Source organism: Paenibacillus aceris (genome assembly GCF_017874035.1).
Classification (GTDB): domain Bacteria; phylum Bacillota; class Bacilli; order Paenibacillales; family NBRC-103111; genus Paenibacillus_E; species Paenibacillus_E aceris.
Genome location: NZ_JAGGKV010000008.1, coordinates 57,672 through 115,342, shown reverse-complemented (window position 1 = coordinate 115,342; position 57,671 = coordinate 57,672). Strand labels below are relative to the sequence as shown.

General features: G+C 43.0%; 53 protein-coding genes (2 of these 53 cut by a window edge). 37 read left to right on the top strand and 16 right to left on the bottom strand.

The window, feature by feature from the left end:
- The 6 genes from J2Z65_RS16615 to J2Z65_RS16590 all read left to right on the top strand — a co-directional run.
- On the top strand, nt 1–360 hold the end of the coding sequence (locus J2Z65_RS16615; protein ID WP_167059841.1) for a hypothetical protein. It extends 621 nt beyond the left edge of the window; only the last 360 of its 981 coding nucleotides appear in the window; the start codon falls outside the window, past its left edge; the stop codon is at nt 358–360.
- A gap of 187 nt (nt 361–547) precedes the next feature.
- Entirely contained in the window at nt 548–1,630 is a 1,083-nt protein-coding gene (locus tag J2Z65_RS16610) for a GerAB/ArcD/ProY family transporter (protein WP_209855942.1), read from the top strand.
- A complete protein-coding gene (locus J2Z65_RS16605) occupies nt 1,627–3,030 on the top strand; it encodes a spore germination protein (RefSeq protein WP_209855939.1) in 1,404 nt (467 codons plus the stop codon). Before J2Z65_RS16610 ends, J2Z65_RS16605 begins: the two co-directional genes overlap by 4 nt.
- Complete coding sequence (locus J2Z65_RS16600) at nt 3,027–4,130, top strand: Ger(x)C family spore germination protein (RefSeq protein ID WP_167059829.1); 1,104 nt, start codon at nt 3,027–3,029, stop codon at nt 4,128–4,130. The genes J2Z65_RS16605 and J2Z65_RS16600 overlap by 4 nt, the downstream gene beginning before the upstream one ends.
- A gap of 268 nt (nt 4,131–4,398) precedes the next feature.
- A complete protein-coding gene (locus J2Z65_RS16595) occupies nt 4,399–6,270 on the top strand; it encodes a hypothetical protein (protein ID WP_167059826.1) in 1,872 nt (623 codons plus the stop codon).
- Nucleotides 6,271–6,360: 90 nt separating this feature from the next.
- A complete protein-coding gene (locus J2Z65_RS16590) occupies nt 6,361–6,888 on the top strand; it encodes a DUF2569 domain-containing protein (protein WP_167059823.1) in 528 nt (175 codons plus the stop codon).
- Between the two features lie 101 nt (nt 6,889–6,989).
- Here the strand turns inward: J2Z65_RS16590 and J2Z65_RS16585 are convergent, their stop codons facing one another.
- Nucleotides 6,990–8,372 (bottom strand): MFS transporter, encoded by a 1,383-nt coding sequence (locus J2Z65_RS16585; RefSeq protein ID WP_167059820.1) that lies wholly within the window; start codon nt 8,370–8,372, stop codon nt 6,990–6,992.
- A 509-nt stretch (nt 8,373–8,881) separates the two neighbouring features.
- Here J2Z65_RS16585 and J2Z65_RS16580 point away from each other — a divergent pair.
- A complete protein-coding gene (locus J2Z65_RS16580) occupies nt 8,882–10,072 on the top strand; it encodes a cohesin domain-containing protein (RefSeq protein ID WP_167059817.1) in 1,191 nt (396 codons plus the stop codon).
- 372 nt (nt 10,073–10,444) lie between these two features.
- Nucleotides 10,445–11,923, top strand: coding sequence for an Lsa family ABC-F type ribosomal protection protein (locus J2Z65_RS16575; protein ID WP_167059814.1), 1,479 nt, complete (start codon nt 10,445–10,447; stop codon nt 11,921–11,923).
- 81 nt (nt 11,924–12,004) lie between these two features.
- Here J2Z65_RS16575 and J2Z65_RS16570 read toward each other — a convergent pair whose 3' ends face one another.
- The gene (locus J2Z65_RS16570) at nt 12,005–12,640 is read right to left on the bottom strand and encodes a peptide-methionine (S)-S-oxide reductase MsrA (RefSeq protein WP_167059811.1); all 636 of its coding nucleotides are present in this window, start codon (nt 12,638–12,640) and stop codon (nt 12,005–12,007) included.
- A 214-nt stretch (nt 12,641–12,854) separates the two neighbouring features.
- On the opposite strand from J2Z65_RS16570, the gene J2Z65_RS16565 reads away from it, so the two are divergent.
- The 9 genes from J2Z65_RS16565 (at nt 12,855) to J2Z65_RS16525 (ending at nt 23,506) form a co-directional block, all read left to right on the top strand.
- Nucleotides 12,855–13,562: a DNA alkylation repair protein gene (locus tag J2Z65_RS16565; RefSeq protein ID WP_167059808.1), complete on the top strand. Its 708-nt coding sequence runs from the start codon at nt 12,855–12,857 to the stop codon at nt 13,560–13,562.
- A 255-nt stretch (nt 13,563–13,817) separates the two neighbouring features.
- Nucleotides 13,818–14,894 (top strand): ABC transporter permease subunit, encoded by a 1,077-nt coding sequence (locus tag J2Z65_RS16560; RefSeq protein ID WP_167059805.1) that lies wholly within the window; start codon nt 13,818–13,820, stop codon nt 14,892–14,894.
- A gap of 21 nt (nt 14,895–14,915) precedes the next feature.
- Nucleotides 14,916–15,809 (top strand): carbohydrate ABC transporter permease, encoded by an 894-nt coding sequence (locus J2Z65_RS16555; RefSeq protein ID WP_167059802.1) that lies wholly within the window; start codon nt 14,916–14,918, stop codon nt 15,807–15,809.
- Nucleotides 15,810–15,875: 66 nt separating this feature from the next.
- Nucleotides 15,876–16,727: an HAD family hydrolase gene (locus tag J2Z65_RS16550; RefSeq protein WP_167059799.1), complete on the top strand. Its 852-nt coding sequence runs from the start codon at nt 15,876–15,878 to the stop codon at nt 16,725–16,727.
- 14 nt (nt 16,728–16,741) lie between these two features.
- Nucleotides 16,742–18,169, top strand: a complete 1,428-nt coding sequence (locus J2Z65_RS16545; protein ID WP_167059796.1) for an MBL fold metallo-hydrolase — start codon at nt 16,742–16,744, stop codon at nt 18,167–18,169.
- 71 nt (nt 18,170–18,240) lie between these two features.
- Entirely contained in the window at nt 18,241–19,608 is a 1,368-nt protein-coding gene (locus J2Z65_RS16540; RefSeq protein WP_167059793.1) for an ABC transporter substrate-binding protein, read from the top strand.
- Nucleotides 19,609–19,703: 95 nt separating this feature from the next.
- Nucleotides 19,704–20,474, top strand: coding sequence for a DeoR/GlpR family DNA-binding transcription regulator (locus J2Z65_RS16535; RefSeq protein ID WP_167059790.1), 771 nt, complete (start codon nt 19,704–19,706; stop codon nt 20,472–20,474).
- A 130-nt stretch (nt 20,475–20,604) separates the two neighbouring features.
- Nucleotides 20,605–21,120 (top strand): GNAT family N-acetyltransferase, encoded by a 516-nt coding sequence (locus J2Z65_RS16530; protein ID WP_167059787.1) that lies wholly within the window; start codon nt 20,605–20,607, stop codon nt 21,118–21,120.
- A gap of 610 nt (nt 21,121–21,730) precedes the next feature.
- Nucleotides 21,731–23,506, top strand: a complete 1,776-nt coding sequence (locus J2Z65_RS16525) for a Rieske (2Fe-2S) protein (protein ID WP_167059784.1) — start codon at nt 21,731–21,733, stop codon at nt 23,504–23,506.
- Nucleotides 23,507–23,601: 95 nt separating this feature from the next.
- Here the strand turns inward: J2Z65_RS16525 and J2Z65_RS16520 are convergent, their stop codons facing one another.
- A complete protein-coding gene (locus J2Z65_RS16520) occupies nt 23,602–23,781 on the bottom strand; it encodes an H-type small acid-soluble spore protein (RefSeq protein WP_167059781.1) in 180 nt (59 codons plus the stop codon).
- 209 nt (nt 23,782–23,990) lie between these two features.
- Entirely contained in the window at nt 23,991–25,583 is a 1,593-nt protein-coding gene (locus tag J2Z65_RS16515) for a phytoene desaturase family protein (protein ID WP_209855936.1), read from the bottom strand.
- A gap of 181 nt (nt 25,584–25,764) precedes the next feature.
- Between J2Z65_RS16515 and J2Z65_RS16510 the strand changes: the two genes are divergently transcribed.
- From J2Z65_RS16510 to J2Z65_RS16495, 4 genes are all read left to right on the top strand, one after another.
- A complete protein-coding gene (locus tag J2Z65_RS16510; RefSeq protein WP_167059779.1) occupies nt 25,765–26,094 on the top strand; it encodes a hypothetical protein in 330 nt (109 codons plus the stop codon).
- A gap of 195 nt (nt 26,095–26,289) precedes the next feature.
- Nucleotides 26,290–27,027 carry a hypothetical protein gene (locus J2Z65_RS16505; RefSeq protein ID WP_167059777.1) on the top strand — a complete coding sequence of 246 codons (738 nt, stop codon included), beginning with the start codon at nt 26,290–26,292 and terminating at the stop codon, nt 27,025–27,027.
- A gap of 12 nt (nt 27,028–27,039) precedes the next feature.
- The gene (locus J2Z65_RS16500; protein ID WP_209855934.1) at nt 27,040–28,728 is read left to right on the top strand and encodes a vWA domain-containing protein; all 1,689 of its coding nucleotides are present in this window, start codon (nt 27,040–27,042) and stop codon (nt 28,726–28,728) included.
- A 22-nt stretch (nt 28,729–28,750) separates the two neighbouring features.
- Nucleotides 28,751–29,890: a toxic anion resistance protein gene (locus J2Z65_RS16495; protein ID WP_167059775.1), complete on the top strand. Its 1,140-nt coding sequence runs from the start codon at nt 28,751–28,753 to the stop codon at nt 29,888–29,890.
- 7 nt (nt 29,891–29,897) lie between these two features.
- Here the strand turns inward: J2Z65_RS16495 and J2Z65_RS16490 are convergent, their stop codons facing one another.
- From J2Z65_RS16490 to J2Z65_RS16480, 3 genes are read right to left on the bottom strand one after another with little or no spacing between them, the layout of a single operon-like run.
- Entirely contained in the window at nt 29,898–30,974 is a 1,077-nt protein-coding gene (locus J2Z65_RS16490; RefSeq protein ID WP_209855932.1) for a Ger(x)C family spore germination protein, read from the bottom strand.
- Entirely contained in the window at nt 30,961–32,040 is a 1,080-nt protein-coding gene (locus tag J2Z65_RS16485) for a GerAB/ArcD/ProY family transporter (protein ID WP_209855930.1), read from the bottom strand. Before J2Z65_RS16485 ends, J2Z65_RS16490 begins: the two co-directional genes overlap by 14 nt.
- Complete coding sequence (locus J2Z65_RS16480; RefSeq protein WP_167059771.1) at nt 32,033–33,367, bottom strand: spore germination protein; 1,335 nt, start codon at nt 33,365–33,367, stop codon at nt 32,033–32,035. Before J2Z65_RS16480 ends, J2Z65_RS16485 begins: the two co-directional genes overlap by 8 nt.
- Nucleotides 33,368–33,630: 263 nt before the next feature.
- On the opposite strand from J2Z65_RS16480, the gene J2Z65_RS16475 reads away from it, so the two are divergent.
- Nucleotides 33,631–35,184 (top strand): flavin monoamine oxidase family protein, encoded by a 1,554-nt coding sequence (locus J2Z65_RS16475; RefSeq protein ID WP_209855928.1) that lies wholly within the window; start codon nt 33,631–33,633, stop codon nt 35,182–35,184.
- 311 nt (nt 35,185–35,495) lie between these two features.
- Entirely contained in the window at nt 35,496–36,026 is a 531-nt protein-coding gene (locus J2Z65_RS16470; RefSeq protein ID WP_209855926.1) for a hypothetical protein, read from the top strand.
- A gap of 15 nt (nt 36,027–36,041) precedes the next feature.
- On the opposite strand, the gene J2Z65_RS16465 is transcribed toward J2Z65_RS16470, so the two are convergent.
- The 3 genes from J2Z65_RS16465 to J2Z65_RS16455 all read right to left on the bottom strand — a co-directional run bounded on the left by J2Z65_RS16465 (nt 36,042) and on the right by J2Z65_RS16455 (nt 39,536).
- Nucleotides 36,042–37,109: a Ger(x)C family spore germination protein gene (locus tag J2Z65_RS16465; protein ID WP_209855923.1), complete on the bottom strand. Its 1,068-nt coding sequence runs from the start codon at nt 37,107–37,109 to the stop codon at nt 36,042–36,044.
- A complete protein-coding gene (locus J2Z65_RS16460) occupies nt 37,106–38,062 on the bottom strand; it encodes a GerAB/ArcD/ProY family transporter (protein ID WP_275691044.1) in 957 nt (318 codons plus the stop codon). Before J2Z65_RS16460 ends, J2Z65_RS16465 begins: the two co-directional genes overlap by 4 nt.
- Nucleotides 38,063–38,222: 160 nt before the next feature.
- Nucleotides 38,223–39,536: a spore germination protein gene (locus J2Z65_RS16455; RefSeq protein WP_167059762.1), complete on the bottom strand. Its 1,314-nt coding sequence runs from the start codon at nt 39,534–39,536 to the stop codon at nt 38,223–38,225.
- Between the two features lie 452 nt (nt 39,537–39,988).
- On the opposite strand from J2Z65_RS16455, the gene J2Z65_RS16450 reads away from it, so the two are divergent.
- The 3 genes from J2Z65_RS16450 (at nt 39,989) to J2Z65_RS16440 (ending at nt 43,194) form a co-directional block, all read left to right on the top strand.
- Nucleotides 39,989–40,843 (top strand): aldo/keto reductase, encoded by an 855-nt coding sequence (locus tag J2Z65_RS16450; protein ID WP_167059760.1) that lies wholly within the window; start codon nt 39,989–39,991, stop codon nt 40,841–40,843.
- 134 nt (nt 40,844–40,977) lie between these two features.
- A complete protein-coding gene (locus J2Z65_RS16445) occupies nt 40,978–42,141 on the top strand; it encodes a serine hydrolase domain-containing protein (RefSeq protein ID WP_167059757.1) in 1,164 nt (387 codons plus the stop codon).
- Between the two features lie 432 nt (nt 42,142–42,573).
- Nucleotides 42,574–43,194: an HAD family hydrolase gene (locus tag J2Z65_RS16440; RefSeq protein ID WP_167059755.1), complete on the top strand. Its 621-nt coding sequence runs from the start codon at nt 42,574–42,576 to the stop codon at nt 43,192–43,194.
- 77 nt (nt 43,195–43,271) lie between these two features.
- On the opposite strand, the gene J2Z65_RS16435 is transcribed toward J2Z65_RS16440, so the two are convergent.
- Nucleotides 43,272–44,315: an S-layer homology domain-containing protein gene (locus J2Z65_RS16435; RefSeq protein WP_167059753.1), complete on the bottom strand. Its 1,044-nt coding sequence runs from the start codon at nt 44,313–44,315 to the stop codon at nt 43,272–43,274.
- Between the two features lie 285 nt (nt 44,316–44,600).
- Here J2Z65_RS16435 and J2Z65_RS16430 point away from each other — a divergent pair, with 285 nt between their 5' ends.
- From J2Z65_RS16430 to J2Z65_RS16390, 9 genes are read left to right on the top strand one after another with little or no spacing between them, the layout of a single operon-like run.
- Nucleotides 44,601–45,608: a LacI family DNA-binding transcriptional regulator gene (locus J2Z65_RS16430; RefSeq protein ID WP_167059750.1), complete on the top strand. Its 1,008-nt coding sequence runs from the start codon at nt 44,601–44,603 to the stop codon at nt 45,606–45,608.
- A 29-nt stretch (nt 45,609–45,637) separates the two neighbouring features.
- Nucleotides 45,638–46,462 (top strand): ABC transporter permease, encoded by an 825-nt coding sequence (locus J2Z65_RS16425; RefSeq protein ID WP_167059748.1) that lies wholly within the window; start codon nt 45,638–45,640, stop codon nt 46,460–46,462.
- 34 nt (nt 46,463–46,496) lie between these two features.
- A complete protein-coding gene (locus J2Z65_RS16420; protein ID WP_167059745.1) occupies nt 46,497–47,528 on the top strand; it encodes an ABC transporter ATP-binding protein in 1,032 nt (343 codons plus the stop codon).
- Nucleotides 47,529–47,552: 24 nt separating this feature from the next.
- Nucleotides 47,553–48,731 (top strand): extracellular solute-binding protein, encoded by a 1,179-nt coding sequence (locus tag J2Z65_RS16415; protein ID WP_167059742.1) that lies wholly within the window; start codon nt 47,553–47,555, stop codon nt 48,729–48,731.
- Nucleotides 48,728–49,573, top strand: a complete 846-nt coding sequence (locus J2Z65_RS16410) for an ABC transporter permease (RefSeq protein WP_167059740.1) — start codon at nt 48,728–48,730, stop codon at nt 49,571–49,573. The genes J2Z65_RS16415 and J2Z65_RS16410 overlap by 4 nt, the downstream gene beginning before the upstream one ends.
- Entirely contained in the window at nt 49,570–50,034 is a 465-nt protein-coding gene (locus tag J2Z65_RS16405) for a hypothetical protein (RefSeq protein ID WP_209855920.1), read from the top strand. The genes J2Z65_RS16410 and J2Z65_RS16405 overlap by 4 nt, the downstream gene beginning before the upstream one ends.
- Nucleotides 50,035–50,038: 4 nt before the next feature.
- Nucleotides 50,039–51,031 (top strand): CehA/McbA family metallohydrolase, encoded by a 993-nt coding sequence (locus J2Z65_RS16400; RefSeq protein WP_167059738.1) that lies wholly within the window; start codon nt 50,039–50,041, stop codon nt 51,029–51,031.
- Between the two features lie 17 nt (nt 51,032–51,048).
- Entirely contained in the window at nt 51,049–51,801 is a 753-nt protein-coding gene (locus J2Z65_RS16395; RefSeq protein ID WP_167059736.1) for a glycerophosphodiester phosphodiesterase, read from the top strand.
- Nucleotides 51,802–51,832: 31 nt separating this feature from the next.
- The gene (locus J2Z65_RS16390) at nt 51,833–52,690 is read left to right on the top strand and encodes a DUF6454 family protein (protein WP_193580958.1); all 858 of its coding nucleotides are present in this window, start codon (nt 51,833–51,835) and stop codon (nt 52,688–52,690) included.
- Nucleotides 52,691–52,730: 40 nt separating this feature from the next.
- On the opposite strand, the gene J2Z65_RS16385 is transcribed toward J2Z65_RS16390, so the two are convergent.
- From J2Z65_RS16385 to J2Z65_RS16365, 5 genes are all read right to left on the bottom strand, one after another.
- Nucleotides 52,731–52,958, bottom strand: coding sequence for a cold-shock protein (locus J2Z65_RS16385; RefSeq protein ID WP_167059733.1), 228 nt, complete (start codon nt 52,956–52,958; stop codon nt 52,731–52,733).
- A gap of 159 nt (nt 52,959–53,117) precedes the next feature.
- Nucleotides 53,118–53,318, bottom strand: coding sequence for a cold-shock protein (locus J2Z65_RS16380; RefSeq protein WP_145663082.1), 201 nt, complete (start codon nt 53,316–53,318; stop codon nt 53,118–53,120).
- A gap of 263 nt (nt 53,319–53,581) precedes the next feature.
- Nucleotides 53,582–54,343, bottom strand: coding sequence for an SDR family oxidoreductase (locus tag J2Z65_RS16375; RefSeq protein WP_167059730.1), 762 nt, complete (start codon nt 54,341–54,343; stop codon nt 53,582–53,584).
- Nucleotides 54,344–54,361: 18 nt separating this feature from the next.
- Nucleotides 54,362–54,742, bottom strand: coding sequence for a MerR family transcriptional regulator (locus tag J2Z65_RS16370; protein ID WP_209855918.1), 381 nt, complete (start codon nt 54,740–54,742; stop codon nt 54,362–54,364).
- A gap of 158 nt (nt 54,743–54,900) precedes the next feature.
- Nucleotides 54,901–56,655, bottom strand: coding sequence for a sulfatase family protein (locus tag J2Z65_RS16365; protein WP_167059727.1), 1,755 nt, complete (start codon nt 56,653–56,655; stop codon nt 54,901–54,903).
- A 182-nt stretch (nt 56,656–56,837) separates the two neighbouring features.
- On the opposite strand from J2Z65_RS16365, the gene J2Z65_RS16360 reads away from it, so the two are divergent.
- Nucleotides 56,838–57,134, top strand: a complete 297-nt coding sequence (locus tag J2Z65_RS16360; protein WP_167059724.1) for a phasin family protein — start codon at nt 56,838–56,840, stop codon at nt 57,132–57,134.
- 27 nt (nt 57,135–57,161) lie between these two features.
- On the top strand, nt 57,162–57,671 hold the beginning of the coding sequence (locus J2Z65_RS16355) for an ABC1 kinase family protein (RefSeq protein WP_338111707.1). The gene runs 1,146 nt beyond the window's last position; only the first 510 of its 1,656 coding nucleotides appear in the window; it begins with the start codon at nt 57,162–57,164; the stop codon falls past the right edge of the window.

The window sequence follows — 57,671 nt, the reverse complement described above, 5'->3', positions numbered from 1 at the left end:
GTTACAAATTTTATGCAAAACCTAAATACGATCAACATCAATAGGCCGTTAATGACTGAGCAATTTATAAAGGATATGTATGAAGCAACCATTGATGCTAATCCTAACCACGAATTAACTCCACATGAAATGTTCAAGGAGATCAGCCGCCTAAACAGAAAGAAGTTAGAACTAGTTTATTACAAAATTGACGATTATCACTATGTTGATGATAATACTTTCGAGGTTTTTATCTACCGAGAGTTTACTGAAGGGGTCGAAGACGAAATTCGGTATACGTTGAAAAAGATTGATGAATATTGGAAGTTCGACCGAATGGAAGAAGCGCCAGCGACGGCTTCGGAACGTATTAGAGTTTGATGAGTAAATGATAAAGACGGAGGCGTACGAAGTGCATATAACTTGTTAAGTCCAATAGATAATGTTAAGGAGCCTGCTTCGCTGCAGTGCTCCTCTTTTGTTTTTTTAGGTAACGCGCTCGGATAGAATCCTATTTATGGAATAAATAAAAATTTACAGGAAACTATATGGTCAGGTGGTGAGTTTGATGTCTTCATTTTCCAATTCCAAAATCAACCCATTTCATGGTTATTTTTTATGTATGAGTGCTATGTTTACTTTGACCCAAATATCAGCCGTAGTCATCTTGATTGAAGATGCAAAACGTGATGCTTTTATAAGCACCATCTTTGGGTGTATGGCGTATTTTTTATATGCCTATTGGATTTATCGAATAGTAAACAATCTGACCCCAAATCAATCCTTTCTCAATGTACTTGAACATAAAATGGGTTTTTGGGTTGCATGGACGGTTAGATGTTGGATCGCTCTATTCTTGTTTTGTGAATTGTTTGTCGTTCATAAAAACATCGTAACGTGGGTGAAGTCCATGATCATCCCTTTCACACCCATTTGGGCAATCTCATTGCCCTTACTAATCGTATGCTCGTATCTAGCCGTCAAAGGAATCAAACCAATCGCCATTACTTTTTCCGTTCTTTTGCCCGTTTTATTAATTTTGATTCTATTTATGTCCTTATTTACTTTGAAATTTAGGCAAATTGACATTCTTCTTCCTTTAATTAGCGAGGGAGCTGAGCCCATCTTAAAAGGTACGGTAACGACCTTCAGGGCAGGAATGGAATTGTTTTTTTTAGTATTGCTGTCGCCTCATATTCAAGGTAAATTCAAATGGAAACATTTAACAATCGTGTTATCGATTGTCTCAGTTGTTTTTGTTAATGGGATTGTAAGTTTGTTGACTACATTTGGTCCCTATGAAGCTTCTAAACAACGCTTCCCATTATTTACACAATGGCGGCTTGTTAGTATCAGCAGTTTCGTGGAGCATCTCGATTTTTTATCCATGTACCAGTGGCTTAGTAATACTACGATTCTAATTAGTATGGGGTTATTTTTGTTCGGCGACTTGCTAACCTCGAAACAACTGCACAAAAAAATTGCAATCGTAACACTTACAGCAATCTTATTTATTTGTGTGGAGCTTCACATCAATGACAGCGTTTTTTTAACTTTCACTAAAATCTACTATTATCCACTTTCCTCTTTGTCTATTCTCTGTTGGACTGTTTTAGCCTACCTTGTAACAAGAAAAAGAGGCTTATCATGAACATTAAGCATGCAAAAGAAGAAGATTACAGAGCGTTATTCGCTGACTGCTACGATGTGAAAATCGAAAAGCGCGGCGGTATAAAGGTCATTCATTGCGAGGGAATGGCGGATACGAAACAGTTAAATGAAAATATACTCCCGCGTATTCCAGAAATGATTCAAAACAATGAGTTGAAGCAGTTAGACGAAAACGTAAATCTCAGTCAAATTGAACAGTTTGTATTTTCAGGCAACGTGATCATACTTATTTTTCATGAGAATGGGATACGCGTATATGAAGCGGATATTTCCAACCCGCCAAAACGCAATCCAGAAGAATCTACCACCGAAATATCCATTAGAGGACCCCGTGATGGATTTACGGAGGAAGTGATCACCAACGTCGCACTTATCCGCAAACGACTAAAAACCAATTCTCTTCAATACGAACACTTCATTGTAGGCAAAAGAGGAAATGTTCGGTTAGCTCTTCTGTATATCAAAGATATTATCAACCCTGAATTTGTCGTGGAAGCTAGACGCCGGATTTCACAAATCGATGTGGACACCGTAATTGGATGTGCCCAACTGGAAGAATATTTAAGTGATTCGAGCGATTCCATCTTTCCATTAGTGGATTCCATAGGAAGGCCGGACTTTGCAGCCGAGTCACTGTTGCGCGGAAGATTTGTCGTCATATCCGATGGATCCCCAATGGTGATCATCGGTCCATCGGATATTATGGAGCAATTGAAATCTCCCGAAGATGTTCATTCTTCGTACTATTACACAATTTTTCAACGTATTTTGCGGCTTCTAGGCTTAGTGACAGCTATGTTTTTGCCTGGATTCTATATTTCTTTGACTTGCTTTAATATTGACCAAATTCCTTTTCCATTACTTGCGACCATTGCTGCTGCTCGAACAGGTATACCTTATTCAGCCCCTATTGAAAACCTGTTGATTTTGGGATTATTCGAGTTGTTTCGGGAAGCGGGTATTCGTCTTCCGAAACCGGTTGGACAAACGGTAACGGTAGTAGGAGGTCTCATTATTGGGGATGCTGCCATCCGTTCCGGTCTTGCATCGCCATCGTTACTTATGGTTACTGCGGTGACAGCTGTCGCTTCCTTTACGTTGGTTAATCAATCCTTAACGGGCAGCGTTAGTATTATTCGAATTTACATGCTAGTGATGGCCTCTTTTTTGGGTATTTACGGATTTTTCATCGGTTTAATCTCATTAGCCGGGTACACCTCTACATTGACATCCTTCGGTGTATCCTACTGGTCTCCGATTGCAGAACTCAATTTTAGGTCATCTGTATTGGCGGTATTTAATCGGCCTTTCAAATCCAAGAACAAACGACCGGATGCTTTACATCCCACAGATTCTACGTCACAAGGGGAAAGTCAATGAGACCAACGGTGATCCTACTATCGATTTGTTGCATGATGTGTATTTCAGGATGCTGGGACAATAAAAATATTCAAGATTTGCTATACGTTACTGCGATAGGGGTGGATTATAAAAACGACCTGTATGAAGCCTACGTTCAAACGGTATCCTTTGGCCAGATAGCCAAAACGGAGAATGGGGGAGCAGCTGGGCCGAAGCTGTATGTCGGCAAAGGGCGAGGGAAAACGCTCACTATGGCATTAAACCAAATTTACGATACGGTACAAAGAAGGATTTATTGGAGTCATGTTCGCACGTATTTGTTTACCGAAAGTGCTATTCAAGCTGGAGGCGACGATTACTTCGATAATTTAAAAAGATATCGAGAATTTAGGTATACACCATGGATATTTGGCACAAAAGGATCGATTGAGGAAGTCCTTAAGGCACCTTCCTTTTTTCGAATGTCTCCTATAACCACCATTCTTGGCCAACCAGAAGAAAATTATTTGCAGAAATCGTTCATCAAGCCACTACAGGCGCAAGAATATCAAATTAATCTCAATGAGCCTGGCGAGACGGCTTTAATCCCTACCCTTACCATAGATAAAACCTCATGGCAGACCGAAGAGAAATCCGATCCAAAATTGAAAATAAACGGTGTGTTTGCAGTTCGCAAAAACAACTTTCAAGGGTGGTTGGCCAACAGTCAACTGGGCGGACTGCGATGGATGACGAAAGAAACATCAAGAACACCGCTCGAGACCAAGTCCGCAGTAATTTCGCTTGAGAAGCCGAAACATCAAATATCGGTCATCGAAAAAGATGGAAATCATATTTTCAATATCGTTGTTAAAGTCAGAGGCAACGTTGTTCAACTAATAGATAAACATCGATCAGAGCAAGAAATGGAGAAAGAAGCGGAGGAGCAAATAATAAAAGAAATCCGTTCAACCTACGAGGACGGGTTACGTATAGGGGCTGATGTGTATAATTTTAGAAACGTTATGTTTAAGAAAAGGTTTAAAAACTGGCAGGACATAGATCTTACTTCGTCGTCACTAAACCAAATCGATGTCCAAGTACATTTTCAACACCTCGGAGAGCTTAAGAAATCATAACTTGATTAGTTATGATAAGGCGAGATACCTTGACACACCAGAACTAGTGTGATAATTTTACGTAAATATTTCCAATATATGAAGCTGAAACATCCTTGGTGCGAGCAGCTTACCATAAGATGAACGTTAGTTGAATATATTACAAAAGGCTGCCGAGTGCAGCCTTTTGTGCTATTGGGCATGTAAACGGAACAATTACTCGCCAATTGCGTCAAATATTGGGAGATGTATCTAGCGGGGACATGGAAGCTGATTATGCAAGGAGGTAATGATGGCCTATACTCGATTGATTGTTTTGGTGATAATGTTTGAAGTACTTATTACGGCTGTAGCCGGACTTGGCGTTTATTTTGGATTTTCCATTTTTCCTTATTTTCAGTCACAGGCAACTGGTTCAGCCGTACAGACTGTCGGTTTTAATGCAACCATTCCATTGTATATGCCTTCACTTTCGGACCTGAAAATCCCATACACGTATCTTCAGTCAGGAGCACAGGCATGGGGAATCACGGCATTTTTGGTATCGGCAACTATAATCGGCTTGCAGAGCTTTGTCCGTGGCATGTACCTCGGCGGTCTGAAAAGTTGGGTTCTGAACCGTAAGATAGTACCTCTGGTCACGTGTGGACGCAGGTATTTCGGCGATATGGCAGCGTGGTCTATCTTTCAAAGCGTAATAGGCACGTTCATTGTCTTCCTCGCTGCGGCTTTTTCTCCGGTTGGGCTCGTATTAATGATTGCTTTACTGTTTTACTCGCTTACGCCATATCTGACTGTCCTGCAAAATATCACCTTTAGTGATGCATTGGCGAAGGCGCCACGCATGTTTCGGCGCTATTTCGGTACAATGCTGCCGCTTGCACTGCTTGCTATGCTTTGCACGCTTGTTATCAGCCTATTCCGATCACTGACACCTCCTTGGGGATACGCAGTACCGTTATTCGCATACGCGTGTATTGGAACCTTGCTGATTGGCGAACTTATGAGGAAGTTAGCAGCGAAATTATTACTGGACGGAGAACAGGTTCAGGATCATCCTCAGGATCAGACATTAGGGGAGATTCGCCCTCGTAGAATGGTAAACGCAACGATTGTGCTCCTCGTGCCGTTGCTAATCGCGGCTGGTATTTTTGCAGTTTCAGGAAAGCACTTAAGTGCATTTGAAATGAGGAGTAAAAAGCAGTTTGACGGTATCTCTTACACTACGAATTTCTCCGACGTTTTCTATGCGTCAAGCCAGAAGTATACAGCTTACGAATGGCAGACAAGCGATTACAGCATTGCCATCAGTCTTCCGGACTTGTCCGGCGATCAAAAGCCCGACGAACTACGAGGGATAGCCGACATTACTTGGCAGGTGAATGAGGAAATACGTACTGTAAATGGGAATTCAACTCAAATCGACGTGAAGCCGATCATGCGCAAGAGCCGATTGATGTATCGACTTGTCCGGGAGACAGCCAGTAACGGCAGTTTCTACTACTCCAGTATGAGGGGCTCTGCCTCGATCCTGCAGGGAGGGGAGCGGATGCGTGAGCCACTATCCATTCAAATCATGGTGAGTGGAGACGGTAGTCATATATTTGCAATGCAATACCCAGCGCGCTTTGGGATCGCACAAGTATTCCGCGTTTCGGATGACGGGCGGTTTCTAATCCCTGGAACAAGCCAGATGAATCCTATGGATTTTCACGCTTATTGGTTCACCGCAGAGCAGAGTACGGAGAATTTGTTAGATTTGCTGGCCGCCAAAAATAAACCGAATGACATTGCGACAATTAACCGCGCTTATCTAGCGCTTGCTTGCGCCCTGCAAGAAGGAGACGGGCGAATGGTCATTAGTCTGCTGGAGACGATGCGGCACGCCGGCGTAAGCGTGAAAGCTCCCGATTGGGATGAACGGACGTGGACAAACAACCTGCATGATAGGTACAAAGGTGCAAGCTTGCAGATGACCCTGGATTTGTTGACAAAGGCTGGCGTTCAAGGTAGTTATGAAAGCAAAGAGTTATTGGACAAAAGCGATGAAAAAGTCGGTGTTTACCGATTCGAAGTACCATTCCCTGACGGAATGCTGCCTATTACGTACACGGAATCTAAGAACGACGGCAAGCTGTTGTCCTTAAATGTATTGGACTAGATGATATGAGTCGGAATTGAATTTCATCGCTTCCCAAAATTTTCGTATCAGAAAATCCTCCAGCCGATGGAGAAAATAAATGGGTGACTCATGACAATTACAGAAAATGATTTAGCAATAAAAGGGGATAACACTGCTGAAATAATGCCTCCCATAGAGGAAAAAGCTAAACCTTATGGGTTTGGTGGCTGGCTTTACTTTGTAGCTTTAGGCTTTTTGTTAACCTTCGGGACTTCTTTATATTATTTAATAGATTCTATACTGCCAATTTACCAAGATGGACTTATATCTCAAATGTACGATGAAAATTGGAAATATTCGTTTGCTATCATTTTTGAAACTGTTATAAATATAATTTATGTAGTTTTTCCAATGTTCCTTGGATATCTTGTCTTCAAAAAGAAGAAGCTATTGAAATATATGGTAATAAATTTTTATATTATTAACTTTGCGGTTAATATCGGCTATTATTTTATTACAAACTCCATTGAGGAAATGGCAACTCATGATTTTATGGGTGAACAAGGTAGAAATATTGTTAAGTCTTTGGTTACTTGTTTAATATGGATACCGTATTTTATAAATTCAAAACGAGTGAAGAATACATATATTAATTAATCGATATTCAATGGCATCACTTGTGAATTTATTTCATTTGTACGAACGATAAAAAAGGAGCTTGCCACGCGTACGCGTGCAGCTCCTTTTTTCGCTTTTCGCTATTGTGACTGGACTTGCCCCGCACCGCTTCTCGCTTTAACAAACATGCGAAGGGATAGTAAAAGCATCAGCACACTGATTGCAACACAGCCGATAATCAAGCTGTGAAAGTGTTCGGTCGTGATTTGATTGCTGAACACGGTCCCGAGCAAGCTTGAGGATAGAATCGTTCCCATAAAGCGCGAAGTCATGAACATCCCTGAGGCAATGCCAGTTTCCGTCGGTGTGACGTAAGTATAAAGGGCTGTTTGCAGCCCGAGATTCTGAAACCCGTTACTGATACCAAGCACAGATAAACAGGCAAAGATCCAAACCGCTGTAGAGTTATCGTGAACGGTTAACAATAAAGAGGTTCCAGCCACAACGAACAGCGTACCGACCAACAGAGGAGCTCGCGAGCCGGAACGGTCAATCCATCTGCCTACAATTGGAGTAACCAGGATACCGAAGCCTGATATGGACAGCATTATCAAGCCCACTTCTTGCCCGCTATAATGCCGTACCTGCTGCAAATATGAAGGAATACCAAACATGATGGAGTAAAACACAATATTGACTAATATGAATTGAACATACACGAAACAAACATTGACATTTCGCTTAAGAAACAGCACATCGATAAATGGCTGTTTCCGCTTTGCTTCATACAAATAAAAGCTTACGCTGAGCACCAGACTAAGTAGGAGCAATAACCAATTGACACCAGACTTGAACGATAGGAAAAAGAACAGCCAACTAAAGATGAGTGCAGTAAAAAAGATGATGCCCGTAAAGTCCAAAGCCCCCGCACCTCTGTGCTTCCGTGGTGCATCCTTAGGCATCAGTCGAAGAGAGAGCACGAAAGAGCCGGCTATAAACGGAAAATTGATGAGGAAAATAGACGGCCAGTCACTGTATTGGATTAGAAATCCTCCGAGCGATGGTCCTAGAGCTGCTGAAGTCGAGGAGAACACGGACATAATACTAAGTGCTCTCGCTTGATTCGTCGTGATAATCGAACGGATGATGCCCATGCCGGTCGGGAACAAGGCGGAGCTGCCGATCGCTTGAATGACACGAAAAGCGATTAGCCAGCCGAAGCTTGGCGATAAGGGCGCGAGCATGGATGAGACGGTGATGAGGGCGAGACCAAGCATGAAAATTTTTTTGCGACCGAATAAATCGCCTATCTTTCCCATTACAGGTTGTGCAACAGCACTAGCCACATAGTAGGTTGCAATGAGCCAAGAAATCGAGGCGTACGTGACTTGAAACTCTTCCTGCAGCCTGGAAAAGGCGACGGAAATCATGGTCGTGTTTAGAGGGTTGAGCAGTGTACCTAAAGCTATAGCAGCTATAAGCCCAAAATGGCCGCCTTTGTTGGATTGAATGCTGTCTGCCATGAAGCGTTGCTCCTTTCAAAGATGGGGTTGTCAAGTTTACATAAAGTCAAAAGACCTCCGGTCAATATTCCCACGAGGTGGGGCGGAAGTCGCTTCGTTATCCTATAAGTACATACAATCTAACATGTGTACTTTTCAATTGTCAATTTATGTTTATTGTTAGGAAATGTAAACGCTGTAGTGACATTACTCCAATAACATGATACAATACGTAACATATGAACAAAATATTTGTTACACCTTGTCGCTTGATCACAAATGCACAACGGTAAAAGGAGGTACATACTTCATAAGCTAAGGAATGGTACTCATCTTCAAACTAGAGATAGGTATTAAGGATCATAATCTCAGTAGTGTACATGACTAGAACGAAATGAATTTCACGGATATTCTGGGTCATTGGGCAGAGGTAGTGTTCCTGACCGATGTGTGGCAAGGTTTTAAGAAGCCCGAATCTTTCGGAAGCTGTGAAATATCAAACACAAAGGTTTGTTAGGAGTTGAATACATATGAAAAAAATTGGATTGGCCATTATTGCTCTTTTTATGTTCCTCAACATACTTTCAATTCCCAAATCCGCGAATGCCGCTAGTGCTTCAGGCATCGATGTCAGTGTTGTCCTCCATGTAGGGGATACGGTCAACTTGGCAGCCGGGTATCCGAAGGTGAACTGGTCGGTAGCGGAGTTGAACGGTAGCGCTACGGATAAAGCCGTAGTTACTAGTACAGGTGTGGTAACTGCACTTAAGCCGGGCACAGTGAAAGTCATTGCAACTGCTTCAGATGGCACCACCTATACAGGTGAAATTCTTATTACTATTCTTGGCGATGTTGTTGAGAAACCTACAGCCGTCTTGAACGGAACTGCAAACGTTTACCCAGGAGGATCTTTCGATTTGACGTATGGATTGAGATACGTTGCAGGAGGAATCTACGCACAGGATATCACATTAACATTTGATCCGGAAAAGCTTGAGTTTGATTCAGCTGTTTCACTCAAAGATAAAATGATTTCTGTAGTCGACATCTCCAAACAAACGGGTAAAGTGCGCATTCTGGCAGCTTCGCTTGGCGAAGAAAATGCCAATGCAGCAAATGGCGATTTGATCAAGCTGCACTGGAAGGTGAAATCTGCCGCAAAACCAGGAACAGCCGGTGTTCAATTAACGAATGTAGTAGTCTCTAACGGTGAAGGCGTAGAAACTTCTTTGAGCACTGAAAATCATAGCGAAATCGTGATTCAAAGCACGCCAGTAAACAAACAAGCTCTTCTTGATCTGATTGTCCAAGCTCAAGATAAGTATGACACTGCAGTGGAAGGCACACTTCCAGGCCAATACAAGTCAGGTTCAAAAGCTACACTGCTTACAGCTATCGACGCTGCCAAAACAGTTGCCAACAGCTCGTCGAGCACACAACCTGATGTCGATACTGCGGTAACTGCACTCACGGCTGCGCTGCAAACCTTTGCGGATGCTCTCAATCCAAAACCACCGGTCGTACCAGGGGATCAAAATGGCGATCAGAAAGTCAGTATCGGCGATATTGCTCTAATCGCAGCGGCCTATGGGAAATCGGATAAAGATGCGGATTGGGATCTTTACAAAGATCGTGATATTAGCGGGGATGGAATTATCGATATTGTTGACTTGGCTGCTGTGGCTCGCATCATCCTGGATGATTATTTAGCTTCCAACTAGGATCGATTCGGCGTTTGCGTCCATAAAATCCTGATTACTATGAAAGCGCGATTTTGCTCTTTTGTAGGGAATCAGGATTTTTTAATCTACTTTCGAAATTGTTCAATTGAAATTTAATGATAAGGATGATATAATTTTTCTAAATTAATGACTGGAGTTGAAAGAATAATGTAGGATTTCTTGCTAAGGATAAAACAGTAAAGCGATATTTTTCGCATGTTTTATTTTGTATGCAAGAAAGTTACATGATCTTTCACTCAAACAATATATCCTTATTTAACTCCGTACAGGGGTTAATTAACTGTATTTATTTGAGCTACAAGAATGTAACTTTCTTGTAGCTTTTATTTTTTCATACAGGAGGATAAATTTATGTCTCTAATCAATGTTACAAACCTGACGTTTGCCTATGAAGGAAGTTACGATAATATTTTTGAAAATGTAAATTTCCAAATCGATTCGGATTGGAAATTAGGATTTACAGGTAGAAATGGTCGAGGTAAGACAACATTTCTCAATTTGTTGCTTGGTAAATATGAATACAGCGGAAATATTTCTGCTAATGTTAGTTTTGAATATTTCCCTTTCCCTGTAGAAAATAAAGAAAATAATACGCTTGACGTAATCAACGACATTTATCCAGACTATGTTCACTGGCAATTAATGCGTGAGCTTTCATTATTAAAGGTTTCTGAGGACGTATTATATCGGCCATTTGATTCCTTGTCTAACGGAGAGCAAACGAAAGTTTTGCTGGCTACTTTATTTATTAAGGAAAACAGTTTTCTGTTAATTGATGAACCAACTAATCATCTTGACATGAACGCAAGAAAGCTGGTCAGTGATTATCTCAAGACGAAAAGCGGATTTATACTGGTGTCTCACGACAGATCTTTCCTTGATAACTGTATAGATCACATACTGTCAATTAATAAAACCAACATTGAAATTCAAAAAGGTAATTTCTCAAGTTGGTGGGAAAATAAAATGAGGCAAGATAACTATGAACTTGCAGAGAACGAAAAACTTAGAAAAGACATTAAACGTTTATCAGATTCATCGAAGAGAACGGGCAACTGGTCACACGAAGTGGAAAAAACAAAAAACGGAACAAGAAATTCCGGTTCTAAGGTAGATAAAGGATATATTGGCCACAAAGCTGCAAAGATGATGAAACGCTCTAAAGCTATTGAACAAAGACAGCAATCTGCCATTAATGAAAAGTCTAAACTTTTAAAAAATATCGAAAGCTCAGACAGCTTGGAGATTTCACAACTTGCTTATCATAAGGACCGACTTGCTGAACTTGATCATGTTTCAATTATGTATGGTGAGAAGATCATTTGTGCAGATGTAAGTTTTACAATTGAGCAAGGTGAGCGAATTGCGCTTTCCGGTAAAAATGGATCTGGAAAATCAAGTATCATCAAACTGATTTGTGGTGAGGATATTAATTATACAGGCACCTTCAGGAAGGACAGTCAGTTGAGAATATCCTACGTATCACAGGACACTTCCCATCTTCAAGGCAATTTATCTGACTTTGCTGCAAACAGCGGAATTGATGAGAGCCTTTTTAAATCGATTTTGAGAAAGCTTGACTTTTCCAGAACTCAATTTGAGAAGGATATTTCATCATTCAGTGGAGGACAAAAGAAAAAAGTGTTAATTGCAAAAAGTCTTAGTGAGAATGTTCATCTGCATATTTGGGATGAGCCGCTGAATTTTATTGATATCATTTCTCGCATGCAAATTGAAGAGCTTCTGCTAGAACACACGCCAACCATTCTTTTTGTCGAGCATGATAGGGAATTTTGCGAAAATGTTGCAACAAAGATCATAGAACTTTGAGGTTGTTTCAAACAATAAAGTCGCCATACTTGGCGACTTTTCATTTTCAATATGAGCCTTTTGCGGTAAGGCAGCATCCTCTTACCATTTTATCTGCTTGATTAGATGGATGATCTCTTCTTGTTCGTCTTCACTAATTAGCCAAGTCCGGATTTCATTTATTATTCTCGCCATATTGGTATAACCTTTGGCCAGTCCGTTTAATCGTGCTGCCAAAGTTGCGTTCGTCAGTTCATCATCAGTAGGAAAAAGAGTTCTCAGTTTGTCTATCGCATCCGGATGCCGTTTCAAATAATATTTCTGATGTCTATCCTCGGCAGGGTAAAAAAGGGTATAGGGAGCAACTTCGGTGTCCGGGAATCCATTTCCTTGTTCCTCCTTGGTTTTCATGACCTCTCGGATGACACTATGCTGCATGGAGTCACGAAACAATACCAAGGATTTGTACTGCCGGCCTTTGTAATCGTTTATATTAACTGGATTATGCGACTTCCAGAACACATTCAGGATGCTTTCCAAACTGATAATGCTTGCATCGAATTCCACTTCGACCATCTCCGTGTGGTCTCCAAGTTGCCGGTAAGTCGGATTATCTATAGTTCCTCCTGCGAAGCCTACACGCGTTCTCGTAATACCTGTTAATTGTCCGAATAAAGCATCAGGACTCCAGAAGCAACCCATACCCATTGTTATAGTTTGATTGTTGCTATTATCCATCAGGTGCACCTCCTTTTTTTATCATATCATTTTAGAGTTTAGTGAAGAAATTTAGCTCATTACCAAATGACCGGCGGCCTTCTTAACCATTAAGCATTGAAACCAGTCCATGTTCAATTATGTAATGTCAACTGCATTGATGTAAAATTGATGTATATGTCATCAGAAACAGAAACCATTTAAGCAAAACATCCAAAAGAAGGAAGTGTTAAACATGAATTTAGAAATAGTTATGCAGGAGCTTGAAGCTCTTGGCAAGGAGCGAACCAAGAAAATTTATATATCCAATGGCGCGCACGAACCTCTTTTTGGTGTGGCTACGGGCGAAATGAAGCCCATTGCAAAGAAAATTAAAAACAATCAACCTTTGGCTGAGCAGCTTTACAATACTGGGAACTACGACGCAATGTACTTCGCCGGCATAATTGCTGATCCAAAAGCAATGACAGAAGTGGATTTTGACCGTTGGATGGACGCGGCTTATTTTTATATGCTGTCCGATTATGTAGTTGCCGTAACCCTGGCTGAAACAGATATTGCACAAGAAGTATCTGATAAATGGATTCTTAGCGGCGAAGAGCTTAGAATGTCAGCGGGTTGGAGTTGTTACTGCTGGCTTTTGGGCAATCGGCCGGACGTTGAATTTTCTGAAAGCAAATTGGCCAACATGCTTGAAATGGTGAGTAATTCGATTCATGATTCTCCCGAACGAACAAAATACGCGATGAATAACTTTATTTACACAGTGGGGGTATCCTATTTGCCCCTCCATGATAAAGCGGTTGAGACCGCAAAGGTTGTAGGTCCGGTTGAAGTCAAACGAGATAAGAAAAAAAGCAGTTTCCTGATCGCTTCTGAACGTATTCAAAAGGAAGTAGATAAAGGGCGTCTTGGTTTCAAGCGCAAATATGTAAGATGTTAAACAACTGATTTAATAGAAGACTCTATGCCCTGATTCAAAAAGGGAATAGAGTCTTTCTTTTTGTTCAACTAATGCCTAATATGCCCGGTTTTCTCTGGTTGATGACCGTTTTAACAACAATGGATATCAATTTGTGTAAACATCGGTAATATCCGCAACAATTTCTTAAAGCATCTATAATTACTAGCAAACAATTGGTAACTACAATTAATGAAGTAGGGAAAACAATAAGCAGATAAAGAGAGGAGATTCCAAGTGATATCGAAAGAAGCTGCTGCTCAGGACATCAAACCTAAGGCAAAATTGCTGGAGCGTACGGTAGTCAAGCCGCGCTCCCGAAGAAAAGCACGAGAAGCGTGGACGGGTTTGTGCTATGCCCTACCGGCACTGGCTCTGCTATTGCTGTTTCGATATTGGCCGCTTCTGTTCGGCATGTGGATGAGCTTATGGAAGTGGGGCTATGTACCGGAGCGATTCATAGGATTGGACAATTACACCCGTATTTTTACGGAGGACCTTGTTGTACAAGATCCTACTGTCGGCTTCCAGCTCGGTCCTGTTGGACAAGGCTTCATCGTCACGATCTTTTACGCTATAGGCACGATTCCGCTGACATTGTTACTTTCATTCTTTGTTGCATATGTGTTGTTTCATATAACGAAAGGGAGAACTTTGCTGCGCGTCCTCTTTTTCCTCCCTTACATTACTTCACAGGTAGCTGCTGCAATTGTATTCAAATGGATCTTTCATCCGAGTGTGGGCCTCGCAAATTGGGCTGTACGCTACATGGGAGGGACGCCGCAGCAATGGTTGACGGATCCAGATCCAATTATGATCAAGCTGCTTCAGTCGCTTGGCGGACACTGGCCTTCTTCGATCCCAACGGTATTCGCAGGTCCGACCTGGGCGCTTGGCGTTATCATTTTATTCTCGATTTGGAGCAGTCTGGGTTTTCAGATTGTAGTGTTCTTATCAGGTTTGACGCAAATTCCGCATGATCTGACAGAGTCAGCCCGGATTGATGGAGCTAGAACTTGGCATACGATCCGCTATATCACACTGCCACTGCTTTCGCCGACATGGTTTTTGCTCCTTATTGTATCCGTTATTGGCGCATTTGAATCGTTTAACGCTTTCTATGTTTTCTCTGGCGGAGAAGGTGGGCCGTTAGGTTCCACGATGTCACTGCCGCTATATATTTTCAGAAGCTTCTATGTGTACGGTCAAGTTGGATATGCATCGGCAGTTTCGATGGTTCTGTTCGTACTCTTGCTTGGTTTAACCTGGCTACAACTGCGTTACGGTGAGAAAAAGGTTCACTATATGCATTAATGCAGGAGGGAGGATAAAAGGATGTATAGTTGGGTTGGATCAAGTCGATCTTCCAAAATGATATGGATGATCGTGTGGATTAGCACGGTATTGTTAGCCTGCTGTGTGATGTTCCCCTTCGTATGGATGATTCTTACCTCGTTAAAAAGCGCTGAAGAAATTAATCGCATGCCGCCAACGTGGCTGCCCGAAGCATGGCATGTAAAGAATTATGTGGAAGCATGGTTAAAACCAGAATCGACGTTTCAACGCTATTTTGACAATACAGTGATAATTGCGGGTGTTGGTACTGCGCTCCAACTACTTGTATGTGTGCCGATCGCTTTTGCGATTACCCATTTTTCGTTTCGCGGTCGCAATCTCATCTTTATGCTCGTGGTAATCACCATGCTCATTCCGTATGATGTTACACTGGTCCCTAACTTCGTGACTATGCGGCATATTCCTTTTGCTGGCGGCAACAATTGGGCGGGTACCGGGGGGCAAGGCTTTTATGACAGCTACATGGGCATGATGCTTCCGTTTTTGGCAGAAGCTTTCACCATATTTTTATTAAGGCAGGCGTTTCTATCCGTTCAAAAGGAGTATTGGGAGGCGGCTCAAGTGGACGGTATGTCCAATAGCCGATATCTATGGTCCGTACTGCTGCCATTAGTGCTTCCTTCATTAATTACGACAGCATTGCTTGCATTTATTGGAAAATGGAACGGTGTACTTTGGCCATTATTGATTACTTCGAGTGAATCGCTCAGGCCTTTGCAAGTAGGTTTGTTGTATTTCGTTAGTGAAGAAGGGCCCAATTATCATCATTTGATGGCGGCGGCCACTTTTACCATTGCTCCGATTGTCGTGCTGTATTTGATTGCGCAGCAATGGTTTCATCAAGGCATTACCTCAGCTGGACTTAAAGGATAAGGCGCAAGCTGGACGACTAAGGTTCAAGGAGAAAAACAATATTGAAACATGCTGGAGGAACAACAGATGGACTGGCTGCATAAGATTGAAGTCGTTTTGTTTGACTTAGACGGTACGCTTTATCAGGATGGTACATTTTACAAACGATATTTGGAATTGTTATTTAGTCAGGGCACTTACGCTGCAACTCTGGATGAGATTCTTGAGGAAATGGAGTGTTTGCTGGAAGGCAGGCACACAAGCAGTATTGGGAATTGGTATCATCCTTGCACGGATACGTGGACCAGGGAAACGATTGAAAATCAACCGCATGTGACTCATTACACTTGGAGAGGGATGGAGGTGGATGTTGAGACGAATCCATCGATAAATATCCCTGCTATTTATGCAGGCGATGCATGGAGCTTAGTCAGCATCTTTACCGTCAAGCATGGCATAGCGGAAACGCAGCGGCAGCACGCTTTTCAGCAGGTGCGCAGGGAAATGCTTCAAGGCGCTTCCAGTTTTGAACGCCATGCAGGACTCTATGAGGCTATCGGTCAATTGACCGGAGTACGGATGAAGCTGCTGCTCACGAATTCGCCGGAGAATACAGGTCGTGAATTTATTGCAGCGCTCGGCAGCAGCGATTTGTTTACCGATATCGTCTACGGTGCGGGGAAACCGGCGGGGTTGGAATATTACATGGATGAGCTGATGAAACGGGAGGGACTGCGGCCCGAACAGATTCTCTCGATCGGCGATCATGCCTGGAATGATCTGTATCCGGTGCTTAAATTAGGTGGTCGTACGGCATGGATATCTGCCTATCCATCTTCCGACCCATCCCCGTGGGATGTGCGCCTGACGACGCTCGATGAATTAGCGGCCCTTTTGATAGATATACAGCAGGCCAAACATAACAAAATTAAAATTTAGAGGAGGAAATACGGATGAATCAGAGTCATCAGAATGAGGAGCGCATAACGTTCTATGGAGGGTTGACCACGATTGGCGGTGTACACATCTTATACAGTTGCGGAGATACTGGCATTGTTTTTGATCTTGGCATGGCACGTGGATTTTTTAAAGGCGAAGTCAGCGTTCAATCTGACTTTGGAATCCGGAGTTTTTTGCTGACACGGATGGCACCTCCCGTAATGGGCTTATACGATCCTGCCTTACTGGGAGATGTTGGAGAAGCGGAGCTTGCACAAGTATGGGGCAAGGATCATTTTCCTCAGGTGAACAATCTGCATGGCTTTGTGAGCCACATTCATCAAGACCACATGGCTCTGCTTCCTTCACTGCGTGCAGGTCTTCCCGTCTGGATGCATCGTGACGCTTATGCGGTGTATGAAGCTGTCGTGGCTGCAGGCGAGTATGAAGGCACACAAGCAGATATTCGTCTCATTGAAGATGGACAGATCGTCAATTTTGGTACTTTCCGCATTGAATTCATCGAGGTGGATCATGACAGTCCTGGGGTTACGGGCTTCATTATTCATGGTCCGCAGCACAGGATCGCGTTCACAGCCGATTGGCGTCGACATGGACGTAATTCGTATCGTATGGATCGATTCATTGAACGCTGTCAAAGCGCCGGAGTGGATCTGTTAATCACTGAAGGTACACGGATGCGTCCGGACACGTTGTTCCGCAAGCCAAAGGATCGCCTTGAGGTTGAGGTGGCCGTAGAATGTCGTCGCGCAATGGAAGATACAGAGGGTTTGGTGTATGTTAACATTCTTGCTCGCAACGTGGAGCGCATTGCTGATTTAATTATCCGCACGCAGGAAGCAGGCCGTCAGCTTGTGATGGACGAAAGTACAGCCATTCTATGGGGGGAAGCCTCCAAGAAACTAAGGGTGCTTGCCGGTCATCAAGCACTTGATGCCGATCAGGATGTTATTCGACTTTTGAAAACGCCGCAATGGTCAAAAGGGCCGCAACGCACCATGGAAGTTGAATTTCCTTATGAGCCAATAACGCTGAATGAAATTACCGCCAATAAATCGCAGTTTGCCGTATTTCTTACTTATCCTCATACACCTCTTATAGCGGAATTGGAAACCTTCGGTTCATGCGCTTCGGCATCGATCTATGTCCATGCTGACGGTAATCCGCTGACATCATCGGACGAAACGCTTCTGAAGTGGCTCACTGAATTTGGTGTCCAGTATCGCTATTGTGCAACAGGTGGTCATGCGGCACCGCAGGAGATCGCTGAATTAACTACGCGGATTTCACCGAAATTAGTCATTCCTTTACATAGCATGCACCCAACGTTGTTCAACAGTGGTGGCATAAGCAAGTATTGTCCAGCTCCTGGAGAAAGTTATGAGCTTTCGGAGCTCGTTGGTAAACAATTTACACGCTAAACCTAACGTTTATCATTGGCTTTAAGTATTAAAGATGCTTTCGTCATATACAAATTGAGGGAGTGATAACCATGTATTTAACGAAATTATTTCCCGCTTGGAAAGCTTCACTGGCAACCCTTTTGCTTCTTTCAACTATCGGTTGTGGAACACCTCAGCAGGCAGCACCAGCCAGTACGCAAACGGATAAAAGAGATGAACCTAAAGCTGCGCAAGGCATTGAGCTTGGAAAAAATGGACCGATTACGATCGATTTCTGGCATATTCAAGCTACGATTTATGGGGATGCGATCAAAGAAATGGTGGCAGCCTTTAATAAAGAATATGAAGGTAAAATTATTGTTAAAGAAGTGTTTCAAGGCTCATATGACGATCTGAACAAAAAAGTGCGTGCTGCTCTGCAAGGCGGAGGTCTTCCCGCAGTAGCGATGTCTTATGAGAGCGATACGCTGGAATACATGAAAGCAGATAAAATTGTGCCGCTCGACGACTACATAGGCGATCCGGTTAACGGATTGAATAAAGCGGCGCTCGATGACATCATGCCAGGTGTATTGGCTCGTCAGCGTATTCCTGAATATAACGGCAAGACGATGAGCTGGCCGCATGGTAACTCCTCCATGGGTGTTTATTACAACTTGGACCTGCTTAAGAAAGCAGGCTATGAGAAGCCCGCAGCAACTTGGCAGGAATTCGAAAAGATGGCGCTGGACATTACAGATAAAACGGGTATTCCTGCTTTAGTCATGGGTAATGGCAATAATGGCGGAACGTTCCGCACATGGCTTCGCACTTACGGAATCTACCCGATTAATTTGGATCAAAGCGGCGTTAATTACGACAATCCGCAGGCATTGGAACTGGCTGGGATGATCAAGAATTTGGTGGATAAGAAAGCAATTCTGTTCGCTCAAGACACGGAACAAGAATTTACGAACGGCAGAGCAGCTATGGAGATCGGCACGACGGCACGTACAAGCTCGAAACTCGATTTGGTGAAGGATAAGTTCAAGTGGGGCATCACGCTGATTCCGCAAGGCAAGAGCGGAAGTAAAGTGACTGAACTTTATGGCGGCAATCAAGTCCTGTTCAAAACGACGCCAGAGAAGCAACTGGCAGGCTGGTTATTCATGAAATATTTCGCTGAATCTAAGGCGCAATCGATCTATGCAGCAAAGACCGGTTATTTCCCAGCGACACTATCTGCACAGAATACGGATTTATTAAAGAAAAATTATTCAGATAACCCGCAGAAGAAGCAGGCTTTCGATGAAGTATTCCCTTACGCACGAATTGATGTATCGAGCGCTGCACGTAACAAGATGGATACAGCGGTTGGAGAGGCTTTGCAAGCGTTGACGGCTGGCAAATTATCTCCAGCAGATGCGCTGAAAAAGGCGCAGGCTGACTCCACGAAAGCGCTCAAAGAATTCAAGTGAGTTCAGGAACAAATATGAAACAGGCTTCTTACTTAGGCGCAGTTATGGCTTATGTAGGAAGCCTTGTTTTACTAGAAACAAAGGAGGTTATAACTTTGAACTCAGTCCGGCGAAGAAATGAAATTATTATGGACGTGCGGCGTGTCGGAAGCGTATCAGTAGATGAATTAACGTTGACCTATGGTGTCTCGGTGGAAACCATCCGCCGGGATTTACGCATTTTGGACGAAAAAGGCTTTGTTCGCAGAACGTATGGCGGCGCAGTTAAAAGAGAGCAAACAACCTGGGATATGCCTTATTATGATCGCATGCAGCTGAATCTGGAGCGGAAGGAGGCTATCGCCCGCGAAGCTGTGTTCTTACTGGAGGTAGGTGATAGTGTCTTTGTCGATGGCAATACGACTGGGCTTGTGCTATCGCGTTTGATTCCCGACGATAAAAACTTGACAATCGTGACAAACTCGGCGATGGTCGCTTTGAATTTAGTTCAGAAGAAGGGGAAGCTGAATGTTTATATGGTCGGTGGCGAGGTGGGGGAAGATGGTATGACGTTTGGCTATAAACTGCACTGCGAGCTTCGCCAATACCGCTTCGATAAAGCGCTGTTTTCCTGCATGGGGTTTGGCACACAGGGTATTTATTATTCCAAGTGGGAGCCTCTGCAAATTGCTCAGATGATGGTTGAGCAGAGCAATCATCTGATTCTTATGGCGGATTCGTCCAAAGCCAATCGTAGTGGCTTTTTGTTTGGCATGGAGCTCAATCGAATTCAAACGTTAGTGACTGACGAAGGGACGCCTCATGAAATGCGCGAGAGTTTGCGGGAAACGGTCCGTAATCTGATCGTCACCAGCAGTAACGATTAGAGCTAGGCCAAGGATGTAAGTCTAGAAATATTGATGAATGAGAAAAAGGTGTCCCGCTAGCTGAGTTCGAGAATTTGTTATAAGATAAAAATGATGAATGTTAAAGGGGAAGAAAGGAAATGTTTCTGAGATGAAGAAAAAACAGATTACTTTAAGGCCTTTTGAAACTTCAGATATAAAAGAGCTTCATCGTTGGTCAAACGATCCGGTTTCAATCTTAATGGTAGGTAGAATTCCGCAAACTTTTGAGCAAATTGCAGGGCAAGTAGAGAAAAAACGGCGAAACGCAGATATGTTATGCGCTGTTGTTAACGAAGATCATCAACTTATCGGCTGGGTATTCCTTAAAGATATCGAATATGAGCATGGCAGGGCTGGCATAGGAATACTTTTGGCTCCTGAAGCAAGGGGCCAAGGATACGGACGAATTGCAATGGAAGCGATGATTGAGCTCGGATTTAATCAACTGCGCTTACATAAAATATATTTAACAACTAGATCTATGAACGAACATGCGATTGCATTGTATAAAAAAATTGGATTTATTGTTGAAGGTGTTTTAAGGAAACATGCTTATGTGAATGGGGAGTATTATGATACTTATTTTATGGGGCTATTGGAATCAGAATGGAGGCAAATGCAGTGATGCCGGTGAACATGTCCCCCCTGTATATGAGTCCAATCAAACAGATAAATTCAGACATAAAATAAAAGGTAGTTTAATTTTCCTTTAAAAAGGAGTGTTGAATATGGGAGTAGCGGTTGACGGTGTTCGTCACACTAGCAGTGCAGCGGTTTTAGTTCTCTTTATTCTTTTGGTTATCATTACAATGGCATTTGCATGGTAATCATGTAAAACAGCAAAGAAATGGCCCCGGGAGTTCTCCTAGGGGCTATTTCTTATGTCCGTAGATAAGAAAGTATAAGTTTTTTACTTTTGCTTCGCATCTACCTTGACAAACGCGCTGCGAATCGATCTGTGACATTCACCCATATATCGAATAGTTTATTATAAGACATGGAGAGTTCTCCGAGGAGTGAACATATGAATAAGATCAAAAATCTTTTGAAACCTGTATTTGCGAGTAAACTTAGAATAAAAAGACCCACCGGTGATTTACCACTCTTTGTTGAAGCCATAGCCGTGACACTGAGGTATAATAAAACTACGGAATAGAACGAACGCAGTAGGTTCTGACCGGATATCATTGTAGTAGTTTGACATGCAGCTTAAAAAAATAAAGGAGGCTGTATCGATGAGTGTCGGTTTAAACTGGATTTCTGCTGGCAATTTGGAAGCGCTTATACAAGTGGGCGCAAAGGTTATACGTGGCGGTATCGCGGTTTTTTATCATGAAGACCAAGTATACGCGGTGGACAACCGCTGCCCGCATTTAGGCTTTCCACTTCATATGGGAAGCTTGTGCGACGGGATTTTGACATGCCATTGGCATCATGCCCGGTTTGACGTCTGCAGCGGCGGTACGCTTGATCCTTGGGCGGACGATGTTCCGTCGTATGAAGTCAGGGTCGAAGGCGGCGAAGTTTGGGTAAATTCGGTTTCCAGAAGAGCGGAAGGCGCGGAAAAATACAAGCATAGACTGAAAGAAGGTCTCGAGCAAAATATCGGTATCGTCATCGCGAAGGCGGTAGTCGGTTTGATCGAAACGGGAGTGCCGGAGCAGGACATCGCCCGCATTGGTATCGAATTCGGCACGACCTATGGTACGGGCTGGAACGCCGGACTTACAATTCTTACCGCGATGGCGCAAAGTGTCGACAAACTGGACAAGAACGGCAAAATACTCGCCTTATACCAAGGCCTTGTCCATGTCGCTCGAGGCAGCTCGGGAAGAGGAGCCCGCCACTTGCTGTCGGCGCTGCCGTCGACGGACGTACCGTTCGAACGGTTGGCCGAATGGTATCGCAGCTGCATAGAGGTGCGGGATACACAGGGCGCTGAGAAAGTGCTGATTACTGCCATTTTGAAGGGCATCGATACGAAGAGTCTGTCGGATATGATGCTTGTCGCCGCAACAGATCACTTTTACTTGGACGGCGGTCATGTATTCGATTTCCACAGCAAAGCTTTTGAGGCGCTGGAGTGGGCGGAGGTGTCGCAAAAGGAGCGGATTTTAACATCGCTTGTGCCGATGATGGCTCGTCCGACACGCAGCGAGGAGCTGCACCAGTGGCAAGCACCGCTAAATCTCGTTGAGCCGATCAATCAAGCGGTCAACGAGCTGACGCAAAGTGCGGCGCAAAGGAAGCTCGCTGGTGGGTCAACGGATTCGCGGCAGCATACGGCTCTGTCCGCTGAGACGGAAGAACGATTGCTGCAGCAGCTGCTGAGTGATAAGCCGGAGCAGACGATCGCTTTGCTGCGCGACCTGCTCATCGCGGGAACGGCTCCTGCGCAACTGGCGCAGTTCGTTGCTTTGGCCGCCGCAGAACGGATCGTTCGTTTCCATACGCAGAACGATTTCAGCGATTGGATTTCAGTGCTCCATACGTTCACATATGCTCACGCTGTGCATGAAAGGCTGCTGCAATCGGATGAGCCGCTGCTTCAGCGGGCGATTTTTCACGGAGCCGTCAGCGTGTACCTTGACCGTTTCTTAAACGTGCCGACAGCCGCGCGTCCGAAGCCAACCGGCTCCGCTGCACCAGCCGACCCTAAGGAACTGCTTGATTTGCTCGATCAACGGCAGCAGGTTGGACCGGCTTCGCAATGGGTGATGGACTACATACATGGTGGTGGTGAGTTGGGCGCGCTAATTAACACGCTTGGCCATGCGCTGTTGCGAGAGGATGCGGAATTCCATACTTTCCAAATGTATGAGGCTGCAGTGGCGGAATACGATCGTTGGCAAGCGGCGTCAGGTTCTTTGGCGGAGAAGGCCAAAGAAACGATGCTTCTCGCCTGCACGCGATATTTGGCGGCACACGCGCCAACCGCACGCGAGCTCCCGCATACGGCTAAAATTGCCTGGAGACTGCATAAAGGCGAGCGGTTGTTCGAGGAAGAATAACAGATTACATCGCTAACGATCGTTGAACAAAACAAGGAGCATTTCTGCGCAGCAGATGCTCCTTGCTTCATTAAATCATTGTACAAACGGCAATCTTAATGCTCAACTAAACTGTTTAGTGGCACTTCTTGTTCTTGATCAGGTTGATCCAGCGGATAAATCCTCGCCGTTTCATTTGCTTCATCGACATTTTGAATGTAAACAGCAACGCCATTGCAAGAAACGTTAGCCATTACAGGTGAGGCGGCGATTTGTGATGCACGTAGTTTGTTCATGGTCATTCATCTCCTTCTGGTCTTGTAGAAACTTTTTTAGTCTTTCCTCATCATGTTAAATTATTTGACTACTTCAGTTCAGCCGAGTTTCAGAATTGTATGGTGAAATAGGGGAAGTAAAAAAGACAACCGATTCGAGACGGTTGCCTTTTCCTAGAAAACAGATAGTTTGCTCTTGCAACTACTCAACGTGAGCCAACCCGATTAGTCTACAGATCGAGAGATAGAAGTTGCTGCGCCACAATGTAGCCCGATCCACCATTGATTCCGTGACCCGGCCAAGTGGCAGCGCCAAGCATGTATAGATTAGCGATCTCCGTTCGGTGGCTTGGCTGGGAAGGCAGCGGTCTTAACAAATAGCTCTGTGCGAAGTCGTGTGATCCGCCATAGGGATCTCCGGGGCCGGAATTCGGGTTGAAGCGGGCAAGGCTGTCAGGGGTGACGACGGACTTACCGATGATAGCGTCCGGGATGTTCGGAATATGTTTGCCTACTACGGAGATCACTCGCTCAGCAAATCTTTCGGTCAACTCGTGTGTCCAAGTGCCATCGCCGACGTCAATTTGACCGGCTGCATCGCCGCGGGGACGGCAAGGAACCTCAAGAACTTGGAGGCGCATGATCGCTTTGCCGACCGGCGCTCGGCTCGGGTCCAGATTGGTAGAGCAATCCACTGTAAAGGTAGGCTTTGCCGGCAGAAGATCGGCCATCCCTTGCGCGATGGCTTGAGTAAAGCTGTCAAGTCCATCCGTCAGATGGGGCTGACCGACTCTGGCAAATCGCGGATCGGGCCATTTTGGTGCTTCGCTCAGCGCCAAATGGATCTGAACGCAACCTCTTCCATAGCGGTATCGCTTTGCTTGGTTGCGAATGTCTGCGCTTACTTGCGCATCGGCCAAGAGCGACAGGTACAACTGGTCCGGGCCGGTAGAGGCGACGACAGCATGGTTCGCATGATATTCTTCGCCTTCAGCTGTGCGTACGGCGACGGCCTTGCCGTTCTTGACGACGATTCGCTCAGCTCTAGTACTGGTTACGATCGTGCCGCCTTGGTCCTGCACGAGTTGAGCCAATGCTTTTGCAAGCATCTCGCTGCCTCCTTCGGGAATAGGCATCCCGCCGCCCATAAGCGCCATCGTCGTGAGCGGCACCCAGATACCGCTGCCGACTTCGTCCGGCGTACGGCCTAGATGCGTGACCCATGACGCCAGCATGGCGCGCATAACTGGAGACTTGAAATCGCTAACCACATTGCGGGCGGTGGAAAATAGGGAAGCGGCGAATGGCGAGAAGCTTGTGCCTCCCGTTCGTTGGTTATGCAGTAATCTTCGGATAATCTCGGAAGCTTTCTGACCAGATAAGTCTAAACTAAACAACTCAAAAACGTTCCCAGCATAAGGTGCAAATGCTTCGAACATACGTCCTAGCACTGCGCCATCACCTGGAGCCAGACGCTCAGCTTCAGAGGCTAAGTCCTCGCTCGAGCGTGAGAAGACGGCCGTCTCGCCGTTCTCCATCGAGACACCTGTTGGCAGTTCCGTGTTTATGTAACGTAGTCCTCGCGCTTCGAGCGCTTCCCGGAAGTCCGCATAAGCGGGGCCAGTCAGAAACAGCGGGTGAGCCGCTGCGTAGACATCATGCTTGAAGCCGGGCAGCGTTAGCTCTTCCGTCTGCAGAAATCCGCCCGGGCGGTCATTCTTCTCCAGCATTAAGACGCTTCTCCCCGCTCGCGTCAAATAAGCGGCTGTGATCAGCGCGTTATGGCCGGTGCCAATCATGATTACGTCGTACTTCTTCAACATCGATTCCTCCTCACGTCTATGAACCAAATCTAGTTTAACGTAATTGAACGGCGATGGATGGCGCTTGTTGTCGAGCAATCTAAAATTCATATGAAGAATGTTCGGGCTTGTCCAGGAAGCGGCATCACTCGGAAGTAAATAGACATGGAAGCAACGCTATATTTAAATAGGGAGGTTAGTCATGAAAAATTCGATCTTTGGGTTAGTTGCTTCCATCGGATGCATTATTTTATGTGCTGTTTTTTTGTATGGGAACCCTTACTCAAGTACACCCCCGGACAGTGGAACGAAGAATGTCTTTTATACAATGTTGATTCTTCCCGCTTGTGTAGGAATAGTAGCTTCGTTTCTGAAAAACCGGATTTTAATGTTTATTGTGTTTATCTGGTCGCTGCCTTATGGTCTTTATCTAACTGTCGTGTCAATACCGAGTATTTGGAACCTCTTTGGCGTAGTACTTCTTGTTTATTTCGTTACTACGATGAAGATGAAGAAAGCCGCGGTTACTTGACTAATTTAATAAATGATTTCTGAACAACGGAAAGAAAAGGCTGCCAATAATTTGGGAGCCTTTTTTGCTATTCTGTCGTAAATCACCACAAAACGATTTCAAATGATCATGTGTACACATGCCGCTAATATATATAGGTAGTAATTGAGAACGGGAAACCAATTAATCGCAATTCGAAACGAGGGGGTGTAAGTATTGCTAAGCAAAAATCTTTTAAAACTTGTCGCAATCAGCTTAGGAGTAGTTGTTTTGAATATAGCGCTCTTTTCACCTGGAATTATTGGGGTAGAGATCGGAAGTAATGCTCTTGAAACTGCTTCAGGTGTGACAGTCATTTTTGCCAGCATTCTCATTCTATCGTACACGTCCAACATGTTGATCTTCAAGTTACCGTCAGTTAAACCAGTGAAAGAAATTAGGACTCACAATGAATATATAGAAGCCCTTTCTCACTATAAAGCAGTCAAAACAATTCAGAGCGATATTGGGCTGGCCCTTCGGCAGCTTGAGCGCCTAAAAAAAAGAATGGAGACCTTATTAGAACTTTTAAATCAAAAGTTTGATCCAAATGAAATTACTTATAAGAAATTCATATCTGTGGCGCAAGAAGTCGAGGCATTGTTCTATCTCAATATCCGCAGCATACTAGGCAGAATGCATGTATTCGATGAGAGCGAGTACAAGATTGTCACGCTCCCAGGGTCGTCGAGGTTGCCCGCAGATCTCATTGCAAAAAAGAGGATGATGTATAACGAATTCTTGTTGTTCGTTAAAGATTCTCTAAGTACAAACGAAGAAATATTGTTGAAAATAGACAAACTTTTGATGGAAATCTCTCGGTTGGACAGTTTAGAACTTGCTGACATCGAGCAATTGCCGTGCATACAAGAAATAGACTCGCTGATAAAACAAACAAAACATTATAAGGAATAAGAGGTGACTTAGATGAAAAATAAGAAAAATTCGTTTCTCCTGTCGGGCTTTATCATTGTTTTCGTATTCGTGCTTGTATATGCAGGTGTGAAACTGACTGCAAATCTTGGAAAATCCAGTGTTCAAGTTGCAGCTGAAAATGTTGGAGAACGATTATCCAAACTTTACTCCGATATATCTATTTCCACGGATAAGCCCACAAAGGGTCAGATAGATCTTAATCCGGCAGATGTAGCTGAAACGCTCCCGGATATCTCGAAGTTTCCTATTACCGTGGAAAATACAACGGATAATTTTGTTGAGATCTTCTCCTCAACAGAAAAATCGGGGACAGGTGTTGATGGTTGGTTAACCGAAGTGGCAACCGAGTTCAATCAAGCAAAGATTGAAGTTAACGGTAAACCAGCTTCCGTGAAGATACGTAATATCGCATCAGGTACTGCGACGGACTATATCAAAACCCGTAAATACATTCCTGACGCATTCACTCCATCCAACGAATTATGGGGAGAAATTGTAAAAGCAAATGGCATCAAGACGCAGCTAATTACAAAACGTTTAGTAGGAAATGTACCGGGAATCGTCATCTCAAAGGCAAAGCACGATGCTCTGGTAGCGAAGTACGGATCAGTGAATGTCAAAACGATCACGGAAGCGATATCGAATAACGAGTTCGCAATGGGATATACCGATCCATTCGCCAGTTCTACTGGGCTAAACTTTCTCGTTACGGCTCTGAACACCTTCGACAGCTCCAACATGTTAGGGGAGAAGGCGGTGAAAGGATTCGAGAAATTCCAATCCAATGTACCATTCACTGCGTCTACAACAATTCAAATGCGTGATGCTGCCAAGTCTGGCGCTCTGGACGGGTTTGTCTTGGAGTATCAGACATATGTGAACGCGGCGGACCTTACAGGCAGCTATGTGTTCACGCCATTTGGCGTTAGGCATGATAGCCCACTCTATGCATTAGGTGAACTGCCACAGAATAAACTCGATGTAATAAAGAAATTTGCTGATTTTGTAACACAAGAGAAATACCAAAAAATTGCGAAAGACAAGGGCTTTAACGGCCTCGAAGATTACAAGTCTGAACTCGCACCTGTTGATGGCAACCTTCTAGCTTCTGCTCAAAAAGTATGGAAAGAAAAGAAGAATGGCACGAAACCCATTGTCGCGGTATTTGTAACGGATGTTTCCGGAAGCATGGCGGGAGCGCCGCTCAATCGCCTCAAAGAGTCCTTGCTCAAGGGACAGAAATATTTGGGCAAAGACAACAGCATCGGCTTGGTTTCGTACTCTAGCAACGTAACAATCAATCTTCCGATTGCGAAGTACGACACAAATCAGCAGTCCATGTTCGTCGGCGCGGTTAATAGCCTTCAGGCGAGTGGGGGAACAGCAACCTTTGACGGCATTATTGTTGCCCTTAAGATGATTCAAGACGAATTGGCAGTAAATCCGAATATGAAGCCAATCCTTTTTGTTTTGAGTGATGGCGAGACAAACGAAGGACATTCTCTCAAGGATATTAAGGGAATAGTCGAAATCTATAAAGTCCCTATTTATACAATCGGTTATAACGCAAATATCAAAGCTCTCGAAAGCATTTCTAGTATCAACGAAGCTGCAAGCATCAATGCAGACACTGACGATGTGGTGTATAAACTGGGCAATCTGTTCAATGTTCAAATGTAATTCATAACGAGGAGGGAATCACATGTCATTCACACTGGAAGTGTCCAATCCTGATGAAATTAAAGCCGTAATCGAGCATGAGATTAAGCCGATCCCTGAGGAAATCGTCAAGTTGAAAGAGATTGCTGACTCTAATGTAGCAACGATCATGTCATTGGAACTTGATTCGCTTGACAAACGGAGGGAGATCCTGCAATCGATCGATACATTCGGTGTAGATACAATGAAATTGTCTTCCTCGAAAAATGCATTACTGCAAGTGTCGGTCGGTAATCTTTCAAAAGCTGGCGAAGATGGCGGGCAAGTTGCCAAAGGATTAGCAGACCTGCACACTCAAATCAAAGACTTGGACCCAAGCCTCGTTGATTTCGCCAAAACCGGTATCCTGGGTAAGTTCTTTAGCCCAATTCGGAGCTACTTCCTTAAATATGAAAAGGCTGATGGCATTATTGCAGATATTATCGTTTCATTAGATAAGGGAAAAACCACACTCAAGAATGACAACACCACACTCGAATTCGAACAACACTCTTTGCGTGAATTATCCAAGAAACTTAGAAAAGAAATTCAACTTGGAGCACTAATGGATGAAACCATCGAGGAACAGATCGAAACGGCAAAGATAAGGAATGAAGATCCAGAAAAGATTCGGTTTATTACGGAGGAAATCCTTTTCCCCTTAAGACAGAGGGTCATGGATTTGCAAGAGATGTTGGTTGTAAATCAACAGGGGATTATGGCAATGGAACTGGTTATACGGAACAATAGGCAGATGATGCGGATTGTGGACCGCTCAAAGACCGTAACGATTTCCGCGTTGAAGATATCTGTAATGGTAGCCAGCGCTCTCTACAATCAAAATATCGCTTTGAAGAAAGTTGAACTATTGAACCAAGTAACGAGTAATCTAATTACGGCTACTTCACGTATGCTGAACGAACAAGGAGCCGAAATCCATAAGAAATCGATTGAGTCCAACATTTCAGTGGATACTTTAAAACAAGCATTTACAGATGTAATTTCGGCTCTGGACTCGATTAGTACTTATAAGCAGGAGGCTTTGCCAAAAATGCGCGAAACGATCAATGAATTCCGGAGTCTGGCTGATATCGGCGAAAAGCAAATATTGCGTCTGGAGAAGGGCAGCCAGTTATCCCTGTAATTTATTTTTAGTTCGTAGGCATTTTTATAAATCCTTCATTTTGGATATCTGTTTGAAACAGAAAATTCATTTTTAACTGAGGGTAGTAATCTGTTCTCCAATGCTCTAATTGTTTCCTGGGAATTTTGGTTCTAAAATGCTGGCCAATTCCAAAAATGTCAGCTTCACTTTTTTGGATTTTCGTAAAGAGGTCTTGAAACCGTTCAGTAAGGAGTGTTTCTATTTCTTGTTTAATGATCGCTTGCGAAGGATTTCCTCTAGTTTCCAGGATGACAACTTTCAATTTTATTTGAGTATTCATAACCGGTTTATTGTCTATGATCTTACTCGTATGGTTCATCGTATTTTTAACGATTAAGACGCTTGCATGATCCATGACTTCAATTTTCCCCTGCGTGCTTTCCCTATTGAAGGCATTATAAAGGAGAGTTTCGTCTGAAGTGATTTGTCCAACCATTTTCGCATTTTTTATAATCGCAGAGCCTATATATTCGCATGGCAAATTCGGACCATTTTGTAAGATAGGAATAGCAATGTCATTGGTGTAGGAGTAAATGCTGCGGTATATCTGCCAGATCGGTGCTCTTGCGACTTGCGGGTTCCATCCCGCATTTTTCTCGAAAAAGTCATAGACAAAAGAACCTCTCGGCACGTTAGATTTTCCTTCAAATAATAAAAACTGGGAAATGTCATTTTCGCTGATTGCAATATAAGCTTTTGGAGAAATTTCCCCACTCCTCATAAAACCAGAGAGGATGTCTTTCATTCCCTGCTGTGCAAGTTTTTTTTCAATAACAATCACTTTAATATGGAGTAGATCGATTTGTTTTTCTTTATTCACACTGATCTTATCTATGGCTTGACTGATTGTTTTTCCGGTCTGTGTGATCATTTTTAACTTTATTGTATTCTGATCTAGTTCAGGGGCCTGCAGAACAACTTTATATTCATCGTCTTGTATGGTAATACCCATAACCAATGGTAAAGTACGATGATTGATGTCCTTATTATTCCAACAACCGCTCAGAGCAAGTACAAGTGATAGAATCATGAAAATTTGGACGGCCGGCTTAATTATGTTCATGGCTCACCTTCCTCTTAAATCGCAACCCCAGATAACAAATAGACAGCGGAACTATTAATAAAACAAAGAATCTTAAAGGCGAGTTCCATAATCGAAGTTGTTCAGCCCTATTCCAGCCTGGAATCATTAAACAAAAAACAAAGATGACACTCGAAAGCAGAAGCATCACATATATCGGTTTTATTTTGGGCATACATTGACTAACAATTCGGTTGGTTTCCCACAATGTCAATGAAAGAAAAAGCATGATGAAAGTGAACAGTGTGAGCAAGTAAAATAAGGTGAATCTGTCGAACATGAGCCAAGAGATATTGATCGTGTCGACTAAAACAACGAATGGAAAGTGAAGCGTAACAGCAGTTGCTTCCCCGAACTTAAGAATTGGTAAATAGACGGAGAAGATGAAGAAGGGGATAAGGGCAACTGCTGCAAGCACAATTTTTTTTCTTTGATACATGAGATAAGGCTGCACGAAGCCAAGAAATAAAAAACCTCCAGTAAAAGCAAAAAAACTTTGAAAATACGAAGGTTTCTTCAAAAACGAAAAATCCAGGTCGAGAAGGGGAAAGACATAGTTCCAATCAATGGTTTGAAAAGAAGTGAAACTGATGATAAGGACCACAGGTAGAAATAAGATGCCTAGAAGAACGCCTGTACGTAGTATTGTTTCGATACCTTTTGACGCGATATAGGTTGACACCAGAAGTAATAAGATCATGATAGACCATAGTGGGGTATTGGATAAAAAGATGATCGTAATGATTTCCGAATATGCACGTACGGTTAGAATATTTACCATCATTAAATACAAAGTAATTGGCAAAAGAAAAATGATGGCTACTCCTTTCCCCGCATTCAAATAAATGCGAATGATATCCCATCTCGGAAAAAAACTTAGTCCTTTCATATAGATTGAAATAACAGCAAAATGCACGATAATTCCTATAAGGATTGCAACCCAATGTGCAGTATTTGTACTTGCAATAATATCTTCAGGATACATGAAAAAAATGAGCCCTAAATGTGTGAGAATATAAATGAGCATAACGGAAATGCTTTTATCCATTTTTGGTTCGATCCTTTGCCAGGTTGATTTGAACATAGGGAACTCCAAAGGTATTTAGACTCGCGAGGTAGGTACAAACTAAAACTAAACCTGCTAACATGCCTAATACACCGTAGATCGCAGCTAAAAAAACGATTACATATTTAAATAATCGAATGGAGAGCGAGTTTTGAAAACCTACAACCGTTGAATTCGCAATTGTCGTAGCTGCAAGGATGATAATAATAAGGTTGCTCACTAATTTTGCTGAAACAATAGCTTGTCCCAGTATGATTCCGCCTACCATGGTGACGGTGGGTCCAATACTTTTGGGTAATCTCACAGTTGCCTCCAGGGTTAACTCCAAAATAACAAGTACCAGAAGGATTTCTACTAGAGCAGGATAAGGCACGCTATCACGGCTTTGGGAAACAGCTAATGCAAGTTCTATTCTCAACACTTCAGGATTAACCGCAACAAGAGCAACGTATAAAGCAGGGAAAATTAAAGTCAATAAGACACCAACTATGCGTAATAACCGCAACAATAACATGACTGGCATAGGATAATTGCGATCATTTTCCAGTGCGAACATATCCCATAACAGGCTTGGAAGTATGAACGCAAATGGTAATCGATCTACAATAAGGGCGACTTTGCCAACTCGTAAGGATTGAGCAACTTCTTGTGGAAGTTCCGTTGTATTAAATTTTGAAATGGATGCCCAAGCAGAGAACCCCATCGTACTGGACAAGTTTTGTAAATTGTTAACTTCCTTGTCCAGGTTCATTTCGAGTTGACGAATGACATTATTCACCAGATCCATATCTGCAGAGCCGTCACAATAAAGCAACGAAATCCTTTTTTTTTCAACACGACCGACGGAAAACGATTTTACCCGAAGATGATCCGAGTTTAATTGTTTCCTAACAATGCCAATATTCTGATCTATGTCTTCTATAAAGGAACTTAATGGTCCTTGAACCACACTTTCATTTGCAGGAGGTTCGAAAAAACGATTTAGTAACTTGGGTACCGGTTTCGAAATGACATACTTGTTAGTTGACTCGAAGTATATAATTAATTTGCCCTCCATAATAGAAGACACAACTTCATTGGTATCGTTCTCCAACACTTCCCCAAACAAACTCATAAACTCGAACATCGTTTTGTTGGTTGAAGTCGAGCGTTCTATGTAGATATGCAGAGCTTCTCGAGATTCAGTCAAATCAATTAAAGTATTAAAGCCCATTAAGATAACTGGAATATCCATAAAATAATCCGGTTGAAGAAAGAAATCATCGTTATTCTCGAACTTATTCTTAATTTCTTGGATTAGTCGATCCATAGTCCCAATTTCTCCCTTCTCCTGCCATACTTGAAGTTATATTTTCCCAATCATTTAAAATTTATACGAAGAAAGAGGCGGGTGAGGAATGTTCGTTCCTATTTAAATTAAATTGATAGATGCTGAAGTATGAAAGAACAGACACTAGTTTAGTTCAAGTCGATTGGATGCTACATATCTTAAAGCAAGGACTAGAATGATGATAGAAAAAGTCCCTATTTACTATGTTCTCGCCTACATCACGTGTTAAAGGGATGATAGAGATGACACGCTCACAATTTACTAGATTATTAAAAGAGCTTTATTTTGTTACCGGGGAGTGTATGGAACGAAGTTCTGTTGATCAGCGCAAACACGTCACGAAAGTTTATCCCAAAACCCCTCAATCGTCACAAAAACTTATTACCAGTTCAAGTGAAACGATCGAACCACAAATTGTAATTATAGGCGCAGGCCTTGCTGGATTGACTAGTGCTTATCGTCTTAAACAATTCGGGCTCCACGCGAAGGTATACGAAGCTGATCATCGATACATTGCCGGGCGCTGCCAGTCGAATCGAGATGATTTTGACGATAAACAGATCGTAGAGAGAGGCGGCATGATGATCGATTCCGGTCATCAGGCAATTCGAATGCTGGCACAGGAACTGGGTCTTACCTTGGATGATATTCTGGAAGCGGAGAAGAAGGGGACGGAACCATTCTATTTCTTTGACGGATCTCATTATTCATTGGCCGAAGCAACGCGTGATTTTCAGTTAATACTTAATCAATTGAATACGGATTTGAAGATGGCTGGCTTTCCAACTCTATACAACTCCTTCACAAAGCGAGGTTATGATTTAGATCATATGTCCATCTTAGATTGGATTAACGAAAATGTCCCTAATGGAATCCATTCAAAAATGGGCAAACTTCTCGACATTGCTTGTAATGTTGAACATGGTGCAGAGACGGGATTTCAAAGTTCACTCAATCTGATATATCTACATGGCTACTTATCGAGTAATGTACCGTTTAAGACTTTCGGTAATTCTGATGAAAGATTTCATATCCGTGGAGGAAATGATCAGATCATCCGGGAGTTGAGTGAAAGGCTTGATCCTGATCAAATCATTCGTGGTACACGTTTGACAGCTATTATAGAGAATGACAATGGGAGCTACACTCTTACTTTTCAAAATTCTACAAAGACTTTTGATGTAATAGCCGATAAGGTCATACTGACTTTGCCTTTTTCTACTCTTCGTACTTCAGTTGATTATAGTAAGGCAGGTTTTTGCGCACTTAAAAATACCGCAATTCAGGAAATGGGGATGGGAACGAACAGTAAGCTCCACGTTCAATTCAGGGATCGACACTGGCTTGGTCTGGGCTGTAACGGTGAAACGATATCGGATAGTGGTTATCAGAGCACGTTTGAAGTCACTCGGACCCAGTCTGGTACGAATGGGATTTTAGTCGATTATACAGGAAGCATTCTTGAGAAAGCATGGAATAATAATATGATAAATGAGCAAGTCCAACATTTTCTGAACCAAATGGAACCTGTTTTGCCCGGTATTACCACCAAATGGAATGGAAAAGCAGTCCGTGATGATTGGACAATAAATCCATTTACAATGGGATCATATTCTTTTAGAAAAATAGGGCAATATACGAAATTCGGTGGGATTGAACGCGAACGTGAAGGCTGCAAGGGGAATTGCCACTTCGCCGGTGAACATACTTCCATAGAATATCAGGGGTATATGAATGGTGCCGTTGAGAGTGGAGAACGGGCTGCAGATGAAATTATAGCTGATCTGCTTGACTGAGCAGCTGAACATAAGGAGCCTCCTTGACCCAAATATTTGAGTTCCAAGCCAGCCATCTTTGGAACTTCAATAAAGGGTGAAAGGAGGCCTTTCATGTTTTTAGGGATGCAAATATCGGAGGTACTTTATGAATTATTTTTGAATGAATAGGAAAGCGCCGTTTCTATTACTATCAGACTTTCATAATTTATATAAATATTGTTAATATTTTTTAAAAATAAAGCATGGACAGGGTGACCAGCCTATGGAGGTAAATAGATTCTGAATTCCGGAATGATAATTTTGTAGTCTACTTGAGAGGATGATTAAACATGGCAAATGAATTTATAACATCAAATGATCGGAAATTAATTAAGAAATGGATGAAAAAATTAGAAGAAAAATATTATGATACTAAAAAAAATCATGAGGCTGCGAGGTCATACTTGAAATTTCCCTATAAGGAAATTGGTGCAGGCTATCATCGAATGGTGTTTGATCTGAACAATGGCTTCGTATTAAAAGTAGCGACTGATAAATCAGGGATAAAAAATAATCAAAATGAAGCTGAGATATATCGAACATTTAACTCTCATCTCAAATCCAATCTTGCAAAAGTGATGGATTCTGGTTATGGATGGATCATCATGGAGAAAATAGATAAACCGCTTGCGGAAAATGGTGAAAATTGCGATAAAGTATTTCAATTACGTGACGATTTCTTACGTGCAGGCATGAGAGCTAGCGATATCGTTCGTCGATCGAAAAGAGAACCTAAATGGAAAAATCTTCGTTACCGTGAGCACGACAGAATGATTATTATAATCGATTACGGACCTTTCCGGTACTATGGTACCGAATAGCCAACCTGGTGCAAATCATTTGTCTTCGATATCTCCTGTATTCGTAATTCGACTATTAATCTTGATTTCTGTTATAAGATTAGGATAGTAGGTTTCACGCCAATCTTTTAACTTATCGAATGACATTTTACTTCTGAAATATTCACCAGTGCCCAAAGCGTCCGCCTTTTTAGTTTTAAGTTGCTTGAATAGATCCTTATAATTGTTCACCATGTCATTGGAAAATGCTGTTTCTAATTGACGTGTGTCTAAGTCACCGTTATTTTCAATGAGATGCAGCGAGATTTGCATTTGCATCTGCAGGACAGGCTCCTGATTTCGCCAAGAGGTACGAATCTTGTTGTTACATTTGACGATTAGTACACTTGCTTGATGAGTCACTTGAACGACAGAGCCTTGAAACAGTTCTTCGAACAAGTTAACCAAAAGTGATTGTTCTTTCGAAATTTCACCTGTCATTTTATCCTTCGACATCACAGCCGAGCCTAGAAATTCGAGCATGGTTGATTTTCCTGAGCGTAGAATTGGAATAGTTATATCTTCCGTATCAGAATGAATAGCCCCGAAGGTATCCCAAAGATAGGCAAGATTAATTTCGGGGCTCCAGCCTGCATTTTGATTGAAAAAATTTATCAGAGAGCTGAAATCAGTTTGAATAGCTTTACCTGTGCGATTAAGGAATATGCCCATATCTTCGGAAGTTATCGCAATAAGAGCCTTAGTAGGCATACGTTGACTTCGCATGATATAGGCTATTTCCTCTTTAATTCCCTCTTCCGCGACCTTACGATCAAACATAACCAACTGGAGATGCATAAAGTCAATACCGGCTTCAATGTCCGTATCAATATCAGTAAGTGCCTTACTGATTGTATCCGCTTCCTTATAATACACCTTAGATTTTGAACCACGGGTAACCGGTAGCGGAAATTGAATATGCACCCTGTATTTTTTCGTTTCTCCATAGGAAATCCCCATAACGACTGGGAGTACGCGATGATTAACATCTTTGATATCCCAGCAGCCTGTTAAGAGTAGTGCACAGGTAAACAATAATATGATTGTATTGAGCTGACGCGTCATTTTAACAGAACTCGCTTTCTTTCCTGACTTTCAATAAATCTTCCGCGAAAATAAACAGCGACTGGGATAATCATATAAATCATTAAGCGAAACCAAGTATCCTTAGTCAATATTTCAACGTATCTATCCCAAGAAGGAATAATTAGGGTGACCACAAACACAACCAAAGTCAGACCAGGCCTAATATATTTCTCTTTCCATCTCGGTATCATTTTATGAATCATGAGCGCTGAAGACCAAAGAGAGAATGTAGAAAGTGTCATGACGAAAGCAAGTAAAGCAACAGCATAGAATAAGGATATGCGATTGAAAATGGACCATGTAATATTAACGGAGTCAAGGCTTGTCATTAACGGAAAATTCATTAGTTTCGCTGCATTAACTCCATAAATTAGGATAGGGATATAAACGATGCTAATATACAGCAAAGCAATTGGAAGTAAGGTGATCAAGATGGATTTCATTTGAACCTTACAAATCGGAGGCAGCATACCTAGTAGCAGGAATGGGCAGATCGAAAACAATGTCGTTAACAACTTGCCTTCAATCAAAAAATCCATGCTGAGATTTACCAGAGGAAAAATCTTTATAAACTTGGAATTCGTCATGCATGCCGATAAGGCAAATAAAAGAATGGGAATATTGAAGACTGTCGTCAATGTGCTGGCTCTCAAAATGCCTTGAGGGCCAATTGATGATCCAAATAGCATTAGCAAACATAATAATGCTAAAATTGCATATAATGGCGATCTTGCGATGAAGACAATGATCATCAGTTCAGCAAAGAAGCGAACTGACAAAATGGGAATAATCAGGATGTAAATGATAAGAGGCAGGAGCAGCACTGTACTGATCCATTTGCCGAGTGGCAGGAATAAATCTGGATAGTCCAAGCTCCCGGCTTTGCGCAGACCCTGAAGTAGAATTAGCATAAGGACAAGTTCTATCACCATGTTTATACAAGCCGGTTCCCAATGACCATAATCTGTAGTAGTAAGCATGGAGCGAGTATAAGCGCTAAAAATGATGCTGCAATGGACAGCAATGAAAAAAATAGGGGCTTGCAGATTTGAAATCCATCGGTCCATCAAAGGTGTCACTTCTTTCCCGGAGTCATTGTCCTAGCTTTTTGGGGGAGAGAAAATTCATAAAAGGAATCCCGAAACGCTGCAAGTTGCAAGCGTAATAACATATGCCGATAAAGGCAGCGAACAAGCCAAAAATGCCGAAAATACCTGAAAAAACGACAATAACCGAGCGCAGTATTCTAATCACTAGCGTATTCAAATAAGTTGGAAATGCAAAATTAGCTGTTACGGAGGTCGATAATACGATAAGGACTAAACTGCTGACCAGTTTAGCATCAACAATTGCTTGTCCGAGGATAATGCCTCCGATCAGCGTATTCGCTGCAGCTATGCTTTTGGGTAAACGCTGTGTCGCTTCAATGATGATTTCACTGATGAAAAGGAGCAGCAGCATTTCTAAAAATGTAGGCAAAGGTATTCCAACCCGACTTGTAGCGATGGAGAGAGCCAATTCAATACGTAGTGTCTCAGGATTGATTGATACTAGAGCCACATAAAGGCCAGGAGCCAAAAGTGCGATTAACAGGCTGAGAAAGCGTAAAAAACGCAACACAATCATTACGATAACCGGGAATTGTCTGTCCCAATCCAAAGCAATAAAATCCCCGAATAGTAAGGGGAGCACATACGCGGTCGGCTCGCCGTCGACTAGCAGAATGACTCTGCCATTCATCATGGATGTGATCGCTTGTCCGGGAATTTCCGTTTTATGAAAAGGCGACACGAGATGAAATCGATTGTTTCCGAAAAATCGGATGAGATCTTGCCCGTTTCGGAGGTCTGACTCAGACGCTTTGTTCAAAGCAAGCCTGACATTATGAAGTAAATCTTTATCCACACATTCCGACAAATAAACTAATGATGCCTCTTTTGTTCCTATACCTTTGAATTGGAAACCTTCGACTTCTAAACAAGGTGAATTTATCGATGTACGAAGAATTCCAATATTGGTGGATAGGGGCTCCATAAAAACAATAGCAGATGAAAAGGGAGTGGACTCGTTCTCCGCTTTGTCTATTGCTCTGTCAAGTGTCTTGAGTTTACCTTGAAAACTGAACGCTTGTTCAGAATTAGAGTCAATAAAGGCGACTTTCCCTTGCAAAAGCACATCCAAAGCTTTTGGATCCCAATCTTGTCCGATTAAGTGCATGTATATTTCTTCGTAGTTGGATTCCGATGTAATCCCACAGTTCGAAATGTGCGCAATGGTTTCTTGCCAATTGACAATGGATTCATAGCCAACCATCCACATATTGATCGATCCAATTGGCAGCTGTTCTATTTTCAAGTCATGCTGTGTTTTGGATTTACTTTTGATCATCTCCACATAGGTTTCCAATACATACACCTCCCGCAAGTATTATTTTCCAAAAGGTGAAAAATATACAATGATTTCGTTCAGATGATGGATAATTTATGTTAAAATATGGTTATCTACTGAGGTCGATTTTATTGTTAAAAAATTCTGTGCGGTCACTGTTATTTCATACCTTTATTTGTTTCAAGACAATTCTCATCATACTAGGATTCGAATTTAAAATTTCAAATGAATTAGGATTAGTTAATATATTTTTATATTATTTATTTGGTAGGTTCTTCCTAACTAAATTAACCGATTGGAAAAAAGAGATATCCAGCATTTTACCGGTTTTCATTGTTGGGCTTATCTTTTGATCGGAGTAGGAATTCTTATTTGTGTTTTCGTAGATTACAAACTCGACAAATTGTATCCTAAAAAGAAAAAATAAAATGAAATTGCAAAAATGGCTTCTCAAAAGGGAGGATTCGTGCATGCTTTATCGTAGGCTTGGCAACACGGATGTAAGCATATCTGCAATAGGTCAAGGAACTTGGAAATTCGGCGAAGATAAAAATAAAGAAAAAGACGAAATAGAAGCTTTGCGTTATGGAATTGCAAATGGGCTTACCTTGATTGATACTGCCGAAGAATATGGAAATGGAGGGGCAGAAAGGATTGTTAGTAAAGCAATCCAAGATATTAGAAATGATGTGTTCCTTGTAACTAAAGTATCTGCAAAAAATTGTTCTTACAAAGGTGTTTTGAGAGCAGCAGAGGCAAGTTTGGAACGCTTAAAGATAAGCCACATTGATTTGTATTTACAGCATTGGCCGAGTCAGCAGCATGATCTTTCGGAAACAATGGGGGCAATGGCTGAATTAGTTAGCAGGGGCTTAGTTAAATATGTTGGAGTAAGCAATTTTTCCACTCAACTAATGCAAGAAGCACAATACCATTTAGGTAGTGTGCCCTTAGTTTGTAATCAAGTAGCCTACCATTTGAACGATAGAAGTATAGAAAATCAGATTTTGCCATTTGCTAAGAAAAATGGAGTAACGATTATGGGGTACTCACCCTTTGGATATGCTCCTCATGTATTTGGCATGAAAGGTTTTCCTCCGGTTGGATCGCATGGGCGAATGGTATTGGAATTAATAGGAGCCAAACACGGCAAGACAGTATATCAAGTGGCGTTAAACTGGGTGTTGAGGCAGGAAGGATTAGTTACTATCCCTAAAGCCGCGAACAAGGCACACATCTTTGATAATTTAAGCGCCATAGGCTGGGAATTAGATAAAGATGATCTTTCCCAGATTGAAAGTAATTTCACAATTGACAATGCATGATGGCAGCCGGCCATGTGATCGGCTGCTTTTTCTTTGCTAGACCTTACAACGAGAGATAGATAGATTTGGTCTAATTTTTATGGAAGATTATGCTATAATTATGATAGTAAACGATTATGGGAGGGGATAGGAGAATGAACCCTAGTAAGCGATTGAATGAACGCTTGACTCCGCTGCTTAAGAGTATCATGGAAAAGGGACCTGCCGGCTGTGCTTGTACCGTTGTACGGCGGGGAGAAGTTGTTTATCAGGAAACCCATGGATATTCGGATTTGGAGAAGAAGAAGGAGATCACTCCGGATACGATCTACCGAATTTATTCGATGACAAAGGTAATTACCTGTACCGCGGCACTCATGCTCTTTGAGAAAGGACTTTTCCTGCTTAACGATCCATTGGAAGAGTACCTGCCGGAGTTCAAAAACCCGCAGGTGTACCGATATAACGAGTACGGCGCCAGATCTTTATCTTCTGCGTCGGGTCCGATCCTCGTCAAGGATCTTTTCACAATGTCCTCCGGTCTTACGTATGGTGGGGACAGCACGGAAACCGAGCGACAAACTCGTGCAATCATGGAGAACGCTGCAGCTACCGAGGACATGCGGGCTCTGTCCAAAGCATTGGCGTCCGTTCCGCTGGCTTTCGATCCAGGCACACACTGGAAGTATGGTACAAGCCACGATGTTTTGGCTGCTTTGATCGAAGTATTGTGCGGACGAACATTCGGTGATTTTCTGCAGAAAGAAATTTTCGATCCACTTGGGATGACCGACACTTCTTTCCGGATACCAGAGGACAAGAGGGATCGTCTATGCACCATGTACGATCGTGCAGAAGACGGCACGCTTACTCCTAATACCAGAATGGACGCCCACTATCAATCCGGAAGCCGCTATGAAAGCGGCGGAGGCGGTCTGCTTTCGACGATCGGCGATTACAGCCGGTTTGCGCAGCTGCTGGCGAAAGGCGGGGAGCTAGATGGGGTGCGGCTTCTTAGTCCGAAGACAATTCAATTGATGGCGACCAATCATTTAAGTCCGCAGCAGCTTAAGGATTTCAACTGGCCGCATATGCGTGGTTATGGCTATGGTTTGGGAGTCCGTGTGATGATTGATCCTGCTGCGGGTGGCATCAACGGCTCGATAGGTGAATTCGGTTGGGCGGGTTTAGCCGGATCATACTTGATAATCGATCCCAAGGAAGAACTGTCCGTCGTGTATATGCAGCAACTACTACCAAGCCTTGAGCCTTACATTCATCCCAGACTGAGGGCTGCGATTTACGGGGCATTAGACTAAAAGTGCGGGATTAACGGTAGCGAGAGCATACATTGTCGCTATTATCACAGCAAATGAAGTCAAAAGGCATGGATTCGTTCATTCATACCTTTTTGGGCTTCAATGCAAAAATTCCCGCTCATTCATTATCCAATTAAGGAAGTGATTGTTGCGAAAACAACTTTCAAGCTTTTCTTGATGATCAAGAGTGGCGTGACCTTGAGGAGAGAACGGAACGAAACTTTTTTTAAATCTGTTTGAAAATAATGGATATTAGCGCATAGCTTTTAAAATATTAACAGCTGCCTTCTTTTAAAGGCAGCTGTTTGCCGTTAAAGAAACGATCAATGCTTGACACGACATCATTTGAGGTCCTACAATCGGAACAAACACACATGGTATCTCGAGGCAGTAGTGTCTAGATATAAGGAATTTATGGGAGGTAAACGGACAATGTACAGTACCATTATATTTGATGTTGACGGGACATTAATCGATACGGAAGAAGCTGTGTTGGGTTCACTACAAAAATTATTGAAAACAGATTACAACAAAGAAGTTGACTTATCAGAACTAATATTTGTATTAGGGATTCCAGGTACGGTTTCTTTGCCCAAACTAGGAATTGATAATATTGATAAAGCTAATGAAAGATGGAACTTCTTTATGAAAGATTTTTATCATTCAATTCATGTTTTTAATGGTATTAACAATCTGATGGATACATTAAAGAATAAAGGAATAGTCCAAGGTATCGTCACTTCAAAGACGAAAGAAGAGCTACAAGATGATTTTGTACCATTTGGTTTAATGAAATATCTTACATACATTGTTTGTGCAGATGATACTAACAAACATAAACCTAATCCAGAACCAATTTTGAAATTTTTGGAGAATTCTAAAGCTGAACCCTCATCATCCATTTACATTGGAGATACCATCTACGATTCTGAATGTGCAAGAGACTCCGGTGTTGATTTTGGATTAGCTTTATGGGGATGTAAGAACCATGAAAATATACCTGCCAAATACAAGTTTGAAACGCCATTGGACATATTAAAAATTCTGGTTTAGATAAAAGCAATCTCAAAAGTGAGATTCTAAATAAATAACCCACTCCATTGCAGGGAGTGGGTTATTTATTTCTTCATTTATTTATTTTCCAAGAATCCTTTTACTTTTTTAATAGCATTATTCGTAATTTCAGTCGCTTCTGCAAGGCTTATGTTACCTTTTGGATTGAAGGTGCCGTCTTGATTTAATGTAACCAACCCTAATGCAAGTGCAGTTTGAATGGCTCCTGAGTTAGTGATTTCCATTTGATCATTATCTTTTATCTCGACGGGTACAACGTTAAGCATTGGCAGTTTCCCGCTGGTTTGAAAAGTATGAACTAGCAGGTATGTGAACGATTCACGTGTCATTTTGGTGTTCGGATCAATTTTGATTTCCAACTGAATGTCGACATTACCAAGTGCATCTTTGATCAGTTGGACGCCTTGCGCCGCTGTCAAGACTTCAGTGGAGGTTGGTGCTGTATGAGCTTTCAAGTATGCAACGGCATTGAATAATTCAGCAGCAGCATCAGCACGTGTAATTTCTTCTTTTGGATTAAATGTACCATCTGCACCCAGCTTAATCACCCCATATTGAATTGCACGCTGAATGGAACCTGAGTATTCGGGAGTGATTCGTTCTTGATCCTTAATTTCAACAACAACTGTCTTAATCATTGGCAGCTTCTTCGTTACTTCAATAGCACGAATGAGTTGATGAGTGAATTCTTCACGAGTTAACTCTTTCTCTGGCGCAAGATCAATGGGTAGCTCAAGGCTGTTTACAGCAGCGGTAATGAGTGCATTTGCATACCAAGCATCATTATTTGCCTTTTTAAAATAATCGGTAGCCTTTGGCTCTTTAACGAATCTGACCAGATCCAGATTGAGACCAAGCGCATTTACCAAAAGCTGAACGGTTTGAGCTTCTGAAATCGCAGCTTTCGGAGCAAAAAGCTCCGGAGTGATTCCTGATATTACACCACTTTGCTGTAAAGCGATGATTTTATCTTTCGCAGCAACATTATCCAAATCAGTAAAAGTAGAAGCAGGAGAAGCAGCGAAGCTTTGGCTAGCAATTGTAAATGACAATAATGCAGTAGCTGATAGAGTCATCATTTTAGATAATTTTTTCATCATTATTCACCTCATGAAGTATTTTGTGATTCAGATACCTAAACGGGCATTAGCGTAGATAATGTTGCATTTCAATTATTTATAATTTGTAAATAATATTTTGATAGTAAGTTATCCGTGATATTTTTGCACTATTTGGTAATGGAGCTGTCCCGATGGTTAGAAAGACCTGGGGCTAGCTCTTTTTGTCTTTACAATTTTTTATCTTGCTGATAACACAGAAAAAATAATCCTAAGTTAAATTAAATATGTGGGAACGGTCTCACATAAAGAAATGGGGTTGGAGCATTGGAGATTACGATTAAAGAGATTGCCCAACGTGCTGGTGTATCCAAGTCAACCGTGTCGCGTGTGATTTCTGGCAAGGGCTATACCAGCCTGGAAGTACGTGATAAGGTACTCCAGCTGATTGAAGAATTGCAATATAAGCCCAATGCAGTCGCAAGGGCTATGGTTTCACAGAGAACGCACAACATTGGCGTCCTTATTTATCGCAGGCATCATCCCATTGCGTCTCATCCGTTCTACGGTAAAATTCTTGACGCCATATTAATGTCAGCTGCAAGTCAGAATTACTCCGTTTTCGTAACGACGGATCATGAAATGTCGCTGCGATCCGCCGATTTTATGATGGAGAAACGAGTGGACGGATTGATCCTAATCAGCCGCCTGCAGCAAAATGTCATTGATTACATCACTAACTTCGGAGTTCCCTACGTGATGGTCAATGGTTCTACAGAGGTCGATAATGTCATCCATATTGTGAATCAAGACGAAGAAGGCGGACGAATGGTCGCCGACTTTTTATCGGAATTAGGGCATAGGCGGATTTTCGTAATCGCCGGACCACAGACGCATCGCAGCCACAATTTGAGGTTGAAAGGTTTTAAAAATTACTTGGAAGAAGTCGGGTGTGCGATCCCATCATCTTCGATCTTGCAGGCATCGACTTCCACTTTCGGTGAGGGATATGAGTTAATGCGTAGTTATTGGGAGCAATTTCGCGCTGGCGGCTACACGTCGATCTTCGCCACCAACGATATGATCGCGCTGGGCGCCATGAAGTTTATGTTGGAGCAATCCGTTCGTATTCCAGACCAGGTAGCGGTTGTAGGCTTTGACGATATCGATTTTGCCGATATGTTTTCTCCTTCTTTAACAACCGTCAGGGTCAATACAGAGGAAATGGGGATTCAGGCTTTCAGCTTGTTGGACAAGCTCATCCGTCAGGAACCGAACGTTGAGAATCCCAAGCAGCTTGTCCCCAAAATGATTATCCGGCAATCGACAAAGTAAAAGAGCTTGAATAGGAGTGATTAGCCCAAATGCGTTGGTATTTAAAAGCGATAGGCCCACGAAAAATCGTGGAGTTTATCATACTTGTTGTGTTCGTTATCTTTTTCTTAGGCCCGCTTCTTAATCTAGCTATACTGGCTTTCACAGGCAAATGGAACTACCCGGATGTTTTACCGCACGAATGGTCACTGAAATGGTGGGCGTTTGTGTTCCAGCAAGAGGATATCGCGAAATCGATCGGCTTATCTTTTATCATCGCATCGATTGTGACCGCACTGTCCATTGTACTTTGTATCCCGGCAGCCTATGCATTTGCTCGCATACGGTTTCCGCTCAGTCGTTTCTTCTTGTTCTCGTTTCTGCTGACACATGCTTTTCCGAAAATGGGACTTTATGTTTCGATCGCCGTGCTGTTCTACAAACTCGGACTAATGAACACTTTGGTGGGGGTGGTGTTGATTCATATGATCAACGTGCTCATGTTCATGACCTGGATTCCAACGGCCGCATTCCGCAATGTGCATATGGCTCAAGAGGAGTCGGCCAGGGATGTGGGGGCGAGTCCGTTCCGTGTATTCCGCAGTATTACGCTGCCTATGGCGATGCCTGGCATTATCGTAGCTTCGATTTTTACATTCCTTAACTCGCTAGATGAAGCTCAGGGCACTTTTCTTGTGGGCATCCCCAATTATAAAACGATGCCGATTGTCATGTATTCGATCATTAGCGATTATCCAGCCTACGCGGGTGCTGTATTTTCTATTATTTTGACAGCGCCGACGATTATCCTACTGTTGGCTGCACAGCGCTTCGTAAGCGCGGATATTATGTCCAGCGGCTTCCAACTCAAATGATGACAGATCAACTAGCGAATAGAAGGGGGCAATTATGGAAATTCAGCTTTCCGTTAAACAATTGACGAAGCGCTACAAAACAGGAGAAGGGGTAACCAATATCTCACTCGATGTTCGTAAGGGTGAGCTAATCACACTGCTTGGCCCATCTGGCTGCGGCAAGACAACGGTGCTTCGCAGCATCGGTGGTTTTCTTGACCCGGATTCAGGTGACATTCTTATCGAGGGCAAAAGTGTGGTTCGTACGCCTCCGGAAAAACGTCCGACCTCCATGGTATTTCAAGGCTACAATCTATGGCCGCATATGACTGTTTTTGACAACCTGGCATTCGGTCTTAAAATACGCAAGATGAAAATGGCGGACATCGATAAGGCTGTAAAGGAAGTCCTTCAACTGGTTCGCTTGCCTGGAGCAGAGCTTAAATACCCGGGTGAACTCTCCGGTGGTCAGCAGCAGCGGATCGCGGTTGCGAGATCTTTACTCCTGAAACCTGCCGTTCTTTTGCTCGATGAACCTTTTTCCGCACTGGATGCCAAGCTTCGTCACGAAATGAGAGAAGAACTGCGAGAAATTCAATCCAAAACGGGCCTTACGATGGTATTTGTCACGCATGATCAAGAAGAAGCGCTATCGATTTCAGACCGCATTGTCGTTATGAACCAAGGAAATATCGAGCAAATCGCTTCCCCGCAAGAGATTTACGATGAACCGAGTACGTTGTTTGTATCCCAATTTATCGGCAAAATGAACTTTTTGAAAGGGGTGATCGCAGCCGAGCGGGTAACCGTAGGGCATTTAAGTTTTCCGAATTCAAAAAATCTGACCGGACACGTAAAACTGGCTGTTCGACCTGAAGACGTATTGATCGAAAGTGAAGAGGGACATGGTCTTTCAGGAGTGATCAAACAGGTTATGGTGCTTGGACATTATGCTGAAGTGTCCATCCATTTGCCGGAGTACGGAACCATTCGGGCGTTTGAACCACGGGATTCTGTCAGGGATCTTTATACAGGTCAACATGTCAAAGCAAACTTTGCAAAAGTTTTAGCTTATTCGGAAAATTAAACCCATCCCAAGGAGGAATCATCTATGTTTCGCAAGAAATCCGCTATTATGTTAGTAACGTTAATGACCGCCACTGCTGCTTTTGTATCCGGGTGCGGCACTTCTTCGACAAATGCAGGTTCCGCAGCTCAAAGCAGCAGTCCGGCCAAAGAAACAGCAGGCAGTAAACAGCCTGTCGAATTTAACTTCTATTTTACCGGCTCGCAAAATGTAAAAGACCTATGGGATACGCTAATTCCTATGTTCGAGAAACAAAATGCGGATATTAAAGTAAAACCGGTTTATATTCCTTCAGGAACTGGTGCGCAGCCAACCTATGACCGCATTACGGCAGCTAAACAAGCGAATAAAGGCTCTGGCGATATCGATTTGTATGAAGATGGTTTGTCTTATGTGACACGGGGACAAAAAGATGATCTATGGGCTGCGTTGCCCGCTGACAAAATCAAAAACCTGGCCAGCGTAGATGAGAAAACGTTAAAAGATATCTCCAATATGGCTATTCCTTATCGCTCCTCTGCGGTTGTATTGGCTTATAACAGTGATAAAGTAAAAACACCTCCAACTACTTTGGATGAACTATACGATTGGATCAAGAAAAATCCGGACAGATTCGCCTATAACGATCCATCCACAGGGGGGGCAGGCAACTCTTTTGTAGCAACAGCCCTGTACAAGTTCCTGCCTGAAGAAGCTATTCATAATTCCGATCCAAGTGTAGAAAAAGGGTGGGATCAAGGCTTTGCACTGCTCAAGGAGCTAGGAAAATCCGTTTATGGCAAAGGTATTTATCCTAAGAAGAACCAAGGTACTTTAGATTTATTGACGAGCGGTGAAGTTGATATGATTCCGGCATGGTCGGATATGGTACTTGAGCAAGTGGCTAAAGGACAACTTCCCAAAACAACAAAAATGGCCCAAATTACGCCAGGTTTTAACGGAGGACCAACTTACTTAATGGTGCCTAAGCTATCGGAAAAGAAGGATGCTGTATACAAATTCCTGGATTTCGTTCTTTCACCTGAAGCACAAGGCGTGGTTGTAGACAAAATGCATGGCTTCCCAGGGATTAAGCTTTCTAGTATGTCAAAAGAAATTCAAGATTCATTCAAAGGTGCATCCGAAGGATTCCGCTCCTTCAATATCGGCGAATTGGACAAAGATATGACCAAACGCTGGCAAAGTGATGTTGCTGCGCAATGAGTAAACAAATGAAAATGGGGATACTGGGATTACTTCTAGTCATCCCCTCTTTTTTATTGCTCTTCGTCACTGTCGTCATTCCAATCATCATTTCCTTTAAAGAGAGTCTGACCAATAAATCCGGCGGCTACGATTTGTCTAATTATACGTATCTATTTACGGATAAGGTGATGCGATCCAACATCATTTTTACACTGGAAGTGACGATTGTATCGGTCATTCTCGTGCTTATTATCAGTTATGCCCTGGCTGCTTATATGAGATTTAATAACGGGACGATGGTGAAATGGATTCGCAATATGTACATGATTCCAATCTTTATCCCCTCCGTCATTGCTACGTATGGGTTAATTCAACTGCTTGGTAACCATGGATGGGTATCCCGCATTTTACTAATGCTCAATGGAGGGGAAATGCCGCGGATTATTTTCGATATGAAAGGGATTATTATCGCGAATTTGTGGTTTAACATTCCTTTTACAACGATGCTGCTTGGGTCAGCTTTATCCGCGGTCCCTAATTCTATTATTGAAAGCGCGAAGGATGTTGGAGCACGTAAATTGCAAATTTTCATACGCTTCATTTTGCCGCTCACTTATAAGACTTTACTTGTTGCCGTCACCTTTGTGTTCATGGGCGTGATCGGTTCGTTCACAGCGCCGTTTCTGATTGGACCTAACGCTCCACAAATGATAGGGGTGTCCATGGAACAAGTTTTCGGCGTATTCCAAGAAAAACAATTAGCTGCAGCGATTGCCTTCTTTACGTTCCTGCTTTGTTCCGTAATGGGGTACTTTTATATCCGCAGCATGATTACCGAAGAGAGTGCGAGGTCCCGATGAACCAACTAATTCTGGATGTACAAGGGATTGTACATCCCAATTCTTCCAAAACTCATATTTCATATCAGTTTCACTTAGGCAGTCACGTTGGCAAGCTAAGGATCCATTTTGCTTATGAGCCCAAAAATCTAGAAGATCGGGAAATATCGAAATCGATGATATTAAAGAGTATACACAAGTACACGGAGCCCAATCAGAGTGAGCGATTGCAAGCGAAATGGGAATCCTTCCTGCCGCTGAAAAACTTGATCACCCTATCCGTCGACGACCCTGAACGGCACCGCGGTGCAGGGCATCGGCACGATCCCGAACAGTTATTAGTTATAAGTGAATTGGAAGCTTCGCCCGGCTTTATCAGTGGTAAATTGCCGGCAGGCTTGTGGAACGTAACTCTAAGCTTGCATGCGATTGTTACAGAAAGCTGCCGATATACCATGCATATTCATCAAGAGGAGGCATAAGCGGATGCCTTGGATTGCTTGTGAATTACACAGTCATACTTTCCACAGCGATGGAAAACAAACACTTATAGAGCTGGCAAATGGTGCAAAAGCGCTTGGTTTCGAGTGTATAGCTTTAACCGACCATAATACGATGACGGGTTTAAATGACAAGCACGTCGTGGAACAAGAAACCGGAATTTCAATTATTTCGGGGATGGAATGGACGACCTTTTATGGGCATATGGTTACGATAGGACTGCCTAATTTTGTTGACTGGCGTTTGGCTGGCCCTAACAATATCCATAAAGGGATTGCCGAAGTCCATAGCAGCGGGGGAATCGTCGGTATGGCACATCCATTTCGGATAGGAAGTCCAATTTGTACTGGCTGTTATTGGGAATTTAACATTGAGGATTGGAACGCTATCGACTATATCGAGGTATGGTCAGGCACATTTCCTTCCATAAAAACGGACAATGAACGCGCCTACCGATTATGGACCGACAAACTGAACGAAGGCTATAAAATTGCAGCCACTTCAGGGCGCGATTGGCACGCTCAGGAGCATACGGATGAACCAGTATCGGTGACATATCTCGATATCGATGATGGGGAGGAGACTTTGACTCAACGAGCGGTTCGGGCACTTTCGGAGGGGAAGGTCTCTGTAACGTTGGGACCGCTAGTATCGTTTTCTCTTAGATCTGAAGCTGCGGTGTACGGAATAGGTGATTGCATTCCTGTGCATGATCAAAGTCATAGTTACAAGGCTCACATAAGCATAGATTATCACGTGCGTAAAGGATTATGGAATTTTCCAAAGCCCCAATACACACTTATTCTGATTGGAAATTCAGGTGTTTTGAGTGAACAAATAGTGATTGAGGATCAGCCGAATATCGTGATCGAAATTCCTGGCGACGAACTTTTATGGATTCGAGCAGAACTTCGAGCTATAGTTCGCGGAGTTCGGACTTTAGTCGCATTTACAAACGCTATATATGCCGATAGATGAAAGGAAGTTTTCGCATCATGAAGTATCGATTTCCGCTCATAACTGCTCATTGCGGCAGTATGAACACACTTGATCATACGCTGCATTCCGTACAAACAGGACTTCAGTTTGGTGCAGACGTGCTAGAGGAAGACGTTAGAGTGACTAAGGATGGCATCCCGGTTTTGGCTCATGATGATGAATGGATCACCGTAGAAGGGGAAAAATTGTCCCTCTCACAAACGAGTTTCGAAGAATTAAGAGAGCTCCGGTTTGAGGTCACGCAGGGGGAACTGCGTGAAACGATTCAAATCTGCAGGCTGGAAGACATGCTGCCGCTTATCCAAGCTTCTGGTAAAGTTGTGAATTTGGATCTGAAAGTTGACGAAAGTATCGAAACAGCCGTTGCGTTGGTGAAGAAATATGGCATGCTATCGCAAGCGTTTCTGTCCGGATGTGAGATCGAACGGGCGATGTTGGCTCAGCAGTTGAACCCGGAAATACGCAAATTGCTGAATACCGACCACAACCTGTTTAGAACACTTCCATATAGAGAAGCTATGGTACAAACCTGTGAGGATGCTCTTGCAGCCTCATGTTTTGGCATCAATATCCACCATAGTATCGTTCGTCAAGAGCTAATGGATTATGCTGCGTCCATAGATCTGCCGGTTTATGTATGGACGGTGAATGAGGAAGAAATGATGCGTACGTATGTCGATTTAGGCGTTGCATCGATAACAACACGGAATGTGGCAGGGTTGGTGCAATTGAAGCAAAGGATGCAATAAATCCCAGTATACCTTCGGAAGGATAACATTTATGGATAATCAAAAGCTAATTGCGCAGTTTCGAAAGCTTACACGCAGTACAAAATGGGAACTTACTGATAAAATCGATCTGCAATTTAACAATTACCACGCTCAAGGGATTGTTCGTATCGGGAAGCACTTTTATTTGTCCTCGGTTGAACTTATCGAAGTACCAGTTAAATACGACGAGCCCAGTCATGGTCATGATCGTACTCCAGGAATGGGAGTCGGTCACTTGTTTGTCTTTGACGATCAAGGGGAGCTTGTACATGATACGCCTTTGGGTGAAGGCAACATTTATCACCCAGGCGGTATTGATTATGATGGTAATCATATTTGGGTTCCTGTCGCCGAATACCGGCCCAACAGCCAATCGATCGTTTACAAAGTAGACCCTAGGACAATGAAAGCAGAAGAATCGTTCCGAGTCCATGATCATATCGGAGGATTGGTCCGTGAAGGTTACAATGGAAAGCTTATTGGTAATAGCTGGGGGTCACGCAAATTCTATGAATGGAACCCGAATGGGCAACTGCAGCTTGTGAAAGAAAACTCGAGCCACTTTATCGACTATCAAGATGGGCATTATGTAGGCGAAGGGAAAATGATTGTGAGTGGTATCTCTGAGCTGTCCAATCCTGCAGGGTGCAATTCCCAACCATACGAGTTGGGTGGATTAGCCCTGATTGACATGAAAACATTGGATATGATTCATGAGGTACCTATCACTGAATTTTCACCTCAAGGACACGTGATTACCCGTAATCCTGTGTACTTAGAGTCCGCTGGTCAAAAGTTGAGGCTTTATGCGGTTCCCGATGATAATGATGGCTCTTTGCTCGTATACGAAGCAAGCATTTGTGAGTAATCAAATTTGTTGCAATCCATTTAAACAGGGGGGAATTCTATTAGATCTGTATTCCTCTATTTAGGGACTTCATATCAATATTGGGATTGTCAAGGAGAGGAAGCATCTTAACACTGCTAATCATAGGAGTGAGGCACTGGTGGCAAGTTGGAACATACTCAAAAGCAAAATTGTCTCGAATCCAGCCATTACAATCTTCCTTCCCGCAAGCCCAGATTTTAGTGTTTTCCTGAGGTAGATCTTCTAATAATTTTCTTCGAAAATACAAAGTTAACTCCTCCTTAGACAAGGATAAACGACTTCATCGTCCTTTTAGGACGAGCACGTTTGTCAAGGTAGATGCGAAGCAAAAGTAAAAAACTTATACTTTCTTATCTACTTAAAAAAACTGCCCTTAACACATGTTAAGGACAGTTTGCTTTGTGTATTACAGTTTTACAACGTTCTCGGCTTGAGGACCGCGGTTGCCTTGGGCTACGTTAAATTGAACACGTTGTCCTTCGTCCAGGGATTTAAAACCATCGCCTTGAATCGCGGAGAAATGTACGAATACGTCATTTCCGCCCTCAACTTCGATAAAACCAAAACCTTTCTCTGCGTTAAACCATTTTACTGTGCCTGTTTCCATAATATATTACCTCCAAATAATTATTTAACATGTATTTTAAACAAAAAAATCACACATTGAAAAAGGTACCAATACACAAATGATCACCTTTTCAATATGTGAATTTATGTTAATCCTGTTAATATGTTTATTCTATCACACAATAGTCCACAAAGCAATCTTTAGGAGGTTCCCACATTATACTAATGGGATTCTTGAATGTTAATCGTAGGAGGCAGCGAAAATAAAAAAAGAAAAGCTCACCGTCACTGCGGCGAGAGTAGTTATTCAATTGTGTTTTTCGTTGCCTTATACAAATTTGCTACGTGCTCGTCGACCTCATCTCTTGACATGCGTAAACGATTCACAGAAGTACCATATCCAATTTCCATTAAACCTTCTTCTAATCCTTTGAAAATCCCATCTGCGAATGCATCAAGTGGTTCACCATGCGTATGCAGGCCCGCTCCACCTAATTCTGTATTCACTGCCGGAGGAGCAACTTCAATTACTTCAACAGATGTCTCAGAAAGTTGGTGTCTTAGACTCATAGTAAATGAATGAAGCGCCGCTTTCGTTGCTGAATAAATCGGAGCAATCGCAAAGGGTGTAAAAGCTAACCCAGAAGTTACGTTAATGATAGCCGCCTCATCTTTTGTTGCAAAAAATGGAGCGAACAGCATAGAGAGATGGAAAGGAGCTTCAATGTTGGTTGTGATTTCTTTATTGAAATAACTCCAATTGTTCTTCGTATCCGCGGTTAACACATTAAATCGTTGCTGGATTCCTGCGTTGTTAACTAACACATTCACTTCAGGATAGTTCGCTGTAACCCAATCAAATAACGCGACGCGATCGGATTCTACCTCCAAATTACATGCACGCGTAATAATACCAGGGAATTTTTCTTTCGCATTTTGAAGTACATGTTCACGTCGTCCACAAACAATAACTGTATTCCCAGCGCTTATAAAGCGTTCTGCAAAAGCTAATCCTATTCCAGAACTCCCACCTGTGATAAGTATAGTGTTTCCTGTAAGTTTCATTCGAGTTCCTCATTTCTATTATTTTACTTCATTTCTTTCCTGAATACGGTTTGTATACCGTGCAATTTTTACATCAATCCCTTTTAAAGCTTCTGCCATCAACGCTATTTCAGCCAGCACTGCTTGTTTGTGCTTCATCATCATTTCATGTCGATGTTCAATGGTGTTTTCTCCTTCTACAACCCAATCCATATATTGCTTAATACCACTTATTGGCATGTGCGTGTTTTTTAAACAATTAACGGTTTCAAGGAGCGCAATTTGATCTTCTGAAAATAACCGCCTGCCAGCTTCATCACGCTCGATTAGTGGTAGTAGTCCTTTTTTCTCATAATAGCGTAATGTTGATTCTGGAATATTGAGTTTGGCTGAAGCTTCGCTAATGGAACAATACTTCATCTGGAGACCTCCAAAGTAAATCTTTCGTTGTCGACAAGAATAGGATACGACTTAAACCATGGTTTAAGTCAACAATAAATATTTTTAGTTAAGAGAGCATGCACCAAAAACAGGCTGCCGGGCATCATGGCAGTCTGTTCAGCTGTGAGCATTCGTGCTCAAGAGTGTGGTGTTAAACGCTTGCTTCTTCGTTGTTCGTCCAATATATGGGCCATTTGTAAACGAACAATTTCCGATTGCGGTGTGGACCAAGCAGGGTGAGCGAGATTGCGCGTTTCCAGCGGATCCTCGGTTAGATTGTACAACTCGTATTGATCAGGAACCGGTTCAGTTTTATAAGTTACATGACAAGTGGGAGTAGATGTTTGTGAGGGATCTGCACATTCTTCACCAAACATTCGAATCGTGGCATCCCGTACACCCGGCACACTCCAGAACTGCGTGTTGTCGAAGTAACGGGTATATTTCCAATGCTGAATTGACATTCCCTGCTGTACGGGTAGATCGGCGATGACCGTCTCGATGTGATTAGGCTGAACGACAGAGGAGTATGCTTTCCCTAATGGATTGTATTGATGCTGGCCACGTGTTATATCATCATCGGTCATGAAGTAAACGGGCTCTTTGGGATCGGAGGATTCCCCAAGCTGTTTACGACCTAGTAAATATGGCGTTAAATCGCGGCCAACGAAGGGGCGGACTTCGCTGAAGGAGATCTGCAATCGATTTTGAATTCCGGGAATATCTGCATCCGCAAGTCCAAGCATCGTAGGCAGAAGGTCGACATGAGAGGTTAGCTCCGAAAAGCTTTGCCTGTGCGGGAAAAGACGCTTGTTGTGAATGAGGAAGGGCACATGAAGAACTTCTTCATAGGCACAGTACATTTTCTGATGCAGACCGCCATGAGCACCTAACAGCTCGCCGTGGTCTGAAGTGAATATGACAATGGTGTCGTCACTGAAAGAAGAGAGGATCAGCGCTTCTAAGACTTTCGTAATTTGCTGGTCAGCATTTTTTTGCAGCTGATAATATAGCTTTCGATAAAACGAGTCATTTACGATTGGCTGTAGGGCTTTAGGATAAGTATCCCGGTAGCTTGCCTGACATTGTGGCTTCGTATTCAGAAGTTCACCGATTGTGGGCGGAGCATGGACTTCCGGCATCGGATCGACTTGGAAATGAAACAATTTCGGAAGATGCTCAGTCAGCATACCATACAGTACAATATCGTGCGGATTTACAAAAGAGGCGACAACGAGCCATGGTTTTGCATCAGCATCGGTACGTTTTTGACGATCCAACGCTTCAATCAAGTTAACAGTCTCGGCGCTGTAAACGACGTCCCTGCCGCTCAAGCCTGTAGCTGCCGAAGAAGCAGAATTACGAGGATCGCGGCCATGCGGTTCCGGTCCAATCCAAGAAGAGAAGCCGTAGGCGTTCAACGGATCTGCTGACATATAGAGCTGTTCTTTCTGTGGGTACGGAACACCGGTAGCTGGATTGTAACTTGGCATATCAATATGAGTTCCTGGAACTAGAATATCTTCATACGAAATATGCCATTTGCCTTTGTAATACGTCTGGTAACCAGCCTCGCGAAAATAATTGCCCATCGTAGGGACCGTATTCGGAGGCAACCAGAACATATCGGAATCGAAAGCACTTTTCGCGATGCCGTTCGTTTGCGAGACACCATGGAGTGACGGATAATGCCCGGTAAACATCGTAGCCCGGCTTGGACAGCAGGCAGCACTACCAATATAATGACGGTGAAGTTCTACGCTATTTTCGCGCAACCGTTCGTGGGCAAGGAGATTTGAATGCCGCCAAGCTCCAATCTCAGGGCTTTCGTAGATGGGAGGATACCGCTCCTCATCGACGACGATCAGAAGGAAGTTCGGTTTGTTTATCATTTGTGCACCCCCCAAGTTAACCTGTTCTAAACCTAGATTTATGCGGGTAAGGTTATCACCATGCTGATTAAGATGGGGACTCTTCTAATTGTCCGGACACCATGTTGTCTGCTCTGCATACATAGCAGTGGAAGCCATTGGAAACCATATAGACTACATTAGTTTGTAAAGGAGTGGACTAGATGAATGACTTGATCAAGAATGCCTTCTCACTCGGGTTGGGAATCACGGTTGCCACGAAAGAGAAGCTGGAAAGCTTTGTGAATGAACTCGTGGCGAAAGGAGAAGTGGCCCCCGACGAGTCGAAGGAGTTAGTGGCGAAGCTGATTAAGAGGGGGGAGGAGCAGCAGGATGATCTCAAGCGAATCGTCCGTGCGCAGCTGCTGAAGCTGCTGGGCGAGCTGCACGTGGCAACTGAGGATGACATCAAGCGGTTAGAGCAGCGAATCGACCAACTGGAACAGAAGTCGCAGGCCTAGTTGATTATGAGGAGAAGGATACGGCAGTTGCAACGATACCGGGACATAGTTGTTACTCTGGTTCGCCACGGTTTCGGCTTCCTGGTGGAGGAGTCGGATCTGCTGCAGCGTCTGCGAATCCCGATAAGAAGGTTTCGAGTGGATGTAGATGCGGATAGCAAGTCGTTAGGGCTGCGCATCAAGAATGTCGTTGAAGAGCTTGGTCCTACCTTCATTAAGCTGGGACAGATCGCCAGTACCCGTTCGGATCTGCTTCCGGAAGATATTGTGAAGGAGTTGGAAAAACTTCAAGATCAAGTGAAGTCTATCCCGTATAGACAGGTACAGGATACAATCGAGGCGGAATTGGGACAAAGCATCGAGTCCGTCTATGGACATTTCGATGTGCAGTCGCTTGCAGCTGCATCAATTGGGCAAGTACACCGTGGCATACTGCGAACAGGAGAGCATGTGGCAGTCAAAATCCAACGTCCCGAAGCCGCGGACTCGATCAGAACCGATTTGGAAATTTTAGCGGATTTGGCAGCGCTGGCCGAA

Bases quoted from the DNA above. Each gene is read 5' to 3' on its own strand.
- J2Z65_RS16525 (WP_167059784.1), top strand. From the start codon at position 21,731: ATGAGTGTCGGTTTAAACTGGATTTCTGCTGGCAATTTGGAAGCGCTT.
- J2Z65_RS16415 (WP_167059742.1), top strand. From the start codon at position 47,553: ATGTTTCGCAAGAAATCCGCTATTATGTTAGTAACGTTAATGACCGCC.
- J2Z65_RS16460 (WP_275691044.1), bottom strand. From the start codon at position 38,062: ATGGTGATAGAACTTGTCCTTATGCTAATTCTACTTCAGGGTCTGCGC.
- J2Z65_RS16405 (WP_209855920.1), top strand. From the start codon at position 49,570: ATGAACCAACTAATTCTGGATGTACAAGGGATTGTACATCCCAATTCT.
- J2Z65_RS16420 (WP_167059745.1), top strand. From the start codon at position 46,497: ATGGAAATTCAGCTTTCCGTTAAACAATTGACGAAGCGCTACAAAACA.
- J2Z65_RS16515 (WP_209855936.1), bottom strand. From the start codon at position 25,583: ATGTTGAAGAAGTACGACGTAATCATGATTGGCACCGGCCATAACGCG.
- J2Z65_RS16610 (WP_209855942.1), top strand. From the start codon at position 548: ATGTCTTCATTTTCCAATTCCAAAATCAACCCATTTCATGGTTATTTT.
- J2Z65_RS16565 (WP_167059808.1), top strand. From the start codon at position 12,855: ATGAATTTAGAAATAGTTATGCAGGAGCTTGAAGCTCTTGGCAAGGAG.
- J2Z65_RS16510 (WP_167059779.1), top strand. From the start codon at position 25,765: ATGAAAAATTCGATCTTTGGGTTAGTTGCTTCCATCGGATGCATTATT.
- J2Z65_RS16480 (WP_167059771.1), bottom strand. From the start codon at position 33,367: ATGGATCGACTAATCCAAGAAATTAAGAATAAGTTCGAGAATAACGAT.
- J2Z65_RS16520 (WP_167059781.1), bottom strand. From the start codon at position 23,781: ATGAACAAACTACGTGCATCACAAATCGCCGCCTCACCTGTAATGGCT.
- J2Z65_RS16580 (WP_167059817.1), top strand. From the start codon at position 8,882: ATGAAAAAAATTGGATTGGCCATTATTGCTCTTTTTATGTTCCTCAAC.
- J2Z65_RS16380 (WP_145663082.1), bottom strand. From the start codon at position 53,318: ATGGAAACAGGCACAGTAAAATGGTTTAACGCAGAGAAAGGTTTTGGT.
- J2Z65_RS16600 (WP_167059829.1), top strand. From the start codon at position 3,027: ATGAGACCAACGGTGATCCTACTATCGATTTGTTGCATGATGTGTATT.
- J2Z65_RS16575 (WP_167059814.1), top strand. From the start codon at position 10,445: ATGTCTCTAATCAATGTTACAAACCTGACGTTTGCCTATGAAGGAAGT.
- J2Z65_RS16375 (WP_167059730.1), bottom strand. From the start codon at position 54,343: ATGAAACTTACAGGAAACACTATACTTATCACAGGTGGGAGTTCTGGA.
- J2Z65_RS16450 (WP_167059760.1), top strand. From the start codon at position 39,989: ATGCTTTATCGTAGGCTTGGCAACACGGATGTAAGCATATCTGCAATA.
- J2Z65_RS16465 (WP_209855923.1), bottom strand. From the start codon at position 37,109: ATGACGCGTCAGCTCAATACAATCATATTATTGTTTACCTGTGCACTA.
- J2Z65_RS16370 (WP_209855918.1), bottom strand. From the start codon at position 54,742: ATGAAGTATTGTTCCATTAGCGAAGCTTCAGCCAAACTCAATATTCCA.
- J2Z65_RS16400 (WP_167059738.1), top strand. From the start codon at position 50,039: ATGCCTTGGATTGCTTGTGAATTACACAGTCATACTTTCCACAGCGAT.
- J2Z65_RS16550 (WP_167059799.1), top strand. From the start codon at position 15,876: ATGGACTGGCTGCATAAGATTGAAGTCGTTTTGTTTGACTTAGACGGT.
- J2Z65_RS16365 (WP_167059727.1), bottom strand. From the start codon at position 56,655: ATGATAAACAAACCGAACTTCCTTCTGATCGTCGTCGATGAGGAGCGG.
- J2Z65_RS16470 (WP_209855926.1), top strand. From the start codon at position 35,496: ATGGCAAATGAATTTATAACATCAAATGATCGGAAATTAATTAAGAAA.
- J2Z65_RS16475 (WP_209855928.1), top strand. From the start codon at position 33,631: ATGACACGCTCACAATTTACTAGATTATTAAAAGAGCTTTATTTTGTT.
- J2Z65_RS16490 (WP_209855932.1), bottom strand. From the start codon at position 30,974: ATGAACATAATTAAGCCGGCCGTCCAAATTTTCATGATTCTATCACTT.
- J2Z65_RS16530 (WP_167059787.1), top strand. From the start codon at position 20,605: ATGAAGAAAAAACAGATTACTTTAAGGCCTTTTGAAACTTCAGATATA.
- J2Z65_RS16440 (WP_167059755.1), top strand. From the start codon at position 42,574: ATGTACAGTACCATTATATTTGATGTTGACGGGACATTAATCGATACG.
- J2Z65_RS16425 (WP_167059748.1), top strand. From the start codon at position 45,638: ATGCGTTGGTATTTAAAAGCGATAGGCCCACGAAAAATCGTGGAGTTT.
- J2Z65_RS16590 (WP_167059823.1), top strand. From the start codon at position 6,361: ATGACAATTACAGAAAATGATTTAGCAATAAAAGGGGATAACACTGCT.
- J2Z65_RS16435 (WP_167059753.1), bottom strand. From the start codon at position 44,315: ATGATGAAAAAATTATCTAAAATGATGACTCTATCAGCTACTGCATTA.
- J2Z65_RS16570 (WP_167059811.1), bottom strand. From the start codon at position 12,640: ATGGATAATAGCAACAATCAAACTATAACAATGGGTATGGGTTGCTTC.
- J2Z65_RS16585 (WP_167059820.1), bottom strand. From the start codon at position 8,372: ATGGCAGACAGCATTCAATCCAACAAAGGCGGCCATTTTGGGCTTATA.
- J2Z65_RS16445 (WP_167059757.1), top strand. From the start codon at position 40,978: ATGAACCCTAGTAAGCGATTGAATGAACGCTTGACTCCGCTGCTTAAG.
- J2Z65_RS16545 (WP_167059796.1), top strand. From the start codon at position 16,742: ATGAATCAGAGTCATCAGAATGAGGAGCGCATAACGTTCTATGGAGGG.
- J2Z65_RS16485 (WP_209855930.1), bottom strand. From the start codon at position 32,040: ATGGATAAAAGCATTTCCGTTATGCTCATTTATATTCTCACACATTTA.
- J2Z65_RS16595 (WP_167059826.1), top strand. From the start codon at position 4,399: ATGATGGCCTATACTCGATTGATTGTTTTGGTGATAATGTTTGAAGTA.
- J2Z65_RS16540 (WP_167059793.1), top strand. From the start codon at position 18,241: ATGTATTTAACGAAATTATTTCCCGCTTGGAAAGCTTCACTGGCAACC.
- J2Z65_RS16395 (WP_167059736.1), top strand. From the start codon at position 51,049: ATGAAGTATCGATTTCCGCTCATAACTGCTCATTGCGGCAGTATGAAC.
- J2Z65_RS16360 (WP_167059724.1), top strand. From the start codon at position 56,838: ATGAATGACTTGATCAAGAATGCCTTCTCACTCGGGTTGGGAATCACG.
- J2Z65_RS16410 (WP_167059740.1), top strand. From the start codon at position 48,728: ATGAGTAAACAAATGAAAATGGGGATACTGGGATTACTTCTAGTCATC.
- J2Z65_RS16495 (WP_167059775.1), top strand. From the start codon at position 28,751: ATGTCATTCACACTGGAAGTGTCCAATCCTGATGAAATTAAAGCCGTA.
- J2Z65_RS16555 (WP_167059802.1), top strand. From the start codon at position 14,916: ATGTATAGTTGGGTTGGATCAAGTCGATCTTCCAAAATGATATGGATG.
- J2Z65_RS16605 (WP_209855939.1), top strand. From the start codon at position 1,627: ATGAACATTAAGCATGCAAAAGAAGAAGATTACAGAGCGTTATTCGCT.
- J2Z65_RS16390 (WP_193580958.1), top strand. From the start codon at position 51,833: ATGGATAATCAAAAGCTAATTGCGCAGTTTCGAAAGCTTACACGCAGT.
- J2Z65_RS16500 (WP_209855934.1), top strand. From the start codon at position 27,040: ATGAAAAATAAGAAAAATTCGTTTCTCCTGTCGGGCTTTATCATTGTT.